The following is a 55,608-nucleotide window of genomic DNA, read 5'->3' as shown; positions in this document are numbered from 1 at the left end:
GCCGGGCTTGTCATTCTCAACATGTCGCTGGCTTTGCTGCTGGCGGTGCTGTTGAACCAGAAGCTTACCGGGATCACGATCTTCCGGACATTGTTCTTCTCGCCGGTCGTCGTGTCACTCGTCGCCTGGACGATCGTTTGGGGATTCCTGCTGCAGAAAAATGGCGGCATCAACGGCATGCTGCAGCTGTTCGGGCTCGAGGGGCCGAACTGGCTTCGCGGCGAAACCACGGCGATGATCTCGGTCATCATTGTCCAGGTCTTCAAGAATGTCGGCCTCAACATGGTCCTGTTTCTCGCCGCCCTTCAGGGCGTGCCGAACGAACTTTATGAGGCTGCCCGCATCGACGGCACACCGCGATTCAGGCAGTTCCGCCGCATCACCCTTCCGCTGATCAGCCCGACCATACTCTTGACCTCGATCATCACCATCGTCGGTTCTCTGCAGGTCTTCGCCCAGATTGCTGTGCTGACGCAGGGCGGGCCTGGTCTTTCGACCACCGTGCTTGTCTACTACCTCTACCAACAGGCTTTTCAGTATCATTTCTTCGGCTATGGCTCGACCTTGTCGATCCTGCTTTTCGTGATCGTGGCGGTGCTGACCTTCGCCCAGTGGCAGTTGCGCAAGAGGATCGTATTCTATGAAGACTGAGATATCACCGCGACTGAAGGTCTTTCTTTACGGGCTGATGTGCGTGCTCCTCATCCCCTTCGTCTTCCCGACATGGTGGATGGTCACCTCTTCGGTGAAGCCGATCAGCGATATTTTTGCCTTTCCGCCGCAACTCCTGCCGCAGAGCTATGACTGGACGACCTATCGCAAGGTTTTCGAGCTTCAGCCCTTTGTGCACCAGTATTGGAACTCGGCCTATATCGCCGCCATCGTGACGTTCGGCACGATGATCGTATCATCGATGGCCGGGTATGCCTTCGCGCGAATAAAGTTTCCTTTCGCCAATACGGTCTTCATGATCGTACTTCTTGGTCTGTTGATCCCCTCGGAGGTCACGATTGTGCCGCTGTTTCAGATGTTCCTGAAGGCGGGAATGGTCAACACTCATTGGCCCCTGATCCTGACGCCAATCTTCGGCGCGCCGAGTGTCTTTGCTACCTTCGTCATGCGGCAGTTTTTCGTAACGTTGCCAGTCGAGCTGGAAGAGGCCGCGCGGGTTGACGGTCTCGGACGTTTCAAGATCTTCCGCAAGATTGCCCTCCCGCTTGCCAAGCCCGCCCTGGCGTCGGTTGCGATCTTCACGTTCCTGCATTCCTGGAACCTCTATCTCGAACCGATCGTATTCCTGTCGAGCGCCGACAAGTTCACCCTGCCCCAGGCCCTTACCCAATATACCGACGCTTATGGCGGGCCGATGTGGAACATACAGCTCGCCGCAGCGACGCTCACGGCACTGCCCGTCCTTATCGTCTTCATCATCGCCCAGAAGCAATTCGTCGAAGGGCTGGCGCATACCGGCCTCAAGGGCTGAAGAACCGGATTTTTCTTAATGGCTGAAGTTACCCTTTCCCGTGTCCAAAAGAGCTATGGTGCCCTCGACATCATTCATGGTGCGGACCTTGGCATCCACGATGGCGAGTTCGTCGTGCTGGTTGGTCCATCCGGTTGCGGCAAGTCTACGTTGCTTCGGATGATTGCCGGGCTTGAGACAATCACCGGCGGGACCATCCGGATCGGCGGGCGTGTGGTCAACGATCTCGACCCGAAAGATCGTGACATCGCCATGGTCTTCCAGAACTACGCGCTCTACCCGCATATGACGGTTGCAACCAATATGGGCTTCTCGCTGGAACATCGCGGTACGAGCAAGGCCGAGATCGCCGAACGAGTGAACTGGGCAGCCGATATTCTCGGCTTGACCCAGCTCCTCGATCGCTACCCGCGCCAGCTTTCCGGCGGCCAACGCCAACGCGTCGCCATGGGCCGGGCAATCGTGCGCAATCCGCAGGTCTTCCTGTTTGACGAACCATTGTCGAACCTCGATGCCAAGCTGCGCGTCGTGATGCGTGGCGAGATCAAAAGCCTGCATCAAAGGCTCAAGACAACGACCATCTATGTCACCCATGACCAGGTCGAGGCGATGACCATGGCCGACAAAATCGTCGTGCTGAATGCCGGCAAAGTCGAGCAGATCGGCGCGCCTCTCGACCTCTACGACCGTCCGGCCAACCAGTTCGTGGCCGGTTTCATCGGATCGCCCTCGATGAACTTCCTGGACGGCACAATCACGGAAAACGGTTTTGCAGCGCCCGGCATCCTCCTGCCGCTGCCGCAGATGTCGCTTGAGTTGAACGGCCGCAAGGCCGTCTATGGCATCAGGCCCGAACATTTCGCGCTCGATGACACCGGCGTGCCAGCACAGATCCTCCTCGTCGAGCCGATGGGGTCTGAAACTCAGGTGACGATGAAACTCGGTGAGACTGAGGTCACCGGCGTCTTCCGCGAGCGCATTTTGCTTTCGTCCGGCGCAACAATCCGCGTTCTCCCTGACCTCGCCAATATCCATCTTTTCGCCGTTGATGGCGGCCCGCGTCTGAACTGAGGCTCTGCATGCCGACTTATCCGGAAACCAGACTTACTCGCGCATTGCGAGACGGTAAATTCCCAGTCATCGTCTCGCTCGCCCGTCACGATCTCGATCTCGCCAAGGCCGCTGTCGATGCGGGTGCGTTCGCGATCAAGGTCCATCTCAACGCCTATCATCGCGCCACTGGCACGACCTTCGGCACCTTTTCCGAGGAGCGGCCGTTTTTGGAGGGACTGTCCGCACTTGGCGTGCCACTTCTTGTCATGGCAGGGCAGCAAAAGGTTCCGAGCCTATTGGAAATGAATGCGCTCGCCGACCTCGGCTTCGAGGGCTTCAACATCTATTTCAGCGACGTGCAGCCTCATCTTCTGCAATCGAAGCTGAGGCCCATTCCGGCGCTTGGAGAGTCGAGTACGGCGGATGATTTACAACGGATTGTCGATATTCCTGGTGCCATGATGGAGGCTTCGGTCGCCTCGTTTGCCGACTACGGCAAATCGCTCGAGGTGGCCGATCTTGCCCGCTACCGGGCGATCACAAGCAAGGTGGATATTCCGGTCATCGCCCCAAGCCAGAAGCGGTTTGTTCCGGATGATATGACGAAACTCAGGGACGCAGGCATTGCTGCCCCGCTGCTCGGTGTCATCGTCACCGGAGCGACGCCAGAGAGCATGAGATCGGCAGTACAACCGATCGTCGCGGCGGCGCGGCAGTAAACTGCGTTGCCTTTGGCGACGGCTCTACTCAGCGGTAGCATTCCAACGATCATGCACCAACTTGCGGAGCATGAGAGCCTCCGCCCAGCGGTCGGTCGTGTCGTTACCGTCCCTTCCGGTTATCGCGTAAGGCTTCGGTCCCAGCTCACAGGTAAACACCAGTTTGGAGTCGTCAGAAGCGCGCGCGCGCCACGCGCGAAAACCATACTCCCACCAACCCAGGAAGAGATCGACCCACGGACGATGGTGCGGGAAGGAGATCTCGATCTGCACCTGTTCACGCGAGGCGACTCGGCCGTGGAAGGCGTGCGCATTGGCAAGTATGCGCCGGATGGATGCATCGTCTTCCTTCGTAACCGGAAAGGCGAACTCGCGAGCGACGAGGAAGTGCGAGAGGTCGGCAAGGAGTGGCAGATCCGGTCGCCGATCGAGAAGGTCGAGCGTGAAGTACAAGTCCGTCGTCATCCGGTCGCGATGGGTTTCGATGAAAACGGGAATCCCGGCGTCCTGCGCAAGTCGCATCCAGCCGTCGAGGAGCGGCAGGCAATCCTCCACTCTTCTCAGCCGCACGTCGGGCTGCAAATTGATATGAGTGACCGGAAATTCTGCCGCGAGCTCCAGCGGCAGGCGCAAGTCCTCCACGGAGCGCGGAAAACACACGCCTTCGATCTTCAGCCCCCTACCCCGGATCGCCTCATTGAGGCCGACAACATTCGATCGTTTCGTATAGTGGGCGCTGATGCCGTCGAAGCCGGCTTCCGCAATCATCTCAATGTTCTCGTCGAGGCTACGCTCGTAGCCGTCGGTATGGCGGCGCTCCATGGCCCAGAGCGACTGAAAGAACAGCAACTCCTGCATCACGCAGCCCGCGCAGTTTTGAGAAGGGCCTTCAGATTGACCGCCGGGTCTTCCAAATCAGCAGCATCTGGATTGACACCCGCCATGATCAGTAGCTCCGCCAGCTTGATCTCCTTGGCCAGGCTGTTTCCGGTGCCAAGTCCTGCGGCAGCAACGAGGCGGCCGTCTTCGAGATAGAATTCAAGCACACCCGCGTCAAGCGAGCGGGAGACGATCTGATGTCCCGGTTGCGGGACACCAGCGACCTGCAGGCCGAGATCATACTGATCCGACCAGAACCAGGGCATCGCAGCAAAACTCTCGTTCGCACCGCACATATTGCGGGCGGCAGTCTCCGCCTGGTTGCGCGCGTTGCGCCAGCTTTCGAACCGGACATAGCCACCCCCCGGCTGGGCTACTGCGGCACAGTCGCCTGCAGCAAAGATATGTCGATCACTCGTGCGCAGAAAGCTGTCCGTCAGAATGCCGTTATCCGTCGCAAGCCCCGCTGCTTGTGCGAGTTCAACGTTCGGCACGACGCCAATTGCGGCCACAACAATATCGGCGGGAACCTGCTTGCCATCAGCCAGCACGACGCTATCGGATCTGACTTCAGCAACACCCTGCCCGAGATAAAAGCCGGCGCCCTCCTCGACGTGGCGGGCGTGCAGGCTTTGCGCAAATCGTGCCGGCACGGCGCGACCGAGCGGCCTTGATGCAGCCTCGACAATGTTGACAGCAACCCCCTTGCCGCGCAGCACCGCTGCAAGCTCCATGCCGATCAGTCCGCCACCAATGATGGCGACGGTTCTGGCGCTCTCCACGCGTGAGAAGATCGTGGACGCGTCCGCGAAAGTCCGGAAATCAAGTGCCCGTTCCGCGCCGGGGCAGCACAACTGCCTGGGGCGCGCGCCCGTCGCAAGAAGCAATTTGTCATAAGCCAGCGCCTGTCCGGCGCTCAAAACGACGCGCCGCTCGTGCGGATCAATCCAAGACACCGATCTGCCGGGAAAATACTCGATGCCGGCAGTGTCCAATGCCTCAGCGGAGCAGATCGCTTTCATCTGCACGGCCCCGTCCAGTGGCTTGGAGAGAGGCGGTCGCTCATAAGGCATGTTCGGCTCGGTGCCGACCATAGCAATGGCTCCGCGGTATTCAGCCTCCCGCAAGGCAAAGGCTGCGCGCGTGCCGGCTTCTCCGGCGCCGATAATGACGATCCCGCTCATGCGTTCTCCCCTTGAAAAGTGGCCGGCGCAATGAAAGCGCCGGTCGAAGGATCAGTTCTTGTTTGTGTAGTTGGCCATGTTCTTCGGTGTAACAAGTTCGAACGGCACCCAGACCTGCTTGTCGATGGCTTTGCCGCGCGCAAGTGCGACTGCAGAATCCACTGCACTTGCGGACTGGCTCTTTGCGTTCTGGAAGACGGTCGCATCAAGGTCACCGGCAGCCATCGCGGCAAGGGCGTCCTGGGTTGCGTCGATACCGATGACGATCACATCGCCCATGGAGACGCCCGCTGCCTTCAACGCCTGAACGGCGCCGATGGCCATTTCATCGTTATTTGCAAAGACGACATCGATCGGTTTACCCGCGGTGATCCAGTTCGTCGTCAGGTCCATTGCGGTCGTGCGGTTCCAGGCGGCGGACTGCTCGTCCGCAATCGTGACACCATTGCAATCACCGGCCGCCAACGCTTCCTTGAAGGAGTTGGTGCGATCGCGCGAGGCCTGGTGAGCCAGATCGCCCATCAGAATATAGACCTGCGCATCGCTGGCCTTTCCCTTCTCCTTCAGAAGCGAACATGCCGCTTCTGCGCCAAGCCTGCCGGAATCCGTTTCCTTCGAACCGACATAGGCCTGCTTTTCCGGCAACTTGCCCGAATTGTCGGGTTCGAGGTTGAGATAGACCAGAGGAATGCCAGCTTTCTCCGCGGCTTCGCTGATGCCGGGGGCAGCTGACGTGTCTGTCAGGGTCATGACGATGGCATCGACACCGGCGGCTATGAAGTTGTTGACCTGGTTCAGCTGTTTGGAAATGTCCGTCTGGGCATCTTCCACCTGCACGCTGACACCATCGACCTGCGATGCCCTTGCAGTGATGCCTTCACGCAGAAGCGTCTGGAAGTTGTTGTCGAAGCTTTGCATCGAGACACCGATCGTTTCAGCAAAGGCAGCACTTCCCATCAAGGCGGCCAGAGCAGCCGCCAAGCACACTGATTTCATGTCATCCTCCGTAAGGTGCCGGATCACCCCGATTGCACTCCGGAAGCCCGATGGGCTATTGGCTGAAGCGCGGCCTAACCGAGGGCCACACGAACCTCTCCATCAACCACCTCCGCCGGATAGGTCTTGAGGTTCTCGCAGGCCGGAAGCCGCATGGCCTCCCCCGTCCGATAGTCGAAGGCGCCGGAATGTTTGGGACATTCCACCTCGAAGTCCATGACGAGCCCGTCCGCAAGATGGATCTTCTCATGGGTGCAGAGACCGGCCGTGCAGTAGATGCTGTCATCCGGTCCGCGGTAGATCGCATAGGTGCGGCCTTCATGATCAAAGCGGATCGCACCTTCCTGTTCGATGTCTTCGAATTTGCATGCGGATACCCAGCTCATTTGGCAGCTCCCTGCAGTTCGGAGGAAGCCTTGCGGGCGGAGAGCCTTTCCTTGCGCTTGCGATAGCGTTTCTGCATGCGGGCATCGCCGTCGGCAGAGCCGTCGTGCCAGGTCCCGAACCACTTATCGAGCGGGATCACGGCATCGCCGTAGTTCACCTCGAAATACTTGTGGTGCAGGTAATGTGCATAGGCGTGGCTGTCGACGAGCTTGTCTTCACCCACTTCCACCTTGTCAAAGCCCACATGACCGGGGATTGCGCCGTAGCCCGCATAGTGAAGCTGATAGAGCATCAGGATCGGGTTTGACGGCAGAATGAGGTGATAAAACGCGGTCCCGAGATAAAGGAGATGTTCCACCGGATGCATCGACAGCGACGACCAGGGCGACGGATTCACCGAATTGTGGTGTACCGAGTGCACCCACTTGTAGAGGAACGGGGTGTGGATGAGCCTGTGGATGCAGAAGAAATGGAACTCATGGATGATGGGAACAACGAGAGCGACAAGCGCCAGTGTCCACGGATTTTCCGAAAAGCTCAGCCACGGCGCATAGCCATTGGCATGAGCCCAGAGCATCACGACCTCGATGCCCGTCCAGATCGTCACGCCCGACAGGAATGTACGCAACATGTTGTCGACGTTCTGGCGATCAAACCAGAAGACGTTGTTCTTCTGATCAGCCGGGAATTTGCCATTGTACTTGAAGCGGTTTTCCTGCCGCTTCAACACATAGAGATGAAGCTCGAAGGCGCCGTAGAACAGGAACACGCAGACTGCGTTGACCGCATAGAGCCAAAGTGCCCACCCAACACTCAACGTCTGCAGCGTCTCGACCGACGGAATGATCAAAGCCCAATAGGCGACGGCAGAAGCCGCGAAGACGACGTTCCAGGGGAAGAAATAATGCGGCAGCCACTTTGCGATTGCCAACAGCTTTGGGGGAAAAACGAACAGCGGCGCAGTCTCGACCGGCTTGTTCGGCGCCCAGTCGCCTCGCTTGTTCCGCGTCCCGTATTTCAGGTCGTCCATGACGCTCTCCTTCGCCAAATCCTCTTACGGGAAGGAGCGGCCAAGCGCCTGAATCCGTGTCGTTTCCCTTGAAACGCCGGCTCTCCTCCCGCTTTTGAAACTAGCAGGAGACACTGAAACCTGCGAAGACTTCATTGATCAAAATAGATCAAAGGCTTTCGGCGGTGATCGTGATGAAGCGAATGGGGTTACGGTCAGGCTCGATTTTCGTAAGACCGACGCGGTGCAGCACGATGTCGAGGGCGCGCTGCGCCTGTGCTTCGGGCGCCTGATCCAGCACCACGTCCATGATACCGTCCCGCAGCGCCGTGCGGGTGTAGTCGGTCAGTTCGTGACCGACGAAAAGAATGTCTCTGCCCCGGTCGCTGCGGCGGAGAACGTCGATCAAGGCGGAATTCGCGCCACCGGCATTATAGAGCCCGACGAGGTTTGGATATTTTTGCATCGCCATGATCAAGGTCTCCGCACCGAACCGCTCCTCGTCGCGGGTAAAGCCGAGCCACTCGAAGTTGATCGAACCGGGGTGATCACGGAAGTACTCGGAAAAGCCGCGGATCCGATCCCGATGCACCTGGTAGATAGGGTGGCAAAGGGCGACAACCGGTCCCTGCGACCGAACCATCCGGCAGATGAAATGAGCCGCCGTGCGGCCGGCGGCATAGTTGTCTATTCCGACAAATTCGACCTGATCCTCAGACGCGCGCGTAACCACATGGACGATGGGGATACCCTGCGCTGCCACAGCTTCCACCGCCCCCTTGACCAGCGGGCTGTTGGGAACGGCGAGAATAAGCCCAGCTCGCGGGTAGTCCGCCGCTGTGACCGCGCGAGCGATTTCCTGCGGGTTCATTTCCTCGACGAAGCGCCTGTGGACGACGACCAGCGGATCAATGCTATGGGCGATCTGCTCAAATGCCTTGGAGAGCCGCCGATAAAACGTGGTTTCCGGACGAACCATCAAAACGTCAACCCGCAGCAGGCCACGATGGGTATCGGGAAGCACGCGCGGATAATCCAGACTGCGCGCGGCAATAACGACCTTCTCGACCAGTTCCGGCCTGACGCCCCCTCGCCCGTTCATCACTCGCTCGACGGTGGCCGTCCCAACCCCCGCCTCGCGGGCAATGTCCGTGTAGTTCGCCTTGCTCATGTTCCCCCCGCATGTCGCGGAAATATCCAATGGGAACCGCCGGTTTGCAATCTTGTCGAGGTTCGCCAACTTGGTGGCGCCCATCAGGCGATCCAAAAGCGGTTGCCAATCGAGGCCGCAGTTCAAAGCTGGAGGGTCATTTCCACCATCGTTGGCTCGAAACCCATGGAGGCGAAGAGACGTTGGCCGTCGTCGTTGCGATGCGCCGTCGACAAGACGATCTGTGTCGCCCCTCGCCCTCCCAATTCGCCGACCACTGCCGTCAGCAGAGCTCGACCGGCTCCTCGTCGACGGTGGCTCTCCTCGACGAAAATGTCATAGATAGCGCCAGCCGGCCCACGCAGTGCCATATAATCGGATCCCTCGAGACCCGCATAAGCGTATCCGACAACCTTTCCATGGATCTCCGCAACGAGAACCAGGACGTCCGGCTTGTCGAGTTGACCTCTCAGGTGGCTCGAATATGCCGTCGGAGTTCTAGGGCCTCCGGCGATAAAGCGTCGCGCATCCCAGCCGTGGTGGATCGAGACAAGCTCCGCTCCGTACATGCCAAGGAGATCGATGTCTGCCTTTGTTGCTGACCTCACGGTCGTCTCACACGCGTCGCTGGTTTCCGGTTCCATTTTGCTTTCCAGTTCCATGCTTTGCAGGCTCATTCACCGCGGTAGCGAAGCGCCTCGACCAGCACCGAAAACGCGGCGGAAGTTTGCCACCTGCTCGGGTAGTATAGATGATAGCCCGGAAATGTCGGGCACCAGTCGTCGAGCACCCGGACCAGCCTGCCGCTCGCAAGATGGTCGGCGACACTATCCTCCATGACGAAGCCCAGGCCGAAGCCATCCACGCTCCGTCCCCGACACTAGTCCACTATCGTGTTGATGACGCATTGGTGCGACCCCACGCGCTCATCCTAACGACCTTTAGGTCTGTCACAACATTCTTAAAGGTCTTGAGCGGATACGAACCGACGACCCCGTTATTCACTTCGTCGACGCAATCGACTTGCAATCGCTCCACAGCCGGCGGTAGCGACCGAAACAATAACCGTTCAAGGGCGAAACGCGTCCGTCGCGCATTGGTGGCGAGAACCTCACCTTCACTCACTGAGGATCAGGAGGCATATTATGTTGCGCTTGTCGCCATACACATTCGTGTGTATGGCCTGGGAATGAAGAGCGGTGATATCATTGTGGCCCTGCAAAAGGATGGCTGGCACGAGGTCGCCACCAAGGGCAGCCATGTCCAGTTTAGGCATCCCGAGAAACCTGGACGCGTCACTGTTCCACACCCGAAAAGGGACATCCCAATCGGAAAACTGAAGAGTATCGAGAAACAAGCCGGACTTAAACTGAGGTAGCGAACATGCGCAATTATATCGGATTGATCCATAAGGACGCTGACAGTGATTACGGCGTGTCCTTTCCCGATTTTCCTGGCCTGATCACTGCTGGAACGGACCTCGACGATGCGCGAGCTATGGCCGAAGAAGCCTTAGCCCTACACGTCGAAGGACTAGCCGAAGACGGCGAAGCAATTCCCGAACCCTCCACACTGGAGGCGGTGATGGCAGACGTGGAGAACCAAGACGGCGTTGCAATTCTAGTTGGCGTCAAGACGGAAGCCAAAAGAGCGGTTCGCGTAAATATCACTCTGCCAGAAGATGTCCTAAAGGCAATCGATGCGTTCGCCGAAGCCCATGGGTTGACCCGATCAGGCTTCTTGGTCCGAGCTGCCAAGCATGAGATCGGCCACGCAAATGACGACTACGACGATAACTACGCAGAGAAACGGCTAGGGGCCTAATCGGAACTTTGTCTCCCCCTGGTTCGTCCCTGAGAACCCGTTCTAAAGTTACAAACCTTGACGAGGCCGAGCTTTCTGAGGCGATCATTGCGAACTGGTGGCGCCAGGGCGTGGCCGATGGTGTCCTGGCTCACTACGCGACTGTCGACTCTACGCCCACGCCGAGTTGGTGCGCGGCAATCTGGAGCAAGCACTGGTCTGGGCGGGCAAGTCGCTGGCGGCCAATCAACACTACGGTCCAGTTTTTGGATGCTGATCGCGGCCAACGCACGGCTCGGTCGCATTGACGAGGCCCGAAGACATGTCGCCAGTTTGCTCGCTATTTCACCCACGATCTCTGTCGCCAGTATACGCGAAGGTCAAGCCGCCAATATTCCGGGTCGGATCGAGCCAATCATGGAAGGCCTGCTGCTCGCTGGCATGTGCCGAGGCGAATGAGGCCACGACGTTGGCGTTGCAAATTGCTTGTTACTGTTCCTCGGAAAGGATCAGGTTTATAATTTTCCCGCCAAAGATTTAGCCTGGGGAGGGACCCATGCGCGGGCTGATAGGAAGCGTGGCGATCTACTTTAGTACTCTTGCAATGTCCTACGGCGGTCCGCTTCACGATGCCGCCAAGACCGGTGATTTGGTCGCGCTCGCGGCATTGCTGGATGCTGGAACAGACATTGAGGAACAGGACAAAGGGGCCACGCCTCTCGTTGTCGCGGTGCGTAGCGGCCATGCCGATTCAGCGGAACTTCTGATCAAGCGCGGTGCCGACGTGAACAAGGAGTCCGCACTTGGATTGCCTCTTACCGCTGCCGTCCTGACGGCGTCTCCGGGCCTCGTCCGGTTGCTGGTTGCGAATGGCGCTGACCCCAATGCCGCCGCGCGTGGCGCGCGTATGTTACATTTCGCGGTCGCCAGTAACTGCCTCGAGTGCGTCAAGGCGCTCGTTGAAGCGGGCGCAGACGTCAACGCCATCTGGGTGCGGGGTGATCCCAAGCGCAACCCCTCTATCATAACGCCTTATCACCTCGCGAAACACGACGATCGCGCAGAAATCGCCGACTACCTCCTGAACAACGGCGTCATTGTTCAGAAACCCCAGCCGATTTCAGCAAAACTGGCGAACGGTGATCCGACCAAAGGGGCAGCTTTCTTCGCCTCCAATTGCGCCAATTGCCATGTCACTGGCGTGAAGGACCCGCCAAGAAGGGGCCCGAACCTGTGGAATGTCGTAGGACGCAAGAAGGCCTCGACGCCGTTCGGCGGCTACTCCAAGACGCTGAGAGGCTGGCCAGGTTCCTGGACATACGAGGACCTCAACATCTTCATCGCCGGTCCTACCCTCACAACGCCGGGGGTAGATATGGACGTTCGCGGCGCACCCGACGAAGCGGATCGGCTAAACGTGATCGCCTATTTGAGAATGCTCAGCGACTCGCCCGTTCCGCTGCCCTGACCGGCGTCTAGAGGAGAGATAAAATGGCTTGGTTGAAAGCATCAATATTGCTCGCTGCGACTGTTGGAACTCTCGCAGCCGGCACGGCTTCTGCTCAAACCATGACGAGCCCCGAGATTAAGGCGACGCTAGAGGGAAATTCGATCAGTAACGAGGATGAGATTCAGTATTTCAATCCGGACGGAACGACGATCTACCAGAAAGGCAGCAAGAGCGTGAGTGGACGGTGGAGGATCGACGGTGACAAACTCTGCTCTGACGTGAGCACTGATGTCCGCCTTCTGGATTCCGGTGGAAAGGGCAAAGTATGGCAATGCCACGCGGTCATGGGCGACAGGAAGCGTATCGCCTTCCTCATTGAGGGCCACGCATACTCCTGGACAGTCTCAGAAGGCAAGAAGGTCAGATAGCCGCAGCGGGTGACGAATAGGATATCTGGGCCAGTTCCGTGACAAGGCCATCGGTCATGCCGCGCCTATTGCACGGTGAGGATGGTCGAGGCTTTGCGATGCTTCGCTCAGACCACCATCGTCGAGAACGCGGGTTGCTGGGCTAGAAGGTCTGCCAAAATCCGGAGGGCACGTGTAAGTTCCTCCAGGTTCACCGGAGCGCCAAGCGCAAGTCGTATGGCTTCGGGCGCGGACGCAATTGCAAAGGCGTCGCTGGTGACGATACCGATCCCTATCGAACGCAATCTGGAAACCAGTTCGCCTCGCGTCCAAGGTTCAGGAGCCTTCAGCCACACGTGGAAGCCGCCCGGAGAGGATTCGACATCGAACGGAAGAAGCGCCTTGACCGCATCCAGGCGCTTCACTGTCTCCTTGACTATTTCGCCTCTGACAACATCCGCTACTCCCGACTCTATCCATTGAGACGCGAGAGCACTCGTGAGCGGAGAAACAATTGACGCTGACGCCCGGATCGCGTTGGCCACCCTATGCGTACGACCTTCCGGCACAGCGACATATGCGACCCGAAGGGCGGGAGACAGGCATTTGGATAAGCTCGCCACATGATAGACCGCCTCGGGCAGCAGCGCTGCGAGTGGCAGTGGCGGGTCCGGGACAAGGGCGCTATACGCGTCGTCCTCGATAATCGGCACGCCATATGTCCGCGCAACATTTACGAGATCGTGCCTTCGATGAACGGGCAGTGTCCGTGTAGTCGGATTGTGAAGCGTTGGCATACAATAGAGCGCTTTCGGCTTCGCCTCCCTGCATACCTGCGCAAAGGCGTCCGGAACAAGCCCTTGATCGTCCATTGCAACCGGAGCCAATTTGAGCCTGAGATGGGATGCGATCGAGCGGAATCCGGGGTACGTGAGTTCTTCTGCGCAGACGATATCACCAGGCTCTGTCAAGACGCTGAGAATGGCGTGAAGCGCTCCCTGCGCGCCTGAGGCGACTACCACACGATCAGGCGATATCCCCGGAAGCCGCCTTGAAAGCCAAGACGCGCCGACGATACGATCCTCCATGATGCCGCCGGGTTCCTGATATCTTAGCAGGAGGTCCAAGCCCTGTTCCTGAAGCCCTTTCGCCCCATCCCACATTCTCTGTTCCAGGACGGGATCGAGAAACCGCGGCGGCAGGTTCATGCTCATGTCGACGACACCAGAGGGTTGCTGCGGTTGTCGCGCGCCACGCTTTGATCGCACGTATGTCCCTTGACCCACCTTGCCTTCAATCAGGCCACGGCTGCGGGCCTCCGAGTAGGCTCGGCTGACTGTGGTGAAGTCGATGCCGAGGTCATCAGCGAGTTTGCGCTGCGTTGGAAGTTGCACCCCTTCGGCCAACCGACCACTTGCGATGTCCTCTGCCAAGGCATCCGCAATCGACAAATAGATGGGCCCTTCGCGGGTGCGAAGGTGAGGTGTCCAAGATGCCGCAGTCATCGATTTTCCATTCAATGTAACAACATATTATCCATATAAGCTCCATATATTTCTACCGGTTGTCAAGGAGCTTGAGCCCGGATGAACGACTCCCAGAAATTCGGAGCCATAGTAACAGGAATGATGTTTTGTCGGATTGGCGGTCGAGTGGCAGCCCCCAGATGCGTCGAGGTTGCGGCGGTGTTCAGTCTGAAAACTGAACCGGTCAATCACTTCAGGTACGCGCCGACAGCTGCGACAAATTGTAAACTGTCGGAGTTGATTGGATTATTGTATGCATACATTATCAATTCTGGAAGTGTAACGCGATGACGATGGAATGGCCTCCACTGCCACCCATTCAAACGGGACTGCGCGGATTGTGTCCCCAGTGCGGGCAAGGGCATCTTTTTGACGGTTTTTTGACTGTGAAGCCCAAATGCGAAGTTTGCGGCCTCGACTACTCCTTCGCCGATCCCGCAGACGGGCCGGCGTTTTTCGTGATCTGCTTCACATGCGTGCCGGCCGTCGCGGTGGCATGTTGGATTGAGGTTGCCTATTCCCCTTCAATATGGGTGCACCTATTCACCTCTCTCCCGCTGGTACTGCTGGCATGTCTTTTGCCGCTCCGGCCATTGAAGGGCTGGCTGATCAACAGTCAGTTCTTCTTCAAGGCAGAGGAAGGAAAAATCGACCGCGACTACGTGAGGCCCACTGCACCCGAGCCGCAAATCGAGCACGACTGACGTCGGCTCCTGTGGGCACAGACACATCCGATCAATTCTTGGAACGCACGAAAATGACCAACCAATGGCCTCCGCTCTCGTCAATCAAAGCTGAATTGCGAGGGCTGTGCCCCCAGTGCGAGCAAAGCCAGCGTTATGTTGGCTTTCCAACTGTGAAGCCTAAATGCGAAGTTTGTGGCCCCGATCGTTCGTTGGCAGYGCCGGCGGATAGACTTGCGTTCTTTGTAATTTGCTTCATATGGGTAACAGGTGTTGCGCTGGCGTGGCGGATCCAGGTTGCTTATTCGCCTTCTATCTGGGTCCACCTCTTCGCCGCTTTCCCGCCCGTGCTTCTCGCTTGTCTTCTGCCCCTTCGGGCGTTGAAAGGCTGGCTTATCAGCAGCCGGTTCTGCTTCAACGCAAAAGAGGGAATGATCGACCCCGACTAGGGTCGATGGGAGCCGCACAATCGCACACCGAGCGCGGTTGATATCGACACCAGCAATCGCAGACCGAATTGAAACCGCGCTGACGCGTCAAACCGGAAGCCAGGGTGCTTGCGCACGGTTTCAAAGTTGGTCGTCACGATGCACATGAGAGCCTTCATTATGGATTGGGTACCTATAGTCTTCGTTACTTTTAAGCTACTGGCGTTAGGCATCGCGATGTTCTTCGCCATCAAGTGGCACTACGATCAGGGGGAGAAGGGGGAAACGCAAGCTATGCTACGCACCTGCGGCAAGATGGCTGCAGTCTTCATGCTAGCAGTAATAGGCGCGGGGCTAGTCGCCTTTACCTTTAGCAGGATGCTAGGTTTGGACTTGAGCTTCCCGTGATGGTGCCAAATGTGCCAAGCTTAGAAACGCTCTCGGAGCGCCACATTTTCCGATTTCGTTGAACGCGATCGCCGGCAGGCCCGGTCAGCCTTGGCCAACTGCCGCTGGCTTTGGTACTGCGTGACGCAGCGAGTCACGTCGACACTCATTGGGCAAGTTCGATCGAAGAAGAACTGCGATCGATTGATGCGGTCGAAGGAGGGATCAACTTGTGTGACAGGCCCTCTCATGACCATCGGTGTAGATGCAGCGCTCGTTGAGCTGCGAGCCAAGATTGTCGCTCAGGAAATATCAAGCTGATTTTCCTCAGCGTAGCGGTCTTGAGCGGAATCGAACGGTCGTTCGGCGGGATACCGACTTCGATCAAGCTCACACGGCGAATTTAGTTCTGCAGCAGCAGCGCGTAACGTGTATGCCGACGTTCGCCCGTGCGTGTAAGGGCACCGATCTCTACGAGTTGCTGAAGGTCGCGTGTGGCTGTTGCGCGGGATGTGGCTGTAATCGAAATGTAGTTCTCCGCGCTTAGGCCTCCCTTAAAACCCGCTGTTCCCTCTTTGAAAAATCGCGCGATTACCTTTTCTTGCCGCTCGTTCAGGCGGCCTCTAAACCGGTTGTAAAACTTTGTTTTCTGAATGAAGAAATCTATGCGCTCAAGCGTCGCCTGTTGGGCGGCCAGGATCGTTTCTGAGAAAAAAAAGACCCAGCCAGTGATATCGAGTGTACGCTGGTGGCGCTCGAGCTCGGAATAATAGGCCTTTCTGTTTTTCTCGATTGTGAAGGCAAGTGAGATCAGGCTGGGCTGCCCTATATTTTGAGCCAGGGACTTCTCGGCGAGCGCGCGCCCAATGCGGCCGTTGCCGTCTTCAAATGGATGTATGCTTTCAAAGTAAAGATGGCCGACCGCTGCACGCGTCAAAGCCTGAAGTGGTGTTTGACCGCTTGGTCCAAATTGATTGAACCATGCGGTGAAGCTCTCCATCTCAGCGGCAACCTGGCGAGATGGGGGAGCCTCAAAATGTATTGTCGGCTTGTCCAGTCGGCCTGACACGATCTGCATGGCGTCGGCATGCAGGCGGTAAGCGCCCACCGTTTCAATGCTTCGATTTCCGGCCATCAGCATTGAGTGCCAATGGAACAGCTCCTCGTGATGCAGCGGCTGATGCCAGTTTCGATAGACATCCGCCATCATCTCGGCGATCCCCCGCTCTTGGGGGCGAACCTGTCGGTCATCTGTGTTGAGCCCGAACTGTCGGCGGAGTGATGATTGGACACTTGCGCGATCGAGAAACTCTCCCTCGATCTCTGAGGTTTTGATCGCCTCGTCACTCAACAGTTCAATACGAAGCTGACTACTGTCGTCCTCATTGAAATGCCGAACAGCCCCGAAGACCTCGCCGGCGGACTGCAGGAATTTCTGCTCCAATGGGATCAAGCTTGCAACGTCGTACCTGAAAATCGGCCAATCGGCGTTCTGCCAGTTCCATTGCATGAGCTATAGACAACCTTTCTATAACTCATGATTATCTGCTTTGATGAGTTATGGCAAGCTTGGCTATCGCTCAGCCACGAAACTTCACGTGCTCCACCCTGGCGGAACTGAAACACTGAGACCCGCCGCGATGCATGACGGGGTTGGGGCCGGTCCACGTCTCCCCGAGAAGGGAGCCACCGGCAATCTCGCTGACAAACCCGTCGGCTTGGCATGCGGTCTGGGATGACTGACGCAGCACTTAAGCGGCTTTTCTTGCAAATATAGAAAATCTGGATATTCGGGAAATCCCAATCGGAGTTCGTTCCATGCGCCAGTTCACGACGGGTGACCTCAATAAACAGGTTGGTGATGTCACCGATGCTGCCAGCCGCGAGCCGGTCGTCCTGACCAAGCATAGCAAGCCGCGCTTTGTCCTTATGAGCTACGATCATTACGAGCGTCTGCGCACCGGCGGCGATACTCGCAAAGTACATCGTGCGTCGGAAATGCCCGCAGAGCATATAGAGCTGTTTGACGCGGAAATCGATCGTCTGGCGCGTGGCGAAGGTTACGGCGATGAGTCGTGAATTTCTCCTCGGCCAGATCATCGCCTTCCTTATCGAACGACCGCAGTGAGATAGATAGACTCAAGTCGCGCCCGACCTGCGTCGTCGTCGCGGACCGTAGCGTCAAGGACGGCCTCACGCACCTTGCTCTTCTTGCTGTTACTACGCAGCCACCGCAGTCGGATCGCGCCGCCATTGAAGTTCCTGAGACGGAAGCAAGCCGAGCCGGCTTGAGCGACCTGAAGCGCTGCTGGGTTAAGGTCGACGAATACAATTACGATATCGCCGAGCGTTCCTGGTACATCGAGCCCGATGGAAACGCTCTCGGCCGTTTCAGCAAGGCGACCTCGATTCACACTCGGCGGATTTAGTTCGCCCGTCGTGGTCATTCAAAGCGCCTAGGCTGTCCAGTCCTCGACACGTAAGCCAGGCACGCGATCAAACTCACGCCGATTGTTCGTGACCAGTATCAGCCCCCGCGAACGGGCGTGACCGGCGATCAACTGGTCGTAAGGCCCGATCGGGGTGCCGCCGCGTGCAAGTTCTGCACGCAATTGTCCTGTATGGCTTGCTGCCATCTCGTCATATGGAAGGACCTCGAGCCGTGCGGCAAAGCCTTCGACGACCGACAGATTCCGCTCTGGGGCGGCTGACTTCTCTGCTCCATAGATTAGTTCCATCAGACTGATGGAGCTAATGCAGAGTTGACCATGGTGTCGGTTGAACGCCTCGCGCACCTGCTGCGGGCGGTTCTTCACCGTAAAGATACAGATGTTTGTATCCAGCATGTACTTCAGCATTAAAAAGCGTCACGCTCCTGCAAGGCCGGTTGATCCCGTTCGGTCATAAAATCCGAGGTAGCCGCTTCGCCTTCGAACCAGCTGTCCCAAACTTCTCCGGCAGGGGCGATAATCCTCGTGCGTCCAACTGCGACAATGTCGACGCGCTTTACATCATCAGGCAGAGCGACGGCCTTCGGCAACCGAACGGCCTGGCTACGATTGCTTTGAAACACTGCACCTTGTTCCATTTCTTATCCTCCGCAAACAAGCCATATCCCATTTAGTTTCGCGAACGGGATATGTCAATGGGATATACCTCGACAGACTGGGCGATGTTGAGAACTCGGCCCAAAGCCACGGCCTGTGTCGATGCGCTCAAGGCCGGACATCAGTGTCATGCCGGAGGTTTCGATGACCTGCCACCAGACCACTGCGATCATCGCGATCGCCGCACGCAAGTGACTCGAAGGTCAGGTCGTCGAATAGCCTGTTTGAAGCGAAAATGCTCATCGCGCCTGCGCAAAGCGAGCAGTTCTGATTTGCGATCAGAGTGCTCCCGTCGTTTCGCGCCAGCATCAACTTGATGAGAGCGCCCCATCGACGATGACCACGGGCCGCCCGCGCGAGCAGGATTCGATGCGGGCATCCACACGATAGATGTCACGCAGCATTTTCGATGTGATCACGTCAGCGGTCGCGCCGCTCGAGGTCATTTCCCCATTGGCGATAACGATCGTGTTTGTGCAATAGCGCAAGGCGTGATTGAGATCATGGAGTGCAATGAGCACGATCATGCCGGTGCGGCTGGCAAGATCGACGACGAATTCCAATACATCGATCTGGCGATGGAGGTCGAGGGCCGAGGTCGGCTCGTCCATCAGCAAGACCTCGGGTTGGCGCACCAGCGCCTGGCCGAGCGAGACGAGCTGTCGCTGGCCGCCCGACAGGGCGTCTAGCCCCCGGAAGGCAAGGTCTTCGATACGCAACGCCTTCAGGATCGCGTCGATCTCGAAAAGCTCTTCGTCCTTTACCCGCCACCCGCCGCCCTGTTTTGTAGCAAGCAGGAGCGACTCGTAGACCGTCAGCACGGCATTCGAGCCGGTGTCCTGCGGCATGTAGCAGATCGCCCGGTCGCCGCGCGTCACATCCGAAAGCTGCACGACACCGGGGCCGGAAATTAGACCGGCGATTCGCTTGAAGAGCGTCGACTTGCCGGCCGCATTCGGGCCGATCACCGCCGTGGTGGAACCGGGCGTCAAGAGCTCGATTGCGACCTTGGACAGAACCGTCGTGCGGCCATAGCTGGCGCCGAGATCCTTAAGCACTAGGCTTACCATGCTCGCCTCCGGTTTGAGAAAATCAGGACGAAGAAGAAAGGAACGCCGACAAGCGCGGTGATGACGCCGATCGGCAGGATGGCGCCGGGGATCAGGACCTTGCTGACGACCGACGTCGCCGAGAGCAGCAGCGCACCGCAGATCACGGAACCGGGCAGAAAGAACCGCTGGTCCTCTCCCACGACCATGCGCGCGATATGGGGGCCGACGAGGCCGACAAAGCCGATCGTCCCGACGAAGGAGACAGGAATGGCGGCAAGCAAGCTGACGACAAGCATGGTGTGAAGGCGCAGGCGCCGGACATTGACGCCCATGCTCGCCGCCTTGTCGTCCCCGAGCCTCAGGGCTGTTAACGCCCAGGCGTTGCGCACGAAGAGCGGTAGCGTCACGATGAGAATGGCGCCGGTGACGAAGACTTTGTCCCACGTCGCTTTGGTAAGGCTTCCCATGGTCCAGAACACGACTGCGGCGAGCGCCTGTTCGGAGGCGAGGTATTCGAGAAGCGACAGGGCGGCATTGAACGTGAAGACGAGGGCGATGCCAAGCAGCACGATCGTCTCGACCGTAACACCGCGCAGCGTCGATGCGAAATGGATGAAGAGCGCGGCCACCATCGCCATGACGAAGGCATTGACCGGAACCATGTATTGAACCGCGCCCGGAAAAATGGCGACACCTGCAACGAGCCCCAGCGCCGCGCCAAAGCTGGCGGCCGCCGAAATGCCGAGCGTGAAGGGACTGGCGAGCGGGTTCGAAAGGATCGTCTGCATCTGCGCACCTGCCACCGAGAGCGACGCGCCGACCGTCATCGCCATCAGCGCAATCGGCATTCGGATATCCCAGATGACGACACGCAGCTGGTCACCGGCAGCCTCCGGGGAAGCGAGCGCCGACAGCACCTCAGCAAGACTGTAATTCGCGGGGCCCAATGCCATGTCGGCAGCCATGCTTGCCGCAAGCGCGACGACAAGACCTGCAAGGATGAGGATGCGCCGAAAGGCAAGGGCGCGATATTGATCGCGCCCCGTCACCTTCGTTTCGATCGTCGAAACGCTCATCGCCTATTCGCCCTTCAACGAGACGAAGTAGCCTGGCTTGTAGTCGAGCGGCAGGAAGCGCGCGTGAAGCTCCTTGAAGGTTGCTTCCGGATCGAGTCCGTTGAACAGGTCGGGGTGCAGCCACTTGGCGATCTGCTGGATTGCGACGAACTGGTAGGGATTGTTGTAGAACTGGTGCCAGATGGCATGGACATTGCCATCCTTGACCGCCTTAATGCCGGTAAAGGCTGGGCGTTTCGTCAGGTTTTCCAGCTTGCGGTGCGCTTCGGCTATATCTGCGCCATAGCCGACGCCGACCCAGTTGCCACCAGGCACATAGCCTTCCCACATGCCGCCGGTGATGATGACCTGATCAGGATTGGAGGCGATGATCTGTTCCGGGTTCACCGTGCCGAAGGTGCCTGGAATGATGTCCTTTGCCATATTGATGCCGCCGGCCAGCTCGACCATCTTGCCGAAATTCTCGCTGCCGAAGGACATGCAGCAATCATCAGAATAGCCGCCCGCGCGCTCCATGAAGACGACCGGCTTTGCGGGGTTACTCTTCTCCAGGACATCCGTGACCTTCTTGATGGCGTCGGCGCGGAAGGTGATGAAGTCGTCGGCGACCTTCTCCTTGCCCATCAGCATGCCCATGATACGCATGCTAGGCTCGGTGTTTTCCATCGGCTTTTCCCGGAAGTCGACATAGACCAGGGGAATGCCGACCTTGGCGAGCTTGTCGATATAGCCGGCCTCTTCCGTAGCTGTCTTGGCATCAACATTCATCAGGATGACGTCGGGTTTCAAGGCTACTGCCTGTTCGATATCGAACGTGCCATCCTTCATACCGCCGAAGGTCGGCAGCTTGGCGATGCCAGGGTATTTTGCGAGATAGGCCGCGTAGGATTCCGGGTCCGCCTTCGGCAGGTCGTCGCGCCAGCCGACGACGTGCTGGAACGGGTTGTCCCTGTCGAGCACGGCAAGGAAATAGATCTGCCGACCTTCGCCGAGGATTGCGTGCTTTACCGGCACATTGACTTCGACGTCGCGGCCCGTCACGTCCCTCACAACGACGGGATCGGCGATCGCGGGCAGCACTGTGGACGCGAGAACGCCAAGGGCGATCATTGCCGACTTGCCAGAAAAGCGCATGCTTGAATCTCCAGTGGAAACTGATGGCACTTATTATTTGATGACTTTCATAGTCAAGATTTATCTTTTAGAAGCATTCGAAGCTGAGATAAGGACGGAACATGCAGAGCGATCGAATGGCAGACAGCGCCAATTTCACCTTGCGGGATGAGATCAAGGCCTATTGGTCCGAACGCGCGGCAACGTTCGACCAGTCGCCGGGCCACGAAATTTTCTCCGAGGGGGAGCGTGCGGCCTGGCACGCACTGATCGGGCGGCATCTCGGCCGCGGCGATGGCCGCAAGGCCCTCGACCTTGCCAGCGGCACCGGTGTGATCTCCCACCTGATGGACGATCTCGGCTACCAAGTTACCGGCATCGACTGGTCGGAAGCCATGCTGGAGCGGGCACGCGCCAAGGCGGCATCGCGGGGACGGGCGATCCGCTTTCACGTTGGCGATGCAGAGAACACGCTTGAGGCCGACGACAGCTACGACGTTATCATCACCCGCCACCTTGTGTGGACGCTGGTTGACCCCGAAGCCTGTTTTGCGGAATGGCTGCGCGTTCTGAAGCCGGGCGGGAAGCTGCTGATCATCGACGGGGATTTCGTCAACACGGGCCTTGCAGAGCGGCTCATCAAGCGTTTCGCAACCTTCCTCGAACGGACGAACCTCATCAAGACACAGGCACCCCATGCCCCCGCCACCATGGCCAGCATGCATGAGAGTATCCTGTCGCGTGTCCATTTTTCTGGAGGCGCACGGGTCGATGCGGTTTCCCGCATGCTGAAAGCAACCGGTTTCTCCCCCGTTGTGGCCGACACTAACCTGCGGAAGATCCATAAGGCGCAGTCGCGGTATTTCGGCTTCTTCAAAGCCATCGCACGAGGCCTTCAGCATCGCTACGCGATCATAGCCCAAAAGCCAGCTGACATCGTCCGAACCAATTGATCCAAAATCGGCCTGCTAGGTTGGACAATTCGTTCTCGATCTCGCGAAATGGGACGGCGACGGTAAGTCCGTCAGGAAGGCGTGCGTTGGTGAGCCCCTCAAATTGCCTGCATGTAATCGGCCACGCTGTAGCAGTGACTCGCCTGATAGGCGTTCCGCCCCCGGTTCATGTGCGTCAGATTGAACGTGCGAATGGCGCTCAGTACGCGGCGGCTTGTGAGAAATTTGCGGATCGAGACAGAACCGCGCACATTGATGCCGAAAATATCCGCACCACGCGGGAAGAAGTAACTGACGTGCTCTGGCATCGCGACACTTTGCTCGAGAAAGTGTTCGTCCACCCGGCTCGGTGTTGCTGAACCATCTGTAGTGAAATCCGAAAGATGGACGATGAATCGGGCGCGGATGTCGTCTCCGTGGGCATAGAGCGTGAAGAGCTCCATCCAGCTCGCATTGACGCGCACGAGCGGCTTGTCCGAGGTGGATGGGAGACAGGAAACCGACCAGTAGTGGCGCTCGGTCTTGCGCATGATCGGAATGCAGTTTGGACCGTAAAGCCCTAGAATCTCCAGCAGTTCCCTCGCTTGCGGGCGATTGAGGAGCTTCTCAAATCGAGCGACATATTTGAAGCGCTGTTCAAGGGACTCTTGGCGCTCGTCCGCGTCCAACAAGTCGATCTTCCCCGCTATCCAATCGCGCTGCTGCTGAAGATCGAGGAATTGTCCCACACCGGTTGTTCTCGGGCGTGATGTCGCGCCCATGTCAGGCGTCCTTTGGATTTCGTATGCTTGTCATCGGCCGGCTCCTATGTTCTCGCCAAGGGCGTCAGCGAGTCTAAGCATCGCGCCCAACGCCTTCGAATGATACCTCGCCGCAGGTACATCTGGAACGTCTGGGCAAGCAGGATCAGAAAGTCACATGACCGTTCGTCGTCTTGGCAACGGATCGCGGTCGCGCCAGCCGAATAGCGCGATCGTCGATCATCCCGGTCGTCGTTCCGAAGCCTATTGCTGCCAGAACGTCTGCATCTCTTCGGGCGCGACCTTGCCGTCCTTGTTGGCGTCCACCTGTCGAAGATCCGCCTGTGGATCGTCATCACCTTTTCGAAGGCAGCGCGTGCCGCGCTCGCGCCGGAACGGGCGATTTGGCGTTGCGTGATGGACGCCGGCATTGATACAAAAACTCGGAGCATAGACTCTATTATCCGAGGATTTGTATCAAACTCCTAGACTTGGGAAAGCCGTCGACTGACGAAGTCGTGAGCCAAGTCCTCGGCCGCCAGTGCCATGCCGATGACATGGGAGGACCGTCTAGAATTTCTGTCGTCCTCGGACATCTTCACTTCTCACGCAAAAGTCTGGATCCGATCGAGTGAAGTCTGGCCAGTCATCTAGCGCGATCAACTGACAGACCTGAACAAACTATCTCGTAAAATTGGATGGAAATGGATGGATAAATAGTGCATGACAGTGTCTCAGGAAATGGATGGAAATGGATGGGGGAATGGAAATTCTAAACACGGCGACCGTCAGGATCACGCCCGAAATCCTGTCGCTGATCGCCGAAATCGACGAATTCAAAGGTGCTTGGCGTGCTATAGGCCGGATCGCGCCTGAGCGGCTGTCCAGCCTCCGGCGTGTCGCCACGATCGAAAGCGTCGGTTCCTCTACCCGTATTGAAGGGGCACGCCTCACCGACCGAGAGGTCGAAAAGCTGCTGGCAAACATTCGCCTAGCGTCGTTTACGACACGCGACGCGCAAGAGGTTGTCGGCTATGCGGAGGTGATGGAGACCATCTTCAGTGCGTACGAAGCTATTTCGTTCACCGAGAATCATATCCGTCAGCTCCACCGCGACCTTCTTGCGCATTCGACAAAGGACGATCGGCATCGCGGCGCCTACAAAATCCTCTCCAACAACGTGGAAGCGTTTAACGAACAGGGCGAGAGCCTCGGAATCGTTTTCGAAACGGCATCGCCGTTCGATACGCCGCGTCGAATGGAAGAGCTGATCGCCTGGCTGGATGAGCAAGGGCAAGAAAAGCGGCTCCATCCACTTTTGGCCATCGCAATCTTCGTTGTCGTTTTCCTCGAAATCCATCCATTCCAGGACGGCAATGGCCGCCTATCGCGTATTCTGACTACCTTGCTGCTCCTGCGGGCCGGCTACGCTTACGTTCCCTACAGCTCGCTCGAGAGCATCATCGAGCAAAGCAAGGAGAGCTATTACATCTCGCTTCGGCGCACGCAGGGAACGATCCGCAGCGCGGAGCCCGACTGGAATCCCTGGATCGAGTTCTTTTTGAGAGCCCTGCATCGACAGAAGACCCGGCTTGAGAAGAAAATGGAGCGCGAGCGTATTATCCTCGCCGACATGCCGGAATTATCCGTCACATTGCTCGAGTTGGCGCGCGAGCACGGCCGGATTACGGTCGCGGAGGCTGCCCGGATCACCGATGCAAGCCGTCACACCATCAAGGATCATCTCAAGGCACTCGTGGATCGAGGGCACCTCATCCTGCACGGTGCCGGCCGCGGCGCCTGGTACGGTCTTTCCTGATGAATCGGATGTCAGGCCCATCTGAATGGGTCGCCTTGAGAGCAGAACCTGAGATCCCGTCGTTCAACGTGGCGCAGTTGAAAGGATATGAACCGCAGACCATACCATCACAAAAAACTCTGGGGTGATCTGAGGAATTAAACGGACATCCCTAGCGGGCGCCCGCGCGCCGAGTTCAGTCTTGCCACGGGTCGACGACGATCACGCCCGTATCATCGAAATCCTGAACACTACGCGTGACGACAGCTAAACCGTGAACCAGCGCGGTAGCGGCGATCAAAGCATCAGCGTCGTTGTGGCGGCCTGTAAGTGGGCACAACGCGTCGCTATCGCGTGATCGATTGGCAGAACTCGCTCGGCGAATTCAGGGCGAACACGACTATCCATCCATCCTCGCAAGCGAAAGCCCTGGGCGGCGTCGCGACGTTTGATGGTTAATATCCCGCGCTCAATTTCCAGGATCGTAATCGCGGAAATGAACAAGTCATTCGAATCTTTCGCTCCGACCCACTTTGTCACATTAGCGTCTGTTTTACAGTCTCCAACTTTGCGCAACTCGGAGACGACGTTTGTATCCAGCAGGTATTTCAAGACAGATCGACCTCGCGAGGTGCAATTTCGGCTCTCGGCGGATCCAACTCGATCGTCGACAAGCCAGGCATTGAAAGAGCATCGACGAGATTCCGGCGCTTGCCGGTCAGGCGCAGGAATTCGCTGTACGTCATCAACACATGTGACGGCTTCCCGCGATCTGTAATAACTACAGGTCCTTTCTTGGCAGCCTTCTTTGCCCTACTCACGTCGTGGTTCAGCTCCCGGCTAGACAAACTTGTGATGCTCATAGAATGCCTCCATGTAGGAACAACCTACATACAGGAAACTGTTGAAATGTGGAGCAATATCCAAGATAGCTGCCGTGAACGGGTTGGAACCGATGACCTCTTTGTTTTTGTTTTTCCTCTGACAACAAATTGTCCAGGCTAGGCAATGACCGGTAACGGGACTCACAGATTTCCAGGTTCTAGATTTACCAAACCTAGTATTTCCGCTGACCGACGGACGCTCAAAGGTGCTGGAGTTCGTTTTGCTCGCACCCGACCATAGACATTAGTTGTCACGGTGAGACCGGACGCTATCGGTCGAAATGACGTGCAGTAGTAAGATGCGGAGATTAACGGCAACAATATCCGCATAAATGCGGAGATTATGCTTGCCATTCTCCGCATTCGTACCTTATCTTGAGACATGACCTATATATGGCAGTCTGCCTACTGGCCGCGATTCGAATGGAAACTCGATAACCTTGCATCAAGACTTGCAACCGTACGCCTCGATCAGGGGCGCCTCATCGGCCGTGTGGAGAGCCTCGGCTTTCGTACGCGCGAGGCGGCCTTTCTGCGAGCGCTGACCGACGACGTCGTCAAGTCGTCGGCGATCGAGGGAGAGCGGCTGGATGAACAACAGGTGCGGTCGTCGCTGGCACGGCGGCTCGGTATCGATATCGACGGATTCGTGACGCCCGACCGCTCGGTTGAGGGCATCGTCCATATCACGCTCGACGCCACAATCAATTGCTTGGAACCACTGACCACGGAGCGGCTGTTTCAATGGCATGCGGCCCTTTTTCCGACCGGCCGCAACGAATGGGGGCACCGGCTTCGCGTCGGCGATTGGCGCGACGACTCAGGCGGCCGCATGGAAATCGTGTCCGGCGCATTCGGACATGAGAAAGTCCACTATGTTGCTCCACCAGCAGATCGCATGGACGCTGAAATGTCAGCCTTCCTCGAATGGTTCAACGGATCGAGCGACCTTGATCCTCTCGTTAAAGCAGCGATCGCCCACCTCTGGTTCGTCGCCATCCACCCTTTCGGCGATGGTAATGGCCGCATAACCCGCGCAATCGCCGACATGGCGCTCGCACGTGGTGATGGCGGCGCTCAGAGACTTTACTCCATGTCTGCAGCGATCGAGAGATCGCGCATCGGCTACTATGAAGCCCTGCAGTCAATCACGAGCAAGGAAGCTCTCGATATCACGAGCTGGATCGGGTGGTTCCTGGATCGTCTGGGCAATGCTGTCGGCGACGCGTTGCTAACCCTCGACAACGTCATGCTGAAGAATGATTTCTGGCAAGCCCATGCCACAGGCGATCTCAATCCGCGACAAGCCAAGGTCCTTAACCGATTCCTAGAAGGAAACTTCGAAGGCAAGCTTACATCGACGAAATGGGCGAAATTGACGAACGCATCCCAGGACACAGCGTCTCGCGATATTGCGGACCTGTTGGCGAAAGGGATCCTGCGAAAAGGTGAGGCTGGTGGGCGCAGCACAGCCTATGAACTGGTTATGGACTTTCCGACGCACACCTCGCGATCCGAGTGAGATCGATCCGATCAGCCACAAGACCCTCCGGTGAGCCGTACACCATGGAAGCAATCAGACGAGATCGCCGGCGGTTTGCCGGATTGGTCACGTATTGCGATACTCTGCGTCTGTCTCTACCAGAAGCGACGAGCGTTCCTCGATTTGGCGGTGAAGTGTCTTCAGCCAGGATTCCGATCTTGATGAGATCCGGACCATCAATCCTGGACACTTGAAGACTGAGGCTCTTTAAGAGCAGGGCGCTGCAGTGCCGGTGAATTCCGATCGGGTGGGCCGGACCAGTTTCTCACTTTGCAGACTTCAGTATCCGGTGGATTCGGTGATCCGGAAGCGGGCGACGATATCGCCCTCGCACCACATGGGGAAATTGGTTCCCCACTTATTGTTGTGCAGATTGAAGCGGATGCCTTCTGCAAAGCTCGGGCGCGTCTTGCAGAAGGTCATGAAGTCCCAGCTCTGCGGCGCCACCAGCGGTGTATCCAGCGGCTCGATCGTCAAAGTGGAGGCCTCCCGCGCAGCAGCGACCGCCTGAAGCTGTGCCCCGCCACCTTCGGCAATGCGCTCCGATGAGTGCCAGAGGCCCATCTTGTTGAAACTCCAGTCTGATGCGCCGGCCGGCGTGAAAGACAGGAAACTTGCCTCCGGCATTCGGTTCGCGGGTTTGCCGCGCAACACGAACGTCAGAATCAACCCCTCCCCCTCCTCCATATGCAGCGACAAAATCGGCGGCGCGCCATACTGCCCGTTTGCCTGTTTGGGCATGGAGAGGACGGCGGAGGATCCCTCTGCAGCCGTCAGCACCGGCACGAAGACCTTGGAGAGACCGGCTCCAGAAGCGGCAAGACCCGGCTTGTCGTGGTCGAGGATCGCCCATTCCTGCCGATGCGTCAGATAGGTGTCCATATGCCGCGCCATGTCGGCGGCGTCATAGCTCTCGTAGCGGTATGCGATCAGAGAACGTCGTCCCTCCGCGTCAGTTTGGCCTTCAATCGTACGTCCGGCGGGCGTGACAAGGGCCGTGAGATCTCCGGTTACCGGGTCGACATGAGCTTCCCATCGGCCGGCGCTGATCGTTGCGGCCCGAGCCGAAATCGCTGGCAGGGCAGGTGCGGCGAGCCTGGAAATGGCCGCTTCGGCAACCTCGCGGTCATCACACCCCAGCATCGAGACAGCCTCGTCGATATAGGCCCGTTGCTCGGCCCAGGAAGCTTCCGAATAGGCAAACCGGTAGTCGGATGCCCGCGCAACTTCGAAGTTCTTCCGCGACCAGGCCTTGTCGTCCCGGAGATAGGTCTTGATGTCAACGCCACACGTGTGTTCGGCGACCATAGCCAGGCCGCGCCCGAATGCGAGCCGGCTCGGTGTCAGCCCGTCGTCAGCGAAACGGTCATACTGGCGTTGCAATGCGAGGAACCGGGCGGTCTTTTGGGGATCCGTGGCGCTTCCGTGGATCCAGCTGTCGCCGAGTTCGATATCGAGCACCGGGAACCGTTCGCGGGCATCCCAGAGGATTGCGCCGTAATCTTCGAGTGTCGCGGCGCGTATGACAGCAGTTGGCGCCTTGTGGCGCATCTCGCGATAGACGTCCACAGTCTGAGCCACGCTCTGCGGGCCGATGTTGTCGCTGGTATGGGCAAAACTCAGTGCATCGCTCATGCCTTCCGGAAAATAGGTCTCGCCATAGGAACGTTGGTACATGACGACGATCTCCTCGCCTCCAGGGGCTCGCCAGCGGAAGACATCCGGCACGTTCGGTGGTGGAGAGGCTGTGTTGACGCCCAGATGCAAGAAACGAATGCCGGCCTCGGCGAGCATCGGCACCATCCCGAGCGTATGACCCGGCACATCGGTCATCTTGGCGGCGATCGTCCTCTTGCCAAAACGGCGGTCGAGTTCCTGCGAATAGGAGAGGCCGGCACGGAAAAGCGCCGGGGACATCAGTTCCGTATGCGTCGTGTACGGCAGGCCGTGCCAGCGGATGAGACCATGCTCGATCGCCTGTTCCAGACGCTTGACCTCTGCCGGCGAGCGAGAATTCAAATGATCCCAGATCAGCCAGGCGCCGGTCGTCCAGATGAAGCGCGGCTCATCCGGGTTCTCGGCGAAGAAGTGCGCGCCCGTCTCGATTGCCTGAGGAATGAACCGGTCGTGATACTGTTTGCGGACCTTTTCCGCGTGATCGGTGAAGCCGATGTCGAGATGCGTCTTGAAGACCAGATGCACGCGCTTTTCTGTCATTTCCATTTCAATCAGCCGATCAATTTCTATCAACCCACTGTGCCACGCACGACGAGCCTGGTGCCGAGCGTTTCGGTCAATGGACCGTCGTCGGGATTCCTCAGACGCCGGAGAATGAGGCGAACGAGGGCGCGGACGCGGTCCTCGAGATCGATCCGGACGGTGGTGAGATTGTAAGCTTTCCAATGCGACTGCGGAATGTCGTCGAATCCGATGACGCTGACGTCTCCCGGCACCGAAAGTCCAAGATCATGGCGCAGGGCATCAATCGCCCCGAATGCGCCGACGTCGTTGGCGGCAAAGATCGCGTCCGCACCGTCCTCGACCCGGAAAAGGTCGAGCGTGGCCCGATAAGCGGTATCGTAGGTATAATCGCCATCGATGACTGTCGGCGGCTGCATACCGCGCTCGACGAGGATCCTGGTGATCATCAGCTCGCGCTCTCGGTTGGCGAGCGACTGGCGCTTGCCGCCGAGATAGGCAACGCGACGCACACCGTACCCCTGCAGCAGCGCAACGGCTTGCTCGATACCGTCCCGCTGGCGCACCAGCAGCCGGTCGTAAAGGCTGGAGGATGTGTCCGCAAATTGCGCACCGTCGTCGTAGATCACGTAGATCGGCACGGCGCGGTCGAGAAAGCCGCTCAAAACGTCGGCATCGACATTTTCCGTGAAGGCGATCACAGAATCGGGGTTGAAGCCGCGCATGTAGGTAAGCAGTGTCTGGTCCATGCTGAAATCGGCCTTGGCCTTGAACAGCAAGGTGGCGAAGCCTTCGGCCTGCAGCGCCGTCGTCAGCGCGTCGATCTCCTGGCTTTCCCAGGGTGAACAGACATCAGGCACGATCATGCCAACCAGATGCGAGCGGCGCGTAACAAGCGATCGGGCCGCCATGTCCGGCGTGTAATTCAGTTCGCGGGCAATCTGCAGGATTCGGTCGCGCTTTTCCGGCTTCAACGATGCATTCGGATTGAAAGCGCGGGACACGGCGACGCGCGAGACATTCGCTTCTCGGGCCACGAGGTCCGCCGTCGCACGGGCGCTTTTTCTGTCATGTCGTACGGTCATCAATGCATCAACAAAATGAAAACGTGTTCACTACTTTGGAACCTAAACAATAGTCGCGTCAAGGGCCAGCGATGCGATTCCTGCTGACAGCCGCGCAACTTGCGAACTTGTGGAGTCAAAATTGATTTCTCGCTTCGAAGGCACTGTTGACAAAAATGAAAACGTGTTCACTCTAAGGGCTGGGTGAGGCGAGGCACGTCGGGAGGAGGGTTCCGGCGGTCCGAATGCACCGAACCAACTTGTCCGGTAACGGACCAATTCGGGAGGAATTCACATGCGCAAGAGCATACGTTTTCTGTTGTTGGGCGCTTCGGCGGCGATTGCGCTGTCAAGCCAGGCCATGGCGGCGACGGAACTCAACATCACCTGCCGCTGCGTCATCGGCGGCGTCAACAGCGGCATGGCGGAATGGATCGAGAAGAAGGTCATTCCCGCCTTTACCGCCAAGATGAAGGCAGACGGCAAGGATGTCACCGTCAAGCTCACTCAATTCGGCGGAGCTGACGAGCAGCTGACCCAGCAGCTCGCGCTGGACTTTTCCACCGGCGCTGGCGCTGATGTTTCCGGCTTCGACGGCTTCCTCATTCCGAGCTTCGTTCAGGGCGGCCTCCTGAAGCCGCTCGATGAGATCGGCGGCGCCGATGTCGAAAAATGGGATGGCTGGGGCCATATTTCCGACGGCACCAAGGCGCTGATGAGCTATCAGGGCAAGCCCTATGGCATCGCGCTCGGCACCGATGCCCGTATGATCTTCGTACGCAAGGACCTGTTCAAGAAGGCAGGTATTGACGCCGACGGCTGGCAGCCAAAGTCCTGGGCCGAACTGCTCGACGCCGCCCGTAAGCTAAAGGCGGCTGATCCGGCGAGTTTCCCGCTACAGATCAATGCCGGCGTCTCGATGGGCGAAGCCACCACGATGCAGGGCTACTGGATGGCTTTGCTCGGCACCGGCGAGCAGGTGACTGACGAGAGCGGCAAATATATCGTTTCGAGCCAGGGCATTCTGGACACGCTTAATCTCTACAAGACCGTCTATGTCGACGACAAGCTTGGCGATCAACGCGCCCAGATGCTTGGCGATGGCCGCAACCGCACCTTCGCGAACTTCCGCGATGGCAAGACGGCGATGTTGATCGAAAGCGACTGGTTCTATCGTTCCGTTACCAAGCCGGGCGCGGAATTTGGGGTCGCGGACCGCGACAATGTGATGACTTGGAAGAAGATGCCGTCCGAACAGCCGGGCCGTGGCCTGCGCGGCCAGGATTTCGTCACCATTTCCGGCGGTACCGGGTTCGTCATCAATCCGCATACGGACGCGCAGCAAGAGTCCTGGGCGCTGCTCTCCTTCATGAACAGCCAGGAACAGCTCACCGCTTTTCAGGATATCCAGCCGGCCATCCGCATTCGCGACGATGTCGCGATCCCGAATTCGCCGTTCCTGACGGAAACCGCCAAGACGCTGCTGCCGTTGACGACAGCCCGACCGAACGACGCCAATTACAACAAGGTCTCCGCCGAAATCCAGCGCATGACGGAGGCCGTCGTTTCAGGCGAACTGACACCGGAAGCCGCGATGAAGCAGTACAAGGAAGCAGTCACCGCCATCGTTGGCGAAGAGAACACGATCAGCCGTCTCTGATCACCAAAATCAAACGGAGGCCGGTCGACAGGTCCGGCCTCCGAGTCGCGGCAGGCGCTGCCACGGGGTAATCGCGCATGAAAAAATTCTCCCTGCTTTCCACGCGCGCGGGCGCGGTGTTTCTCGCCCCCGCCGCCGCGCTGGTCGGCGTTTTCGTCATCATCCCGTTCTTCTGGGTGATCGTCGTTTCCTTCACAAACAAAACGCTGCTCGGCCGCACGGCCGTCGATCCCGATTTTGTCGGGCTGCAGAACTATTTTACGCTGTTCAACCCAACAACGTTCTTTACACGCGGCCAGTTCGGTTTTTCGCTGATCCTGACGGTCCAGTTCGTATTATTTTCGGCACTGATCGGCCAGGCCTTGCTCGGCCTCATCCTTGCCTGGCTCAGCCAGTCCGTCTCGCCGACGCTCAAGAATTTCCTGCAGACGGCTGTCATTGCTGCCTGGATCCTGCCGGAAGTGGTGATCGGCTTCGCCTGGTTCGCCTTTCTCGATTACGACAATGGTACACTGAACATGATCATGCGCGGCCTCGGTCTGCCGCCGGCCGACTTGCTGCTGCAACAGCCTTTCTGGGTCATCGTGGTTTTCAACACCTGGCGGGGCGCGGCCTTCTCCATGATGTTGTTCAACTCCGCCTTCCAGTCGATACCGCCGAGCTATTTTCAGGCGGCCGATGTTGCCGGTGCGAGTTCGTGGCAGAAACTGCGCGATATCGCCCTGCCACTGATACGCGGCCATGTGGTGACAGATCTCATCCTTATCACCATGTGGACATTCAACGTCTTCACGCCCTTCCTGCTGACCAGCGGCGGCCCCTCATACCGGACCGAGCTGCTGTCGATCTACACCTACCGGGTTGCCTTCAAGGACTTCGAATTCGGTCGCGGCGCGGCAGTCGGTGTCATCATCATGCTGATCAACCTCGCCTTCGCGCTTATCTACCTGCAAATCGCCAAGAAGAAGAAGGCGGAGGCCGAGTGATGCAGATTTCCCGCAGCATCTATATGCGCCGCGCGGTCTTTTCGGTCGTCGCCTCGCTGATCGGCGTGGTCTTCGCCCTGCCGCTTGTGTGGTTCATCTTCGCGCCGTTCAATGCGCGTGCCGAACTCGGCCTTGCCATTCCGTCGCCGTTCACGCTGTCCAATTTCGTGACCGTGTTCCAGAACAGCTTCGCGATGCACGCGCTCTTGAACAGCCTGATCCAGGCCTTTGGGGGTGTCATTCTGGTCGGCGGCGCGGCCACACTTGCCGCCTATGCGCTGTCGCGCTCGTCCATTCCCGGCAAGGGCGCGGTCACCTATATCCTCTTGCTTTTCTCCTCGGTCGCATCCGGCTCGGCAGCCATGGTGCCGATCTTCCTGATCATCTCGGCAATCGGACTGATCGACACGCATCTCGCCGTCATCCTGGTGTTCGCTGGCGGGCTGTTGCCGACCGCCATGTTCATCTTGCGTGACTTCATCGACGCCATTCCGCGATCCTACGAGGAAAGCGCCATGGTGGCCGGCGCCTCACCGATCCAGGCTTTTTTCGATGTGGCGCTGCCGGTTATCCGGCCCGGGATCGTCGTGGTCGTCGTGTGGGCCTTCGTGAACATCTGGGGAAGTTTCCTCATCCCGTTCATCCTGCTGCGCAAAGACACGCTGATGCCGGCTTCAGTCGCGATCTATTCCTTCTATTCGGAGGCCGGTACGCCCATCGTGACGTTGCTCGCCGCCTATTCGCTCATCTATTCGCTGCCCGTCGTTGTGCTTTACCTATTCGTCAACTGGAAGTTCGGCTTCCGGTTCTTCGGCGGCATCAAGTCGTAATTGGACCTTTCTCATGGCTTCAGTCGAATTCCAGAACGTCTCCAAAACATTCGGTTCGTTTACCGCGGTGCCGGACATCAGCTTCTCGATCGCCGATGGCGAATTCGTCTGCCTGCTCGGCCCTTCCGGCTGCGGCAAGACGACCAGCCTGCGAATGATTGCCGGCCTTGAAACTCCCTCCGCCGGCAAGGTCCTGATCGGCGGCAAGGATGTCACCTATCTGCATCCCAAGGATCGGCAGATCTCGATGGTCTTTCAGGACTATGCGCTTTATCCGCATATGAATCTCGCCGACAATATCGCCTATCCGCTGAAGGTGCGCGGCGAGACCGAGGACAAGCGACATGCACGCGCCAGAGAAGTGGCCGACGTCCTGAAGATCGGTGACCTGATGAGGCGACTGCCGAGTCAGATTTCCGGCGGTCAACAGCAGCGCACCTCGCTTGCTCGTGCGCTCGTCTATCCGAGCCAGGTCTATCTCTTCGACGAGCCGCTTTCAAACCTCGATGCCAAGCTCCGCCTCGAGGCCCGCGGTTTCCTCAACCACCTGCAGCGCGACATGGGCATGACCGCCGTCTACGTGACCCACGATCAGGCCGAGGCCATGGCGCTTGCGACCCGCATCGCCGTCATGGACAAGGGCCGGATCGTGCAGTTCGCGCCGCCAATCGAGATTTATCGCCGGCCGGCTACGACATTCGTGGCAAATTTTGTCGGCAATCCACCGATGAACCTCGTGCCGGTGGCGGCAATGGTCGATGGCGGGCAACTGCGGTTGCGCGCAGACGGCCTGACCCTGCCGAGCCTGCCTGTGTCTGATGCCATCGCCAAGGCTGCGGCGAAAGGCAAGATGACGCTCGGAATTCGCCCGGAACACCTACGAATGGCGGAAGCGGGCGACGCCAATACGATTGCCGGAAAGCTGTTTGCCAACGAGAACATGGGGCCGGAAAGTCTGGTTACGATGGAACGTGCAGATTCCGGGCGGGTGACCGCGCGCATCTTCACCGACGACGAAATACGCACCGACGATCAGGTCACACTCTCCTTCGATACCCGCCACGTGACGCTGTTCGACGAGACCGGCGCCCGTATTCCGGCAATAGGCGAGTAAGCCATCATGGTCGAAATTTCCGTTCACGTGACCCCTGCTGATCAGGCCGCCGATCCATATTTCTACGTGCCCGTCGATATTCCCGCCGACACGACCCGCATCGACGTGACGATGAGTTACCCGAAGGCTGACGATTGCATCATCGATCTCGGAATGCTCGATCCCCATGCCAGCGACTATCCGACCATGGCCGGCTTTCGCGGCTGGAGCGGCGGGGCGCGGGATCGTTTCTTCGTTGCGACCGATGATGCGACGCCGGGCTACATTCATGGTGAAATCCCGGCCGGCCTATGGAAGGTGATGCTCGGCCTCTACAAGGTACCGCCCGACGGTGCCGATGTGCGGCTGACAGTCGTCTTCGACAGCGCATCGCGCGAACTCTTGCCACCGCCGGCGCGAACTTACCCGGTACGTCAGGGTGCGGGCTGGTATCGCGGCGACCTGCATTGCCACACCTTTCATTCAGATGCGGCCGGCTCGCCCGAACTCCTGCACGCTGCGGCCAAGCAGGCAGGCCTCGATTTCCTTGCGATCGCCGACCACAACACGATCACCCAGCGACGTTATTTTCATCCGCATTCCTCGCCGGAACTGATTTTTGTGCGTGCGATGGAAATCACCACCGCCGTCGGACATGCCAATGTCTATGGCGTCGATGAATGGATAGATTTCCGCATGACGAAGCCGGAGCATGCCCATACGCTGTCGCGTCTTGTTCATGACCATGGTGGCCTTCTTTCGATCAACCACGACAAACCGACGATCCAATGGGACTATGACCTGCCCAGGATCGACTGTATGGAAGTCTGGCAATCTCACTGGATGGCCTGGAACTGGGTATCGCTCGGCCGTTATCAGGACCGGCTCGCCTCTGGTCTCAAGATTTCAGCAATTGGCGGCAGCGACTTTCATCAGCCTGCACGGCTGATGCCGGAAGGACCGCTGGCTCTGGCCCGCCCGACGACGGTGCTATGGCTCGATGAACTTTCAGAAGACGCGATCCTCGCCGCCATGAAGGCCGGGCGCGGTTACGTAACAGAAAGCCCAACCGGACCGCACCTTGCTCTGACCGTCAATGGCCAGCCGATGGGGTCGACGACGCACGGCGAAGTTACCGCAACGGCGGAAACGAAACGCGCGGAAGGCGATACGCTCGTATGGATCGACGCGACCGGCATAGTTTCGACCGAGACGATAGGTTCCGATGATTGGACCGGTGGTTTCACCGGCAGGCCGAAGGCTTTTCTGCGCACTGAGATCATCGCTGCGGCAAGTCGCGAAGGCTTGATTTCCGAATTCTCCTCAGCACTCGAAGGACGTTCGCTCCCTTGGCAGCTCCAGAGCGTCGACATGGCAAGCCAACAGATGCGCCGGGCGATCAGCAACCCGGTCTATGTAGAATGGTGAAAGGAGCTGCCGGAAGATCCTTTTGCGACGCCTTCTCAAAGTGTCGCCAGCACTGCGTTCGACAGTTGGGAGCCATAGTTCCGGCGAATGCTGACCTTCCTTTCGAGAGCCTCGATGACCGTTGCCGAGAAGTCCACGGAATAGAGTTGTTCGAGATTTCGCAGTCCGCCCGGCGTAAAGACGTTGATCTCGAGGATCTTGTCACCGATGATATCCAAGCCCACGAGAAACATCCCGTCTGCGACAAGTTTGGGCCTGACAGTCTCGGCAACCTCAAGAATCTCGGGGGTAATCTTTATTGGTGCGGCTGTTCCGGCGGCACTGATATTGGAGCGGACCTCTCCTTTCGCAGGAACTCTGCGAAATGCCGCATAGGCGCCGTCCTTTTCAAGGGGTTGACCGTTCATCAAGAACAACCGGATGTCACCATCAACCGCATCCGGGAGGTAGCCTTGGGCGATTAGATACCCTTCGCCACTGACTGCTTCAAAAATCTGATTGAGATTGGATTCCTTGCTTGATTTAATTCTGAAGACATGCCGGCCTCCCGACCCCTGCAGGGGTTTCAGGATCACACCGCGTTTCTGGCTGTCGATGAAGGCTCTAATTTCATCCAGGCTTTTCGAAATCAGTGTCGCGGGACGAATAGCCTCGGGGAAGTCTTGGAAATAGAGCTTATTCTGAGCCTTCATCAAGGTGTCGGGATCATTCACCGTCAGCACGCCCCGTTCGACGGCAAGTCGCCCGAACATCGCGCCGACATGAGCGGCCCAGGGTCGCTCTTCGGCATCAAGGGAAGGGTCGTTGCGCAAAAACAGCACGTCCACCTCTTTCACGTCAATCGTTTCGACGCGCGCCTTGTTGTTGAGATCAGCAATGAAAGCGTCCTCATTCTTCGGTTTGCCCTCGCTCGTAGCCCTTGCGCGGACTGCCAAGCTGTCGTCGGGTCGCAGCACAAAATCCCCAGGCGTGACATAACAAACATCATGGCCACGGGCGCTGGCGACCATCGCCAGGGATGTCGTAGTATAATAGGGCGCCTCGCTTTCGATCGAATTCACGAAAAATGCTATTCGCATTTAGGCTTCCTTTGGTTGAACGAGGTCGATGGGACGCAATCCCTGTCTTGCGCTGTCAAGTCGCTCGCGGCCTTCCGCAGTCTCCAGAAACAGCGGATGGACGCTCGGCGGCTTGAGCAGTCCGCGTAGTGCAAGCTCTTCCATAACCGCGAAATGGGAGGAAGCGATTTTACCCATCCAGAACGGTTCGAGCGCGCCACCGCGTTTCAGATGGTCAAGCAGTTGAAGGAGGCCTCTCAAGTAGATCGCATCCTTGGCCAATCCGCCGCCGCGGTAAACACGCAGTGCAAGGTTGAAAGCCCCGTGATCGGAGAATTTGTAGTTGGAAACGAGCCGACGGAAAGTTTCGGCGAAGCTTAACCCCGAGAGCATGCAAGCGCATGCTACGACCCTCGCAGCGATCAGTTTCAGCCGCTCGGCAGTCAGGCCACCCGAGAGGTACTCAGCGAAAACCGCCAGCCCCTCCTGCATGCCTTCGTATCCGGACAGCCCGGAGCGAAAGAGTCGCAGCCCTTGAGAGGAGCCATTAAAGTAGGTGAGGAGATGAACTCCGATTTCATGCGCGAGAAGCGGCTCGACGCGTCGTCGGTCCATTATCGTCGACCTCGAAATGAGGAGACGATGATTGGTCACCATCAGGCCAGAGGGAAGGTCATCGCGAAGCACAATGCTTGCCTTGAAGTCCGGCCAGACCGTTCGGTAACGATTAATCATGACTTGCGCACGTCGTTCCACATAGTCGGCATCGGCCGTGGGAATATTGGATCGCGACTTAAGATGATCCACGGGATACTCGTCCGCGAGCATTCCAAGAATATTCTCCGCTTCGAGCAAAAGAGAATGCTCGACCGGACCGTAAAGCGCCCTGCCAAACTCTACGAAGCTCTTGGTCTGGCGCGCAGCGATCAGCGAAAGTTGCAAGTCGACTTCACGCTGTTTTTCCCGGCATAGGTCGTACAGGACGGGATCCTCCATTTGGTCAAAGGAGATAGCGAAGAGCCGATGCTTCGCATTTTCTACCTGGGTCGTCAGCGGGCGGTATAGAAAGACCGGCTCGCTTTCAAACCCAGCCAACCTGAATTCGTCAAATGCTTGCCTTGCGTTGATGGGCGTGACGGCAAGGAGAACGTCGAAGAGCGATGCAATCTCGTCTATGCTTCTGTCGACGCGGCTGACAGCGTCGACGAAGGCACGTCTGCCAAGGGACCGATAGGACGCAAGCTTGACAAGTTTCTTGGTTTCCAGAAAGGCGCCACACGCGCGGAGCGCGGCGTCGAATAGCGTCGAGACCAATTGATCGCGAACTTCAGGGTAAATCTCCCTGGATTCGGGCGTCCGGTAGATCGGCGCGAACTCAACACCAAGTATGGCGCAGCCGGGCATGGCCGCAATCTGTGCGTCAATGGTCGACGTGGGGATATTCCGCTCGAGGACTCTCGGCGTGCGGAACCTGGCCTCGCTTGCCATAATGGTCTTCGAGAAAATCGTCTTTGCAAGGGCGGCATTCTCGGATGACCAAACGGAAACCTCAAACGGCGGGAGATAGGGAGCGTCATCGGTAAGAAACCGGTCACGCTCAAGCTCACTGCTTCGAACGACAAGGAGGGTCCCGAACTGCTCGACGGCGACCGCGGCAATCGCCTCGACAATCGACACGACCTCCTGAGGGTCCGATGCAATGAGATAGGAAGCATTGGCCTGGACTACGGCTTGCGCCACGTCCTCCGCCTTTCCTGTGTTGATATGAACGAACAAAAAGGGGAGTGGTCGATCGATATGCAAGCGACCACCTTCGGGGAATTCCCTTCGGATCGGTTTGTCGTCGCGAAGCGACTGCTTGATATCACATAGCCAATCGTCCTGGGTCGCTGACGCGTGTTTCGTCATGACATCGACCTCAAAACGCGCTCGAGAAGCGGAACGGCCGAGGTAAGCGCCTCCTGCAATTCACGAAGTGTCGAGTTGTCTGGCTTTCCCGTCCACTCGTCCATGAAAATCTTCTTGAACTCAATAGCGATCGCGCAGCCGATTCCCGGATATTGTTCATGGACGAACCGCGTCTGTTCCCCTTTTCCGTGAAAGGCAACATTCTCCCGCACGTCCAGCCGCCTGCCGCCAACATCGAAGGACCGGAAGTGATCCATCAATGGCTCGACGACATGGACCCATCGGTCTCGATCCATGGAGAACGTACCGATATTAACGTCGGGCGCGTGATCCTGGGGCGTTGGCGTGTCCGGATCCGCTCGACGATAATTATAACTATGCACATCCAGGAGAACGAAGTGCTTATGGTGCCGCTGGATGCCGTCGAGAAAGAAGCGAAGCATCTCATAGTAGTCGTCATGGATAAGCAATGACCTACGATGTTCCGATTGCGGAAGGCTCTCTTTCCAAACTGTCAGCCCCCATGCCTGCTCGGGGCGAAGATAAACAGCCTTTTCACGGCTTCGGTTGAGATCGATTTCAAATCGGGAACGGTGAAATACAATCTGGTTTGGCAAGCCCCTGATCAAGCTCGCCGTGAACGGGTCTTCCTCGCGAAGTCGCTCGACCTCGTTCAAGGCGTATCGAGAACGCAGGCTTTTCCGAACATGGCTACCGTCATGGATCGCCGTTCCAATAATGGGCGACTGACTTCTCGTGACACTCCACAGAGGATCGGAATTCTCCCCCTTTGGAACCTCGACGTTCTCTATCGCGATAGAGCCTCTCTGCATTGACTCCGCCTCAAGTTACGGGAACCCGCGCGCAGAACAGAATGCACGTGTACGGGCCAGAGTTGATCATCGTCTGCCAAGCACCGATTGGCGTGGCCCCTGAAACGAGAACCGGTCGCTGCTCCGTGTGGGATCTCCTCCCGTTGAAACGCAATGGTCGTTTGGCTTCAAATGCCTGCTCGAAGAACGCAGTCGCCGCCGAGCCGGTTCCGCTGGCGGGAAAAATAGCGGTCGATCAAGTGGACGGCAGCGCTTCCCGACCGGAAGACGGGAATGCCTCTGTATCTCCTTTAAATCCAGCGGCGGGTTGTGAACGTCCGGATGATGAAGTTTGGCGCGGTATTTCAGCCATGTCGGAAAACCACGGGCTTGTCCTTGCGGCGGCAATCCTCGTCGTGCCGATCTGGTGCCTGGTTGGCTTGGCGACAAGGATGCCCGACAAACTGGTTCCTGCTCTGCAACTGTGCCGGCATACTCCTCACGCTCTTTCACAAAACCGCATCTATGCCTACAGGCGAAGGTCGATGAACTTATCCGGTCGAGCAATGCTAGGAACCACATAATTGGTACGAGCGACTGGAGACAGAGGGTTCGGGAGGCTGCTCAGGAATTCTTCGGGCGATTTACTCGAGAGGCAGCATTCTTCGCAAGCCGCCGTTAGCGGCGAGCTCTCGTGTCGGTGAGTTCCAAGAGGATTATCGATTGGACTGGCATCCAAAACGTTTTGGCTTGACGCCCAAAACGTTTTGGAGAATGATCTCCATAAGGGAGGATTAAATTGACGAACCTGAAGCAACTTGCGGATTCGCTGGGCCTCTCGATCACGACGGTCTCCCGCGCGCTGGACGGATATTCTGACGTCTCGGCGACGACGCGCGAGCGTGTTCGCGAGGCGGCCGAGAAGGTCGGCTACCGACCGAACGCCTCCGCGCGCCGACTGCGCAAACAGCGTGCCGAGCTCGTCGCCGTGACATTGCCGAGCGATCCCGGCCATATAGGCCCCCCGCACTTTCTCGACATGCTTTCAGGCTGCGCCGAGCATCTTGCGAGCGCCGGTCTCAACCTCGTCATCGCGCCGGTGCCTCGCGGCGAGAACGAACTCGAAATGTGCCGTCGCTTCGTCGTCGGCCGCCGCGTCGATGCCATGCTGCTCGTCCGCACCAGGCGGCACGACGAACGCGTCGAGTTCCTCCAGTCGCAGGGCGTTCCCTTCGTCACCAACGGTCGTACCGAAAGTCTCGTGCCGCACGCCTATATCGACGGCGATGGCTTTTCTGGCTTCCACAGGGCGACCGCGCGCTTTTTCTTAGACGGGCATCGGCGCATCGGCCATATCGCGGGACCGCAGGATTATTACTTCGCCCATGTCCGCCGCATGGGCTGGCAGGACGCGATGGAGGAACGGGGACTCGAGACCGACCTCTGCGCCGAGAATGTCCCGACGGAAGAAGGCGGCTATCTGGCGGCGCTTGAACTGCTTGGTCGCCCCTTGCGGCCGACGGCGCTCGTTTGCGCAACCGACGAAATGGCGATCGGTGCGCTGCGGGCGATCCGCGAGACGAAGGGCGGCGAAAGTATCAGGGTCGTCGGCCACGACAACCTGCCCATCGGCGCCTACACGAGTCCCGCTCTCTCGACCATGCGAATGACAGGCGAAAATCTCGGCGCCCGCTTCGCCTCGTTGCTGCTGCGCGCCATTGCCGGCGAACCGCCGGAAACCCTTCAGGAACTGCATGACATCGAATTCGTCGATCGCGACAGCCATCGACCCGCAATCTAGACGCCGATTGCACACAGGAAACAACAAAGGAGGAGAAAAATGAAACATCATCTGGCACTCGCGGCCCTCGCATCCACCGTTCTGGCTTTCGCCTCGCCGGTCCTTGCGCAGACGGTTTTCGTGTCCACCCAGCTTCGCCCGATCGAGGAGGCGACCGTCGTTCGCGAGGAATTGTTGAAGGACGTCGGTGACGTCGATTACGTTGTCGAAGAGCCGCCGCAGTTCGCGGTCCGCATGGAGGCCGAGCGGCAGGCAGGCAAGCGCACTGTGAGTCTCGTCGGCGCTCTGCATGGCGAGCTGTCGCCGCTCGCCGACAATGACACGCTCGAACCGCTCGACGACCTCGCCAAGACGCTCGCCGCCAGCGGCATGCCGCAGTCGCTGCTCGACCTCGGCAAGCTTGGCAAGTCCACCCAGCAGTATATCCCCTGGATGCAGGCGACCTATGTCATGGCCGCCAAGAAGGAGGCCCTGCAATATCTTCCTCAGGGCGCCGACCTCAATGCGCTGACCTACGACCAGCTCATCGAATGGGGCAAGAAACTGCAAGAGGCCACCGGTCAGCCGCAGATCGGCTTTCCGGCCGGTCCGAAGGGCTTGATGGCCCGTTACTTCCAGGGCTATTTCTATCCCTCCTTCACCGGCGGCGTAGTCCGCCCCTTCCAGAATGCCGAAGCGGCCGCCGGCTGGGAGAAGCTGAAGGCGCTTTGGGCCTATGTGAATCCGAACTCGACTAATTACGACTTCATGCAGGAGCCACTGGCCGCCGGCGAGGTCATGGTCGCCTGGGATCACGTCGCCCGCCTGAAGAACGCCATTTCCGCAGCGCCGGACGACTACGTCGTCTTCCCGGCACCCGCCGGTCCGAAGGGCCGCGGCTACATGCCGGTGGTGGCCGGCCTCGCGATCCCCAAGGGTGCTCCGGACAAGGCCGGCGCCCTCAAGGTCATCGAGCATCTGTCGATGCAGGACGTGCAGCTCCTTACCGCTTCACGGGTCGGGTTCTTCCCGACGCTGAATGTCAAGCTTCCCGAAGACCTCGATCCCGGCGTGGCGCTGCTCGCCGGCGCCGTGGCCGCGACGCAGGCTTCCAAGGACGCGGTGATCTCGCTGCTGCCGGTCGGTCTCGGCGACAAGGGCGGCGAGTTCAACAAGGTCTACATGGATTCCTTCCAGCGCATCGTGCTGCAGAACGAAGCGATCCCCGACGTTCTCAAGGACGAGGGGGCTATTATGGCCAAGCTGATGACCGATACCAAGGCACCCTGCTGGGCTCCGGATGCCAAGAGCGACGGTCCCTGTCCGGTCGAATGAAATCCTTCCGAGGGTGTCCGGGCAGAAATACCCGGGCGCTCTTACCGAAACCCTTCCGAGGCGGGAACCGATGACTAATACTCGACCCTGGGTCCCCTATCTCCTGATCCTGCCCTCCGTGGCCTTCCTGGCCCTGCTTTTCGTCGCGCCGCTGGTGCAGACGCTTTGGCTGGCGGTATCCGACAACGGCGCGCCCTCGCTCGCCAACATGCAACGGATGGCGACCGACATCAATTTTACCCGTTCGGTCAAGAATACGTTCCTGCTGACGATCGCCGTGGTGCCGGTGCAGATCGCCATCGCGCTCGCCATGGGCACGATGGTGTCCAAGATCGACCGGGGACGCGAAACCATACTGTGGATCTGGACGATCCCGCTCGGCATTTCTGATCTCGCCGCCGGCCTCGTCTGGCTGTCGATCCTGCAGAATACTGGCTATTTCAACTCGCTGCTCTTCGGCCTCGGCGTGATCGAGCGGCAGACAAGCTGGCTCTCCTACCAGACACCGGTCGCGCTCTTCATCGCAATCGCCGTCGCCGAAATCTGGCGTGGCACGGCGATCGTCATGGTCATCATCGTCGCCGGCCTCAATCAGGTGCCCAAGGAATTCCGGGAAGCCGCGGAGATCTTTGGCGCCGGGCCATGGACGCGATTCTGGCGCATCACGCTGCCGCTCATCCGCCCGGCACTGCAATCGGCGCTCATCCTGCGTACCGTCCTTGCCTTCGAGGTCTTCGCTGTCGTCTATGCTCTTGGCGGGCGCAATTTCCCCGTCCTCGTCGGCGAAGCCTACACCTGGCAGAACCAGAACCAAAACTATGGCGTCGCCGCGGCCTATGCAGTGCTCATCATGCTCATCTCCCTGGCCGCCACCGTCTTCTACCTCAAGGCCATCAAGGTCGATCCGGAGCGTCTGCCATGAGCATGCAAGCCATCACCGCATCCACCGAAGCAAAAGGCGCCTCCGGATTCGTCTCCGCGCGCCGCTGGCTGCTCTGGAGCGGCGTCGCCGCACTCTGCGCCTGGGTGCTGGTGCCGATCTATCTGGTAGCGCTTGGCGCGCTCGGTGGCCGCCAAGGGGTCTACCAATGGCCGAAGACCGGCCTGCCGACCGGTATCTCGCTGGAGCCTTTCATTCTGTTCCTGAAGACCGAAGGCGTCGTCCAATCCTTCCTCAATTCACTAGGCGCCGCCGGCATCACAGTGGCGCTGTCTATCCTGCTCGGCGCGCCGGCCGGCTATGCTCTCGCCCGCTACAATTTCCGCGGCAAGGACGGCTATCGGCTCCTGGTACTGCTGACCCGCGCCTTTCCGCTGGCGATCCTGGCGCTGCCGCTTACAGTCTCCTTCATCCGGCTCGGGCTCTACGATACAATAGTCGGCGTCGGGCTGATCCATACGGTGCTGGCGCTGCCTTTCGCAGCCCTCGTCACTCAGGGCATATTCCTCGGCGTCCCCAGGGAGCTTGAAGAGGCTGCGTGGGTCTTCGGGTGCACGCGCATCCAGGCCTTCTTCAAGGTCGTGGCGCCGCTTGCCTTGCCCGGCCTCGTCGCCACCGCCGTTTTCGCCTTCGTCATCTCCTGGAACGAGGTCTTCGCGGCCTCGGTGTTGACCGTGCGAAACCGCACGCTGACGGCATATTTGCTGACGGTCCTCGCCGAAAGCCCAATGCATTATCGCTTCGCCGGCGGTCTGATGCTCATTCTTCCCTCTGTCGTCTTCATCTTCGCGGTCAGGCGCTACCTCTTCGCGATCTGGGGCATCTCCTCGAAATAACGGGACCATCATCCATGGCCAATATTGTCATCGACCGCATCCGCAAGAGCTTCGGCGCCTTCGAGGCGTTGAAGGAGATAACGCTGACGATCAATGACGGCGAGTTCGTTTCGCTGCTCGGTCCGTCCGGCTGCGGCAAGACCACACTGCTGCGTATCATCGCCGGCCTCGAAACATCGTCATCAGGCGATGTCCGCATCGGCGAGAGGTCGGTGATTGGCCTGCCGCCGAAAGATCGCGGCCTTGCGATGGTCTTCCAGAACTATGCCGTCTTCCCGCATATGACCGTCTACGAAAATGTCGCCTTCGGGCTGCGCATGCAGAAGGCCGAGGAGGCGCGCGTCCGGGCACAGGTGGAGAAGGCCGCCGGCCTTCTCCATATCGAGCAATATCTCGACCGTTATCCGAACAAGCTTTCCGGCGGTCAGCGCCAGCGCGTCGCGGTCGCCCGCGCACTCGCAGTCGAGCCCAGGGTGCTGCTGATGGACGAGCCGCTTTCCAATCTCGACGCCCTGCTGCGGCTGGAAATGCGCACCGAGCTCAAGACTGTGCTGCAGGCGGCCGGGACGACGACGATCTATGTGACCCACGACCAGACGGAAGCCATGGGACTCTCGGACCGCATTGCCGTCATGCATGGCGGCGTGGTCGAACAGGTCGGCACGCCGGTCGAGGTCTACAACCATCCGGCGACGCGGTTCGTCGGCGGCTTCATCGGCAATCCGCCGATGAATTTCATCAAGGTCCCGGTCAAAAACGGCGCGGTCGCCGCCGGTGCTGAGCACTTCCCGGTGCCGGAAAATTCCGGAGCCGAGGTGGTTCTTGGCTTGCGCGGCGAGGCGGTCGAACTGGCGCCTTTGCCGGAGGGCATCGAAATGAAGGTCCGCGTTGCCGAGCCGATGGGCTCGCACTTGCTGCTGACGGGATCGATCCACGACCAGCCAGTGCGCGTCATCCTGCCCGCCAATGAGACCGTCAGAAGCGGTGACACGATCGGCCTCAGGCTCGACCACAAGCGTATTACCTGGCTTTCACCCGAAAGCGGCAAATCCCTCTCCGCCGTCACGGCCTGAGAATTCCGGAGCACAGACATGAATATGCATATCGATCAGGCCAAGCGCATCCTCGCCGCCAACGACCGCGGCGGCTATACGGTGCCGACCGACCGGCTCTATCCGTTCCAGTGGAACTGGGATTCGGCCTTCGTCGCCATGGGTTTTGCGCTCTACGACACCGACCGCGCCTATCAAGAGCTGGAACGCCTCGTCGAAGGCCAGTGGGCGGATGGCATGATCCCGCATATCGTCTTCCATCAGCCGAGCGACACCTATTTCCCCGGCCCCGATGTCTGGCGTACCAACCACAGCCTCCCGACCTCCGGTATCACCCAGCCGCCGGTCTTTGCGATTGCGCTGCGCCGGCTGTACGAGGCTGCTGGCAAGCAGGCGGAAAACCGGACCCTGCCGCTCTACGAAGCGGCCCTGAAATGGCACCGCTGGTGGTACAGCGCACGGGATCCGGACGATACCGGCCTCGTCGCGCTGCTCCATCCCTGGGAAAGCGGAAGCGACAACTCGCCCGCATGGGACATAGCCCTTTCCCGCGTGCCGATGACGACCGATACGCCGGTGGTGCGAAAAGATACCGGCCACGTAAACGCCGAGATGCGCCCGCGCGACGAGGATTACCGGCGCTTCATTCATCTGGTCGATACCTATGCAGCTTGCGGCTGGGACCCGGTACGACAATGGGAGAAAGCGCCGTTCAAGGTCGCCGAAATCCAGACAACGGCAATTTTGCTGAAAGCGGGAGAGGATCTCGAGCATCTTGCCCGGCAATTCGGTCGCGATGGTGATGCAGCCGAAATCGCGACCTTCAACGAGAAGACCCGCAAGGCGATCCTTAGGCAGTGGCGCCCTGCCGTCTCGCGTTTCGTCTCCCGTGACCTCGTCGCTGGAGAGGATATCGAAGCGCCGACACAGGCAGGTTTCATTCCTCTTCTGTCGCTCGATCTCGACCGGAACATAGCCGGTGCGCTAGTCGACGAGATGAGAGTCTGGTCAAACGACCTCAAGGTCGCCTTCCCCACGACCAAGCCCGGCATTGCCAGCTTTGAGCCGAAACGCTACTGGCGTGGCCCCGCCTGGGCCATCATCAACTGGCTGCTCATCGATGGGTTGAGGCGCAACCGCTACCCGGACATCGCAGAGACGTTGCGCCGGTCGACGATCGAGGCGATCGAGACAGAAGGTTTTGCCGAGTATTTCGACCCGGTAACGGGCGAAGGCTGCGGCGGACTTGGCTTTTCGTGGACCGCGGCCGCTTACCTGTGGCTGGTGAAGGTCCAGACCTGAGGCGCTTCAAACGCATTTCCGGAAGGGCGCACCAAGAAGCGGTAGTGACTAGGCACCGCCCGTGAAAGGCGAGGCCGACGCTCACCTGCGGGATCGCGATACCCAACCAAAACGGGCGATGCACAAAATGGGTTGCCCGGTTCAAAACCATCTCCTGCAGAGCAGGCACTGCCGCGTTGTGTGACATGAATCATGTGACCTTAAAGCTCGCAGCGGGCCCCGCAATGTGTGAACTGGAAGAAAAGGGGGTTTCGAAAGTCCATTTAGGCGCTATCGTGTCAACGAGGCGTCAGCACGAGACTTTCATGACAGTACAACATCACGGACACCTACACGAACGAATGACGATCCTTGGCGACCTCCAAGCCGCCTCGTTCGTCCCATGGATCCGTCGTCACGCAGCAAAGCTCGGCCTGTCCCAAGCCATATCTCATCAAAGTGTCGACAAGATCGAACTCGAAGTCGCCGGACCGGTAGAATTGATCGACATGATGGAGGTCGGATGCTCTCTCGGACCCATCGATGTATGGGTGGAAACCATCTTCCGCACGCCGATCGAGAGTGACGAAGAGTAGGCATTGCGACGGCGCTAAATTTTCTACTGCACGTTATTTGATCAGCGTTGCCAATGCGAAAAAATTATGCAAACGTGCTCACCGTCCGCTACGAGCCGCCCTATCCAAGCGGCGGCCTTGAAGCAGATAAAACGTTGATAATGCTGAGAAAGTTCTACCATGTCAGCCGATACGACGGGCTTTTGGACGCCAGTCGCGCTAACTTCGGATTTGCCGTCAGGGACGGTAATCCCCGCACGCACAAGAGCCGGCTCGATTGCCCTGTGGAGAAGTGATTCAGGACGGGTCGCGGCATCGGCAGATCGCTGTCCCCATCGTGGCATGCGCCTCTCTTATGGGTTTGTACGCGGCGAGGCGCTGTCTTGCATCTATCACGGCTGGAGTTACACGCAGACGGGAAACTGCCTACGCATCCCGGCGCACCCTGGTCTTACACCGCCCGACACGATCCGCGTTGCGACGCATCTGGTCGAGGAGGCTGATGGCGTGATCTGGGTGGCCGTCGGAGAACCTTCGCATCCGCCCCCGAAATTGGAGGGCCTCGTTGCGTTGCGCTCGCTAACGATGCATGCCGACGTTACCACCATTGAGGCGGCTTCCGGCGCGAAATCAGACGAGACCGGCCTTCTAAAAGCAACGCAGCAATACGAAACGATGTGGCTGCTGCTTTCCGAACAGGGACAGGGCCACACCCTCGTGCATGTACTCCTTGACAGCGATAACACGCTCGGTGACCGCATCTCGGCGTCGCGGGCCGTCGAAAGCCTGCGCAGATGCGCCGAGGACCTTCAGGCAAGGAGATCTCGTGATGGCTAAGGAAGCGATGCTCGACGAGTGGTATCCAGTCGGCCTCTTCAGCCAGGTGAAAACGACCGCATACAAGACGGCTCTGATGGGCGAACCGATCGAGGTTTCTGTCGGGGCTGACGGCAATGCGATCGTGACGACGTCGGGCGGACGTGTTTTGTCGTCACGTGTTCGCTATGGCCACGTGTGGTCGTCCATCGGAGATCCTCAAAAGGAGATCTTTTCCATTCCCGAGGCCGACCAACCTGGTCGCCGGTTTGTCGATGTTGGTGTGGTTCGCGTTCGCTGTTCGCCGCTTCGCGCGGTCGAGAACTTTCTCGACATCGCTCATTTTCCTTTCGTCCATACTGACATCCTCGGAGCAGAGCCGCACACGGAAGTGCAGAACTACAAGGTTGAAATTCGCGACGTCGAGGATGAAGTCTGGGCAACGCAGGTGAAATTCTACCAGCCGCAAGCAGCAAAGTCGGCAAGCGGCGGGATTACGACAGAGTACATGTACCGCGTGCCGGCCCCGACCTGTTCGGTGCTTTATAAAACCTGCCCACCGCGCCCCAGTGAATGGGACGTCATTACTCTTTTCGTCCAGCCGCTTGCCGAGGATCTTTGCGATGTCTGGCCGTGGATGGCGCTGTTTGACGATGAAACATCGATGACCGACCTCATCCATTTCCAGCAGACGATCTTTCTGCAGGACCGCTCGATCCTTGAAAATCAGATCCCGCGTCTTTTGCCACTCGACCCCGGCATGGAGATCCCGACGCGCGCCGATCTGACATCGGTAGCCTACCGACGTTGGCTTAAGCGCCACAATTACACCTATGGCGCACAGTTGGTGGCGCAATGAGGCTTTACGATTACATCCTCTCGCCCAGTTGCTACAAAGTGCGCCTGATGGCGGCTTTGACCGGCCTGTCACTGGATATCCGGCCGGTCGACTTTCATCCGGGCGGCGAGCACCGCAAAGCCGAACTTCTGGCACTCAACCCGGCTGGCTCCATCCCTATCCTGGAGGACGGGGATCTGCTCCTGACGGAATCGTCAGCAATGCTCGTGTACCTGGCAGGAAAGGCGGCTCCGGAGTGGCTTGGGGACGGAACGGCCGAACAGTCGGCCAGGCTGCAACAGTGGCTTTCCTTTTCTCACCGGCTGACCGCAAATCTTGGTGGCGCGCGCCTCCACGAGATGTTGCTTCGCCCGGGCGATATCGCCCTGTTGCAAGCGCAGGGCGTTGCTGCGCTGCGCGAACTTGAAGCCGGGCTGGTCGAGCAAAATCTTCGCGGCATGCCGTTCCTTGCTTCCGATCGCCCGACGGTCGCAGACATCGCGTGCTTTCCCTATGTGGCGCTCGCGCCTGATGGCGGTGTCTCGCTTGACCCCTACCCTGCGATCCGGCGCTGGTCGCGCGCCATTCGCGCGCTCGATGCCTTCATAGAGATGCCAGGCATACACCGACTGCATGAGTTGAAGCCCGAGCCCCAGATCGGAACGGGCGAGGAGTAACATGACCGGCTATCTTCTGAAGAACTGCGCAGCGGTTATCGTCGATGAGGGCAAGGGCCAGACGACCCGTCGCAACGTTGACGTCCTGACAAACGGTTCCGCCATTCAGGCAATTGGCGACAATCTTGGACAGGACGAACTGCCGACCGGTACGATTGTTCAAGATGCGAGCGGCTGGTTCGTCTATCCCGGGCTCGTCAATACACACCATCACTTCTTTCAATGCTTTGTGCGCAACCGTGCGGATCTCGACTGGACGAAGCTGTCGGTCATCGAGTGGCTTGATCGCATTTATCCGATCTTTTCGCGATTGAACGAGGATTGCTTTTATCACTCCTCAGTCACCGCCATGGCCGAGATGATCAAGCACGGGTGCACGACTGCTTTCGATCACCAGTACTGCTTTCCGAGGCATGCCGGCAAAAGATTGATCGACCGCCAGTTCGAGGCGGCCGATCTTCTGGGCATGCGCTTTCATGCCGGCCGCGGTGGCAACACACTTCCGAAATCCGAAGGCTCGACCATTCCCGACGCGATGCTCGAAACGACGGACGAGTTCATTGGTGATTGCGAGCGGCTGATCGACACCTATCACGATGCCCGACCTTTCAGCATGCGCCAGGTGGTGGTCGCCCCATGCCAGCCGGTAAACTGCTACCGTGAAACCTTCGTGGAATCGGTGGCCCTGGCACGTGATCGTGGTGTTCAGATGCACACCCATGTCGGGGAGGGTGAAAGCCGCGTGATCGAGGCCCGACATGGCATGCGCACCGTAGATTACTGTGCAGAGCTGGGTTTTGCGGGGCCTGATGCCTTTTACGCCCATTGCTGGGAACTGACCCACGACGAACTGCGCAAGATGGCTGCGGACGGGACCGGCGTTTCCCATTGCCCGGAGCCCGTCTATCTGGTTGGCGCCGAAGTAACCGATATTCCCGCCATGGCAGCCTTTGGCCTTCGCGTCGGACTGGGCTGCGACGGCGCTGCCTCGAATGACAACTCAAACCTGATGCATTGCATCCACTCCGCCTACATGCTGCAGTGCCTGACCGCATCGACGCGCAACCACCCTGTCCCGCCTCCGGTTGATTTTCTGGGCTATGCGACGGCGGGCGGTGCGGCTCTGCTTGGTCGCCAGGACATAGGCAGGTTGGCCCCCGGCATGGCCGCCGACCTGTTTGCGATCGACACGCGGCGGATGGACTATGTCGGTACACGCCATGATCCGCTGAGCCTGATGGCCAAGGTCGGTGTCGGCATGCCGACGGACCTGACAATGATCAATGGCCGCATTGTATGGCAGAAGGGCGAGTTCATCGGCCTCGATGAAAGCCGGATGTTCGCTGAGGCTGAAGCTGCACTTGCGACTGTCGAATTCTAAAATCACAAAGAAGGGGAACCAGCATGACAAACATTTCTCGAAGAACCCTGATGCAGGGCGTTGCAGCTGCCGGCCTGGCCGGCGCATTTGGTGGTCGCGCCGCATTTGCGGCCGACGGCCCGCTCGGGATCACGCTCGTCGTACCCTCGCCCATCGGTGACGTTGGCTGGGGTCATGCGCTGGCTGCGGGTCTGGAACCGATCAAGGCAGCGTATGGCGACAAGGTGAAGGTGACGGTCGTCGAAAACATTCCCGAGGGTCCGGATGCTGACCGCATCATGACCAAGACGGTCGCCGACGGAAACAAGTTCCTGATTGCAGGCTCCTTTGGCTATCAAAACGGTGCATTGCAGATTGCTCGCCGCAACCCTGATGTCACAGTGTTGCATGCATCGGGTTTCCAGGTGGCCCCGAACTTCTCGCCGTTTGCTGCCAAGTATTTCCAGGGGACATACCTGCTTGGCATGGCGGCGGCCGCGCTGTCAAAGACCGGAAAGCTCGGTTCCGTGTCCGCCTTCGCCATCCCGGAACTGATTACCTCGATCAACGCGTTCACGCTCGGTGCTCAGGCTGTGAACCCCAACATCGAAGTTTCGGTCGTCTGGGTAAACTCATGGTTTGATCCGGCTAAGGAACAGGAAGCGGCCAAGGCGCTGATTGCGCAAAAATGCGACGTGATCTTCTCCAACGCGCAGGATACGCCCTCCGTCATCTCCGCATGCGAGGAGGCTGGCGTCTACGCATTCAACCTCAATTCGTCGATGAAGAAATACGCGCCGAAGACATACCTTGGCTGCGTATCCACCGATTGGTCCCCGTTCTTCAAGGCCTCCGTCGACGCTCATCTGGCCGGCACGTTCAAGGGTGCAAACACCTTCCTGGGTGTTGCCGACAAGGTCGTCGAGGTTGTTGACTGGCACCCTTCGATCCCCGCAGACACGATGACGAAGATCAAGGCCGCGGAGGCAAAGATTGCCGACGGAAGTCTCTCACCGTTTACCGGTCCGATCAGCAAGGCCGACGGCAGCGAGGGCGCGGCCGCTGGCAAGACCCTGACCGATGGAGAAATCGTGGCCATGGACTGGCACGTCAAGGGCGTGACCACGCCGCTGCCAAAGTAAGCCATGACCGCCCCGCTCCTGTCGCTTCGCGGCATCTCGAAGAGCTACGGCCAGGTCCATGCCAACCAGGCCATTGATCTGGACGTGGCCCCGCAGTCGATCCATGCAATTCTCGGCGAAAACGGGGCGGGCAAATCGACGCTGATGAAAATGATCTACGGCGTCGAGCAACCAGACAGCGGGTCGGTCGCCTGGGAAGGCGAACCCTTGGCCCTTGCCTCCCCCGCGGAGGCACGGGCCAAGGGAATCGGCATGGTATTCCAGCATTTTTCCTTGTTTGAGACCCTGACTGTCGTTGAAAATATTCAGCTCGTTGTCCAAGGCAAAAAAGCCGATCTCGTTAAACGTGTCCGTGCTCTCGGGCATGAATTCGGCCTTGAAGTCGATCCGCTCGCCCATGTGCATGCGCTTTCGGTCGGTGAACGTCAGCGAGTGGAGATCATCCGCTGCCTGATGACCAATCCGAGGTTGCTGATCCTCGACGAGCCGACATCTGTTTTGCCGCCACAGCTGGTTGAAAAGCTGTTCGAGACGTTGCGCCGGCTGCGGGACGGCGGTGTATCGATCCTCTTTATCTCGCATAAGCTCGAGGAAATCCGGGCCATTTGTGACAGGGCAACCATTTTGCGCGGCGGCCGCGTCACGGGACATATCGACCCGCGAGAACACGATGCCCATGACCTCGCCCGCATGATGATTGGCCGCGACATGCCCGAACCCATGGCCGCCGTGCCGCTTTCAGGCGGCGAGAAACGCCTTGAGATCATCGGCCTTCATCATCGGCCGGAAGATCCCTTTGCGGTGCCGCTTTCTGATATTGCGCTGACGGTGCGTTCTGGCGAGATCCTCGGGATAGCGGGCATTTCCGGCAACGGGCAGAGCGAGCTTGCCTCGCTGATCTCAGGCGAGATCGTCCTCCCGAGAGACCAGCGCGACCGGATCTACATGATGGGACGTGATGTGGGAAGGCTCGACGCAGCTCACCGACGCCAGCTTGGATTTGCATTCGTTCCGGAGGACCGGCTGGGACGGGGAGCAATCCCTGAAATGTCACTCGTACTCAACGGGCTATTGACCGCCCACCCTTTGAACCTTCTTCGTCACGGCCTGATAGACAGGACAAGGGCGTCTGCCTTTACCGAGGATTGCATCCGTCAGTATGATGTGCGCACGCCTGGCCCCGACGCCGAAGCCGGCTCACTTTCGGGCGGCAATCTTCAGAAGTTCATCGTTGGCCGTGAGATCATGTTGGCGCCGAAGCTGCTCTTTGTCGCGCAGCCCACATGGGGTGTGGATGTTGGCGCGGCGTCCGCCATACGCGCCCGTCTTGTCGCATTGCGCAACGAAGGCATGGCCATTCTCGTCATTTCAGAAGAACTTGAGGAGCTTTTCGAGCTCTGCGATTTCATTCAGGTATTGCACCACGGGGCATTGAGCCCGCCGCTTGTCACGAAGGAAACGCAACCCGAGGAAATCGGCCGCTACATGATTGGCGCGCAAGACGCTTCAAAGCAAGACGCTTCAAAGAAAGTCATCGCATGAATGCCTTGTCTGCCGCCTTTCTGCCTACGCTTGTCCGCCGGGAACGCGCTTCGTTTTCTGCAACGCTGGCTGCGCCATTCCTGGCGCTGGCGGTAGCGACCATTTTGAATGTCGCACTCTACATGGCGATGGGCCGCAACCCGGTCGACGTCGTCTATGCAATGCTCCTTGAGCCGTTTCTGTCGTGGGCATCGTTTTCGGAAGTTCTTTTGAAAGCGGGGCCGCTATTGCTCATTGCGCAGGGTCTCGCGATCGGCTTCCGAGCCAAGGTGTTCAACATCGGTGCTGAAGGGCAGTTCATTCTCGGCGCCATTTTTGCCTCTGCAATTCCCGTTTGGTTTCCTCAGGCAACCGGTCAGTGGATTTGGCCCCTGATGCTTGTCCTCGGGACAGTCGGTGGCGCCCTTTGGGCGTCACTCACGGCGTTCTGGCGCGTCAGGCTGAATGCAAACGAAATCCTTGTTTCACTGATGCTGAGCCTGGTTGCGTCGCAGCTTTTGAATTACCTGCTGCTCGGACCCTGGAAGGATCCGAACGGTTTCAACTTTCCGCAATCGGTCATGTTCCAGTACGACGCGATGGTGCC

55 protein-coding genes and 3 pseudogenes (2 of these 58 running past the window's edge) are annotated in these 55,608 nt (G+C 58.7%); 35 read left to right on the top strand and 23 right to left on the bottom strand.

Annotation, left to right across the window (positions count from 1 at the left end):
• The 4 genes in view from AC1DPR_RS11560 to AC1DPR_RS11545 are tightly spaced (at most 18 nt apart) and all read left to right on the top strand, a layout consistent with a single transcriptional unit that may run on beyond the window.
• Window positions 1–651 carry the 3' portion of a carbohydrate ABC transporter permease gene (locus AC1DPR_RS11560; protein WP_477816382.1) on the top strand. It extends 282 nt beyond the left edge of the window, so only the last 651 of its 933 coding nucleotides appear in the window; the start codon falls outside the window, past its left edge; the stop codon is at window positions 649–651.
• Window positions 641–1,483 (top strand): carbohydrate ABC transporter permease, encoded by an 843-nt coding sequence (locus tag AC1DPR_RS11555; RefSeq protein ID WP_477816381.1) that lies wholly within the window; start codon window positions 641–643, stop codon window positions 1,481–1,483. Before AC1DPR_RS11560 ends, AC1DPR_RS11555 begins: the two co-directional genes overlap by 11 nt.
• Before the next feature lie 18 nt (window positions 1,484–1,501).
• A complete protein-coding gene (locus AC1DPR_RS11550; protein WP_477816380.1) occupies window positions 1,502–2,554 on the top strand; it encodes an ABC transporter ATP-binding protein in 1,053 nt (350 codons plus the stop codon).
• An 8-nt stretch (window positions 2,555–2,562) separates the two neighbouring features.
• Window positions 2,563–3,255, top strand: coding sequence for a hypothetical protein (locus AC1DPR_RS11545; RefSeq protein ID WP_477816379.1), 693 nt, complete (start codon window positions 2,563–2,565; stop codon window positions 3,253–3,255).
• Window positions 3,256–3,279: 24 nt separating this feature from the next.
• Here the strand turns inward: AC1DPR_RS11545 and AC1DPR_RS11540 are convergent, their stop codons facing one another.
• The 8 genes and pseudogenes from AC1DPR_RS11540 to AC1DPR_RS11505 all read right to left on the bottom strand — a co-directional run.
• Window positions 3,280–4,113, bottom strand: coding sequence for a sugar phosphate isomerase/epimerase family protein (locus AC1DPR_RS11540; protein ID WP_477816378.1), 834 nt, complete (start codon window positions 4,111–4,113; stop codon window positions 3,280–3,282).
• Window positions 4,113–5,318, bottom strand: a complete 1,206-nt coding sequence (locus AC1DPR_RS11535; protein WP_477816377.1) for an NAD(P)/FAD-dependent oxidoreductase — start codon at window positions 5,316–5,318, stop codon at window positions 4,113–4,115. The genes AC1DPR_RS11540 and AC1DPR_RS11535 overlap by 1 nt, the downstream gene beginning before the upstream one ends.
• Window positions 5,319–5,369: 51 nt before the next feature.
• Window positions 5,370–6,314 carry a substrate-binding domain-containing protein gene (locus tag AC1DPR_RS11530; protein WP_477816376.1) on the bottom strand — a complete coding sequence of 315 codons (945 nt, stop codon included), beginning with the start codon at window positions 6,312–6,314 and terminating at the stop codon, window positions 5,370–5,372.
• Between the two features lie 74 nt (window positions 6,315–6,388).
• Window positions 6,389–6,700, bottom strand: a complete 312-nt coding sequence (locus AC1DPR_RS11525) for a MocE family 2Fe-2S type ferredoxin (protein WP_018857947.1) — start codon at window positions 6,698–6,700, stop codon at window positions 6,389–6,391.
• Entirely contained in the window at window positions 6,697–7,731 is a 1,035-nt protein-coding gene (locus AC1DPR_RS11520) for a sterol desaturase family protein (protein WP_477816375.1), read from the bottom strand. The genes AC1DPR_RS11525 and AC1DPR_RS11520 overlap by 4 nt, the downstream gene beginning before the upstream one ends.
• A 148-nt stretch (window positions 7,732–7,879) precedes the next feature.
• Entirely contained in the window at window positions 7,880–8,881 is a 1,002-nt protein-coding gene (locus AC1DPR_RS11515) for a LacI family DNA-binding transcriptional regulator (RefSeq protein WP_477816374.1), read from the bottom strand.
• 122 nt (window positions 8,882–9,003) lie between these two features.
• The gene (locus AC1DPR_RS11510; protein WP_477816373.1) at window positions 9,004–9,504 is read right to left on the bottom strand and encodes an N-acetyltransferase family protein; all 501 of its coding nucleotides are present in this window, start codon (window positions 9,502–9,504) and stop codon (window positions 9,004–9,006) included.
• A gap of 29 nt (window positions 9,505–9,533) precedes the next feature.
• Window positions 9,534–9,728: pseudogene (locus AC1DPR_RS11505) on the bottom strand (LysR substrate-binding domain-containing protein); the annotation flags it as partial.
• Window positions 9,729–10,049: 321 nt separating this feature from the next.
• Here AC1DPR_RS11505 and AC1DPR_RS11500 point away from each other — a divergent pair.
• From AC1DPR_RS11500 to AC1DPR_RS11485, 4 genes are all read left to right on the top strand, one after another.
• A complete protein-coding gene (locus tag AC1DPR_RS11500) occupies window positions 10,050–10,238 on the top strand; it encodes a type II toxin-antitoxin system HicA family toxin (RefSeq protein ID WP_477816372.1) in 189 nt (62 codons plus the stop codon).
• Window positions 10,239–10,243: 5 nt separating this feature from the next.
• Window positions 10,244–10,684, top strand: coding sequence for a type II toxin-antitoxin system HicB family antitoxin (locus AC1DPR_RS11495; protein WP_062369774.1), 441 nt, complete (start codon window positions 10,244–10,246; stop codon window positions 10,682–10,684).
• 535 nt (window positions 10,685–11,219) lie between these two features.
• Window positions 11,220–12,131, top strand: a complete 912-nt coding sequence (locus tag AC1DPR_RS11490) for an ankyrin repeat domain-containing protein (RefSeq protein WP_477816371.1) — start codon at window positions 11,220–11,222, stop codon at window positions 12,129–12,131.
• 23 nt (window positions 12,132–12,154) lie between these two features.
• Window positions 12,155–12,541: a hypothetical protein gene (locus AC1DPR_RS11485; protein WP_477816370.1), complete on the top strand. Its 387-nt coding sequence runs from the start codon at window positions 12,155–12,157 to the stop codon at window positions 12,539–12,541.
• A gap of 107 nt (window positions 12,542–12,648) precedes the next feature.
• On the opposite strand, the gene AC1DPR_RS11480 is transcribed toward AC1DPR_RS11485, so the two are convergent.
• Window positions 12,649–14,025 (bottom strand): aminotransferase-like domain-containing protein, encoded by a 1,377-nt coding sequence (locus AC1DPR_RS11480; RefSeq protein ID WP_477816369.1) that lies wholly within the window; start codon window positions 14,023–14,025, stop codon window positions 12,649–12,651.
• A gap of 308 nt (window positions 14,026–14,333) precedes the next feature.
• Here AC1DPR_RS11480 and AC1DPR_RS11475 point away from each other — a divergent pair, with 308 nt between their 5' ends.
• Both AC1DPR_RS11475 and AC1DPR_RS11470 read left to right on the top strand, forming a co-directional pair.
• Complete coding sequence (locus AC1DPR_RS11475; RefSeq protein WP_018857939.1) at window positions 14,334–14,750, top strand: DUF983 domain-containing protein; 417 nt, start codon at window positions 14,334–14,336, stop codon at window positions 14,748–14,750.
• A gap of 53 nt (window positions 14,751–14,803) precedes the next feature.
• Complete coding sequence (locus AC1DPR_RS11470) at window positions 14,804–15,178, top strand: DUF983 domain-containing protein (RefSeq protein WP_477816368.1); 375 nt, start codon at window positions 14,804–14,806, stop codon at window positions 15,176–15,178.
• Window positions 15,179–15,947: 769 nt separating this feature from the next.
• On the opposite strand, the gene AC1DPR_RS11465 is transcribed toward AC1DPR_RS11470, so the two are convergent.
• Window positions 15,948–17,054 (bottom strand): Fic family protein, encoded by a 1,107-nt coding sequence (locus tag AC1DPR_RS11465; RefSeq protein WP_477816367.1) that lies wholly within the window; start codon window positions 17,052–17,054, stop codon window positions 15,948–15,950.
• Between the two features lie 308 nt (window positions 17,055–17,362).
• Here AC1DPR_RS11465 and AC1DPR_RS11460 point away from each other — a divergent pair, with 308 nt between their 5' ends.
• Together AC1DPR_RS11460 and AC1DPR_RS11455 are read left to right on the top strand one after the other, a co-directional pair.
• On the top strand, window positions 17,363–17,623 hold the full coding sequence (locus AC1DPR_RS11460; RefSeq protein WP_477816366.1) for a type II toxin-antitoxin system prevent-host-death family antitoxin: 261 nt from the start codon (window positions 17,363–17,365) through the stop codon (window positions 17,621–17,623).
• Window positions 17,613–17,973 (top strand): annotated as a pseudogene (locus tag AC1DPR_RS11455) (hypothetical protein). Before AC1DPR_RS11460 ends, AC1DPR_RS11455 begins: the two are co-directional and overlap by 11 nt.
• 27 nt (window positions 17,974–18,000) lie before the next feature.
• Here AC1DPR_RS11455 and vapC read toward each other — a convergent pair.
• From vapC to AC1DPR_RS11430, 5 genes are all read right to left on the bottom strand, one after another.
• Window positions 18,001–18,402: a type II toxin-antitoxin system tRNA(fMet)-specific endonuclease VapC gene (gene vapC / locus AC1DPR_RS11450; protein ID WP_477816365.1), complete on the bottom strand. Its 402-nt coding sequence runs from the start codon at window positions 18,400–18,402 to the stop codon at window positions 18,001–18,003.
• Window positions 18,402–18,632 (bottom strand): type II toxin-antitoxin system VapB family antitoxin, encoded by a 231-nt coding sequence (gene vapB / locus AC1DPR_RS11445; protein WP_007788143.1) that lies wholly within the window; start codon window positions 18,630–18,632, stop codon window positions 18,402–18,404. Before vapB ends, vapC begins: the two co-directional genes overlap by 1 nt.
• A gap of 327 nt (window positions 18,633–18,959) precedes the next feature.
• Complete coding sequence (locus AC1DPR_RS11440; protein ID WP_477816364.1) at window positions 18,960–19,721, bottom strand: ABC transporter ATP-binding protein; 762 nt, start codon at window positions 19,719–19,721, stop codon at window positions 18,960–18,962.
• Window positions 19,715–20,779 (bottom strand): FecCD family ABC transporter permease, encoded by a 1,065-nt coding sequence (locus AC1DPR_RS11435; RefSeq protein WP_477816363.1) that lies wholly within the window; start codon window positions 20,777–20,779, stop codon window positions 19,715–19,717. Before AC1DPR_RS11435 ends, AC1DPR_RS11440 begins: the two co-directional genes overlap by 7 nt.
• Window positions 20,780–20,782: 3 nt before the next feature.
• A complete protein-coding gene (locus AC1DPR_RS11430; protein ID WP_477816362.1) occupies window positions 20,783–21,913 on the bottom strand; it encodes an ABC transporter substrate-binding protein in 1,131 nt (376 codons plus the stop codon).
• Window positions 21,914–22,014: 101 nt separating this feature from the next.
• Here AC1DPR_RS11430 and AC1DPR_RS11425 point away from each other — a divergent pair, with 101 nt between their 5' ends.
• Entirely contained in the window at window positions 22,015–22,845 is an 831-nt protein-coding gene (locus AC1DPR_RS11425) for a class I SAM-dependent methyltransferase (protein ID WP_477816361.1), read from the top strand.
• A gap of 98 nt (window positions 22,846–22,943) precedes the next feature.
• On the opposite strand, the gene AC1DPR_RS11420 is transcribed toward AC1DPR_RS11425, so the two are convergent.
• The gene (locus AC1DPR_RS11420; protein WP_477816360.1) at window positions 22,944–23,606 is read right to left on the bottom strand and encodes a hypothetical protein; all 663 of its coding nucleotides are present in this window, start codon (window positions 23,604–23,606) and stop codon (window positions 22,944–22,946) included.
• A gap of 742 nt (window positions 23,607–24,348) precedes the next feature.
• Between AC1DPR_RS11420 and AC1DPR_RS11415 the strand changes: the two genes are divergently transcribed.
• Window positions 24,349–25,404, top strand: a complete 1,056-nt coding sequence (locus AC1DPR_RS11415; RefSeq protein ID WP_477816359.1) for a Fic family protein — start codon at window positions 24,349–24,351, stop codon at window positions 25,402–25,404.
• Window positions 25,405–25,579: 175 nt separating this feature from the next.
• On the opposite strand, the pseudogene AC1DPR_RS11410 reads toward AC1DPR_RS11415, so the two are convergent.
• Window positions 25,580–25,995 (bottom strand): annotated as a pseudogene (locus tag AC1DPR_RS11410) (PIN domain-containing protein).
• Window positions 25,992–26,246 carry a type II toxin-antitoxin system prevent-host-death family antitoxin gene (locus tag AC1DPR_RS11405; RefSeq protein ID WP_477816358.1) on the bottom strand — a complete coding sequence of 85 codons (255 nt, stop codon included), beginning with the start codon at window positions 26,244–26,246 and terminating at the stop codon, window positions 25,992–25,994. The pseudogene AC1DPR_RS11410 and the gene AC1DPR_RS11405 overlap by 4 nt, the downstream one beginning before the upstream one ends.
• A gap of 403 nt (window positions 26,247–26,649) precedes the next feature.
• On the opposite strand from AC1DPR_RS11405, the gene AC1DPR_RS11400 reads away from it, so the two are divergent.
• A complete protein-coding gene (locus AC1DPR_RS11400) occupies window positions 26,650–27,789 on the top strand; it encodes a Fic family protein (protein WP_477816357.1) in 1,140 nt (379 codons plus the stop codon).
• Window positions 27,790–28,089: 300 nt separating this feature from the next.
• Here the strand turns inward: AC1DPR_RS11400 and AC1DPR_RS11395 are convergent, their stop codons facing one another.
• Window positions 28,090–30,027, bottom strand: a complete 1,938-nt coding sequence (locus AC1DPR_RS11395; protein WP_477816356.1) for a DUF5054 domain-containing protein — start codon at window positions 30,025–30,027, stop codon at window positions 28,090–28,092.
• Window positions 30,028–30,056: 29 nt separating this feature from the next.
• Window positions 30,057–31,094: a LacI family DNA-binding transcriptional regulator gene (locus tag AC1DPR_RS11390; RefSeq protein WP_477816355.1), complete on the bottom strand. Its 1,038-nt coding sequence runs from the start codon at window positions 31,092–31,094 to the stop codon at window positions 30,057–30,059.
• Window positions 31,095–31,368: 274 nt separating this feature from the next.
• Between AC1DPR_RS11390 and AC1DPR_RS11385 the strand changes: the two genes are divergently transcribed.
• From AC1DPR_RS11385 to AC1DPR_RS11365, 5 genes are all read left to right on the top strand, one after another.
• On the top strand, window positions 31,369–32,733 hold the full coding sequence (locus tag AC1DPR_RS11385; protein ID WP_477816354.1) for an extracellular solute-binding protein: 1,365 nt from the start codon (window positions 31,369–31,371) through the stop codon (window positions 32,731–32,733).
• Window positions 32,734–32,810: 77 nt separating this feature from the next.
• The gene (locus AC1DPR_RS11380; protein ID WP_477816353.1) at window positions 32,811–33,719 is read left to right on the top strand and encodes a carbohydrate ABC transporter permease; all 909 of its coding nucleotides are present in this window, start codon (window positions 32,811–32,813) and stop codon (window positions 33,717–33,719) included.
• A complete protein-coding gene (locus AC1DPR_RS11375) occupies window positions 33,719–34,549 on the top strand; it encodes a carbohydrate ABC transporter permease (protein ID WP_477816352.1) in 831 nt (276 codons plus the stop codon). The genes AC1DPR_RS11380 and AC1DPR_RS11375 overlap by 1 nt, the downstream gene beginning before the upstream one ends.
• A 13-nt stretch (window positions 34,550–34,562) precedes the next feature.
• The gene (locus AC1DPR_RS11370) at window positions 34,563–35,663 is read left to right on the top strand and encodes an ABC transporter ATP-binding protein (protein ID WP_477816351.1); all 1,101 of its coding nucleotides are present in this window, start codon (window positions 34,563–34,565) and stop codon (window positions 35,661–35,663) included.
• Between the two features lie 6 nt (window positions 35,664–35,669).
• Window positions 35,670–37,070 carry a CehA/McbA family metallohydrolase gene (locus AC1DPR_RS11365; RefSeq protein ID WP_477816350.1) on the top strand — a complete coding sequence of 467 codons (1,401 nt, stop codon included), beginning with the start codon at window positions 35,670–35,672 and terminating at the stop codon, window positions 37,068–37,070.
• A gap of 35 nt (window positions 37,071–37,105) precedes the next feature.
• On the opposite strand, the gene AC1DPR_RS11360 is transcribed toward AC1DPR_RS11365, so the two are convergent.
• Genes AC1DPR_RS11360 through AC1DPR_RS11350 form a run of 3 tightly spaced genes read right to left on the bottom strand, consistent with a single transcriptional unit; the run spans window position 37,106 to window position 40,869 of the window.
• Window positions 37,106–38,149 carry a glutathione synthetase gene (locus AC1DPR_RS11360; protein ID WP_477816349.1) on the bottom strand — a complete coding sequence of 348 codons (1,044 nt, stop codon included), beginning with the start codon at window positions 38,147–38,149 and terminating at the stop codon, window positions 37,106–37,108.
• A complete protein-coding gene (locus AC1DPR_RS11355; RefSeq protein WP_477816348.1) occupies window positions 38,150–40,036 on the bottom strand; it encodes a flavohemoglobin expression-modulating QEGLA motif protein in 1,887 nt (628 codons plus the stop codon).
• Window positions 40,033–40,869 carry an N-formylglutamate amidohydrolase gene (locus AC1DPR_RS11350; protein WP_477816347.1) on the bottom strand — a complete coding sequence of 279 codons (837 nt, stop codon included), beginning with the start codon at window positions 40,867–40,869 and terminating at the stop codon, window positions 40,033–40,035. Before AC1DPR_RS11350 ends, AC1DPR_RS11355 begins: the two co-directional genes overlap by 4 nt.
• Before the next feature lie 143 nt (window positions 40,870–41,012).
• Here AC1DPR_RS11350 and AC1DPR_RS11345 point away from each other — a divergent pair, with 143 nt between their 5' ends.
• The 15 genes from AC1DPR_RS11345 to AC1DPR_RS11275 all read left to right on the top strand — a co-directional run.
• Entirely contained in the window at window positions 41,013–41,432 is a 420-nt protein-coding gene (locus tag AC1DPR_RS11345; protein ID WP_477816346.1) for a hypothetical protein, read from the top strand.
• A gap of 215 nt (window positions 41,433–41,647) precedes the next feature.
• Window positions 41,648–42,649: a LacI family DNA-binding transcriptional regulator gene (locus AC1DPR_RS11340; protein WP_477816345.1), complete on the top strand. Its 1,002-nt coding sequence runs from the start codon at window positions 41,648–41,650 to the stop codon at window positions 42,647–42,649.
• 39 nt (window positions 42,650–42,688) lie between these two features.
• Window positions 42,689–43,963, top strand: a complete 1,275-nt coding sequence (locus AC1DPR_RS11335) for an ABC transporter substrate-binding protein (RefSeq protein ID WP_477816344.1) — start codon at window positions 42,689–42,691, stop codon at window positions 43,961–43,963.
• A 70-nt stretch (window positions 43,964–44,033) separates the two neighbouring features.
• A complete protein-coding gene (locus AC1DPR_RS11330; protein WP_477816343.1) occupies window positions 44,034–44,885 on the top strand; it encodes a carbohydrate ABC transporter permease in 852 nt (283 codons plus the stop codon).
• Window positions 44,882–45,739 (top strand): carbohydrate ABC transporter permease, encoded by an 858-nt coding sequence (locus tag AC1DPR_RS11325; protein WP_477816342.1) that lies wholly within the window; start codon window positions 44,882–44,884, stop codon window positions 45,737–45,739. Before AC1DPR_RS11330 ends, AC1DPR_RS11325 begins: the two co-directional genes overlap by 4 nt.
• A 14-nt stretch (window positions 45,740–45,753) precedes the next feature.
• Window positions 45,754–46,812 (top strand): ABC transporter ATP-binding protein, encoded by a 1,059-nt coding sequence (locus AC1DPR_RS11320; protein WP_477816341.1) that lies wholly within the window; start codon window positions 45,754–45,756, stop codon window positions 46,810–46,812.
• Window positions 46,813–46,830: 18 nt separating this feature from the next.
• Window positions 46,831–48,093, top strand: coding sequence for an MGH1-like glycoside hydrolase domain-containing protein (locus tag AC1DPR_RS11315; protein ID WP_477816340.1), 1,263 nt, complete (start codon window positions 46,831–46,833; stop codon window positions 48,091–48,093).
• 305 nt (window positions 48,094–48,398) lie between these two features.
• Window positions 48,399–48,668: an acylphosphatase gene (locus tag AC1DPR_RS11310; RefSeq protein WP_041912278.1), complete on the top strand. Its 270-nt coding sequence runs from the start codon at window positions 48,399–48,401 to the stop codon at window positions 48,666–48,668.
• A 159-nt stretch (window positions 48,669–48,827) separates the two neighbouring features.
• Entirely contained in the window at window positions 48,828–49,484 is a 657-nt protein-coding gene (locus AC1DPR_RS11305) for a Rieske 2Fe-2S domain-containing protein (protein WP_477816339.1), read from the top strand.
• Window positions 49,477–50,322 (top strand): aromatic ring-hydroxylating oxygenase subunit alpha, encoded by an 846-nt coding sequence (locus AC1DPR_RS11300; protein ID WP_018116632.1) that lies wholly within the window; start codon window positions 49,477–49,479, stop codon window positions 50,320–50,322. Before AC1DPR_RS11305 ends, AC1DPR_RS11300 begins: the two co-directional genes overlap by 8 nt.
• The gene (locus tag AC1DPR_RS11295; RefSeq protein ID WP_477816338.1) at window positions 50,319–50,978 is read left to right on the top strand and encodes a glutathione S-transferase family protein; all 660 of its coding nucleotides are present in this window, start codon (window positions 50,319–50,321) and stop codon (window positions 50,976–50,978) included. The genes AC1DPR_RS11300 and AC1DPR_RS11295 overlap by 4 nt, the downstream gene beginning before the upstream one ends.
• Before the next feature lies 1 nt (window position 50,979).
• A complete protein-coding gene (locus AC1DPR_RS11290) occupies window positions 50,980–52,359 on the top strand; it encodes an amidohydrolase (protein ID WP_477816337.1) in 1,380 nt (459 codons plus the stop codon).
• A gap of 23 nt (window positions 52,360–52,382) precedes the next feature.
• On the top strand, window positions 52,383–53,480 hold the full coding sequence (locus AC1DPR_RS11285) for a BMP family ABC transporter substrate-binding protein (RefSeq protein ID WP_477816336.1): 1,098 nt from the start codon (window positions 52,383–52,385) through the stop codon (window positions 53,478–53,480).
• Between the two features lie 3 nt (window positions 53,481–53,483).
• Window positions 53,484–55,022 (top strand): ABC transporter ATP-binding protein, encoded by a 1,539-nt coding sequence (locus AC1DPR_RS11280; RefSeq protein WP_477816335.1) that lies wholly within the window; start codon window positions 53,484–53,486, stop codon window positions 55,020–55,022.
• Window positions 55,019–55,608, top strand: the 5' portion of a protein-coding gene (locus AC1DPR_RS11275; RefSeq protein WP_477816334.1) for an ABC transporter permease. 511 nt of this gene lie beyond the right edge of the window; the window shows 590 of its 1,101 coding nt (coding positions 1–590); its start codon is at window positions 55,019–55,021; the stop codon falls past the right edge of the window. The genes AC1DPR_RS11280 and AC1DPR_RS11275 overlap by 4 nt, the downstream gene beginning before the upstream one ends.

The sequence above is a fragment of the Rhizobium sp. 01T417 genome (assembly GCF_056398905.1).
The sequence above is the reverse complement of the archived record's forward strand: the minus strand, read 5'-3'. Positions and strand labels throughout refer to the sequence as shown.

Coding starts and splice junctions, on each gene's coding strand:
- AC1DPR_RS11315 (WP_477816340.1), top strand. CDS start 46,831: ATGAATATGCATATCGATCAGGCCAAGCGCATCCTCGCCGCCAACGAC.
- AC1DPR_RS11510 (WP_477816373.1), bottom strand. CDS start 9,504: ATGGAACCGGAAACCAGCGACGCGTGTGAGACGACCGTGAGGTCAGCA.
- AC1DPR_RS11440 (WP_477816364.1), bottom strand. CDS start 19,721: ATGGTAAGCCTAGTGCTTAAGGATCTCGGCGCCAGCTATGGCCGCACG.
- AC1DPR_RS11490 (WP_477816371.1), top strand. CDS start 11,220: ATGCGCGGGCTGATAGGAAGCGTGGCGATCTACTTTAGTACTCTTGCA.
- AC1DPR_RS11545 (WP_477816379.1), top strand. CDS start 2,563: ATGCCGACTTATCCGGAAACCAGACTTACTCGCGCATTGCGAGACGGT.
- AC1DPR_RS11535 (WP_477816377.1), bottom strand. CDS start 5,318: ATGAGCGGGATCGTCATTATCGGCGCCGGAGAAGCCGGCACGCGCGCA.
- AC1DPR_RS11355 (WP_477816348.1), bottom strand. CDS start 40,036: ATGACGAAACACGCGTCAGCGACCCAGGACGATTGGCTATGTGATATC.
- AC1DPR_RS11360 (WP_477816349.1), bottom strand. CDS start 38,149: ATGCGAATAGCATTTTTCGTGAATTCGATCGAAAGCGAGGCGCCCTAT.
- AC1DPR_RS11500 (WP_477816372.1), top strand. CDS start 10,050: ATGAAGAGCGGTGATATCATTGTGGCCCTGCAAAAGGATGGCTGGCAC.
- AC1DPR_RS11285 (WP_477816336.1), top strand. CDS start 52,383: ATGACAAACATTTCTCGAAGAACCCTGATGCAGGGCGTTGCAGCTGCC.
- AC1DPR_RS11425 (WP_477816361.1), top strand. CDS start 22,015: ATGCAGAGCGATCGAATGGCAGACAGCGCCAATTTCACCTTGCGGGAT.
- AC1DPR_RS11495 (WP_062369774.1), top strand. CDS start 10,244: ATGCGCAATTATATCGGATTGATCCATAAGGACGCTGACAGTGATTAC.
- AC1DPR_RS11350 (WP_477816347.1), bottom strand. CDS start 40,869: ATGCAGAGAGGCTCTATCGCGATAGAGAACGTCGAGGTTCCAAAGGGG.
- AC1DPR_RS11395 (WP_477816356.1), bottom strand. CDS start 30,027: ATGACAGAAAAGCGCGTGCATCTGGTCTTCAAGACGCATCTCGACATC.
- AC1DPR_RS11320 (WP_477816341.1), top strand. CDS start 45,754: ATGGCCAATATTGTCATCGACCGCATCCGCAAGAGCTTCGGCGCCTTC.
- AC1DPR_RS11480 (WP_477816369.1), bottom strand. CDS start 14,025: ATGACTGCGGCATCTTGGACACCTCACCTTCGCACCCGCGAAGGGCCC.
- AC1DPR_RS11300 (WP_018116632.1), top strand. CDS start 49,477: ATGGCTAAGGAAGCGATGCTCGACGAGTGGTATCCAGTCGGCCTCTTC.
- AC1DPR_RS11335 (WP_477816344.1), top strand. CDS start 42,689: ATGAAACATCATCTGGCACTCGCGGCCCTCGCATCCACCGTTCTGGCT.
- AC1DPR_RS11400 (WP_477816357.1), top strand. CDS start 26,650: ATGACCTATATATGGCAGTCTGCCTACTGGCCGCGATTCGAATGGAAA.
- AC1DPR_RS11475 (WP_018857939.1), top strand. CDS start 14,334: ATGACGATGGAATGGCCTCCACTGCCACCCATTCAAACGGGACTGCGC.
- AC1DPR_RS11515 (WP_477816374.1), bottom strand. CDS start 8,881: ATGAGCAAGGCGAACTACACGGACATTGCCCGCGAGGCGGGGGTTGGG.
- AC1DPR_RS11370 (WP_477816351.1), top strand. CDS start 34,563: ATGGCTTCAGTCGAATTCCAGAACGTCTCCAAAACATTCGGTTCGTTT.
- vapC (WP_477816365.1), bottom strand. CDS start 18,402: ATGCTGAAGTACATGCTGGATACAAACATCTGTATCTTTACGGTGAAG.
- AC1DPR_RS11280 (WP_477816335.1), top strand. CDS start 53,484: ATGACCGCCCCGCTCCTGTCGCTTCGCGGCATCTCGAAGAGCTACGGC.
- vapB (WP_007788143.1), bottom strand. CDS start 18,632: ATGGAACAAGGTGCAGTGTTTCAAAGCAATCGTAGCCAGGCCGTTCGG.
- AC1DPR_RS11290 (WP_477816337.1), top strand. CDS start 50,980: ATGACCGGCTATCTTCTGAAGAACTGCGCAGCGGTTATCGTCGATGAG.
- AC1DPR_RS11310 (WP_041912278.1), top strand. CDS start 48,399: ATGACAGTACAACATCACGGACACCTACACGAACGAATGACGATCCTT.
- AC1DPR_RS11540 (WP_477816378.1), bottom strand. CDS start 4,113: ATGCAGGAGTTGCTGTTCTTTCAGTCGCTCTGGGCCATGGAGCGCCGC.
- AC1DPR_RS11295 (WP_477816338.1), top strand. CDS start 50,319: ATGAGGCTTTACGATTACATCCTCTCGCCCAGTTGCTACAAAGTGCGC.
- AC1DPR_RS11375 (WP_477816352.1), top strand. CDS start 33,719: ATGCAGATTTCCCGCAGCATCTATATGCGCCGCGCGGTCTTTTCGGTC.
- AC1DPR_RS11380 (WP_477816353.1), top strand. CDS start 32,811: ATGAAAAAATTCTCCCTGCTTTCCACGCGCGCGGGCGCGGTGTTTCTC.
- AC1DPR_RS11530 (WP_477816376.1), bottom strand. CDS start 6,314: ATGAAATCAGTGTGCTTGGCGGCTGCTCTGGCCGCCTTGATGGGAAGT.
- AC1DPR_RS11420 (WP_477816360.1), bottom strand. CDS start 23,606: ATGGGCGCGACATCACGCCCGAGAACAACCGGTGTGGGACAATTCCTC.
- AC1DPR_RS11365 (WP_477816350.1), top strand. CDS start 35,670: ATGGTCGAAATTTCCGTTCACGTGACCCCTGCTGATCAGGCCGCCGAT.
- AC1DPR_RS11405 (WP_477816358.1), bottom strand. CDS start 26,246: ATGAGCATCACAAGTTTGTCTAGCCGGGAGCTGAACCACGACGTGAGT.
- AC1DPR_RS11415 (WP_477816359.1), top strand. CDS start 24,349: ATGGAAATTCTAAACACGGCGACCGTCAGGATCACGCCCGAAATCCTG.
- AC1DPR_RS11485 (WP_477816370.1), top strand. CDS start 12,155: ATGGCTTGGTTGAAAGCATCAATATTGCTCGCTGCGACTGTTGGAACT.
- AC1DPR_RS11430 (WP_477816362.1), bottom strand. CDS start 21,913: ATGCGCTTTTCTGGCAAGTCGGCAATGATCGCCCTTGGCGTTCTCGCG.
- AC1DPR_RS11390 (WP_477816355.1), bottom strand. CDS start 31,094: ATGACCGTACGACATGACAGAAAAAGCGCCCGTGCGACGGCGGACCTC.
- AC1DPR_RS11305 (WP_477816339.1), top strand. CDS start 48,828: ATGTCAGCCGATACGACGGGCTTTTGGACGCCAGTCGCGCTAACTTCG.
- AC1DPR_RS11550 (WP_477816380.1), top strand. CDS start 1,502: ATGGCTGAAGTTACCCTTTCCCGTGTCCAAAAGAGCTATGGTGCCCTC.
- AC1DPR_RS11325 (WP_477816342.1), top strand. CDS start 44,882: ATGAGCATGCAAGCCATCACCGCATCCACCGAAGCAAAAGGCGCCTCC.
- AC1DPR_RS11460 (WP_477816366.1), top strand. CDS start 17,363: ATGCGCCAGTTCACGACGGGTGACCTCAATAAACAGGTTGGTGATGTC.
- AC1DPR_RS11385 (WP_477816354.1), top strand. CDS start 31,369: ATGCGCAAGAGCATACGTTTTCTGTTGTTGGGCGCTTCGGCGGCGATT.
- AC1DPR_RS11435 (WP_477816363.1), bottom strand. CDS start 20,779: ATGAGCGTTTCGACGATCGAAACGAAGGTGACGGGGCGCGATCAATAT.
- AC1DPR_RS11465 (WP_477816367.1), bottom strand. CDS start 17,054: ATGCAATGGAACTGGCAGAACGCCGATTGGCCGATTTTCAGGTACGAC.
- AC1DPR_RS11555 (WP_477816381.1), top strand. CDS start 641: ATGAAGACTGAGATATCACCGCGACTGAAGGTCTTTCTTTACGGGCTG.
- AC1DPR_RS11520 (WP_477816375.1), bottom strand. CDS start 7,731: ATGGACGACCTGAAATACGGGACGCGGAACAAGCGAGGCGACTGGGCG.
- AC1DPR_RS11525 (WP_018857947.1), bottom strand. CDS start 6,700: ATGAGCTGGGTATCCGCATGCAAATTCGAAGACATCGAACAGGAAGGT.
- AC1DPR_RS11330 (WP_477816343.1), top strand. CDS start 44,034: ATGACTAATACTCGACCCTGGGTCCCCTATCTCCTGATCCTGCCCTCC.